The following is a 57,671-nucleotide window of genomic DNA, read 5'->3' as shown; positions in this document are numbered from 1 at the left end:
CCGACGAAGTCCGAGCACTGGCCGCGCGCACCCAGGCCAGCACCTCGCAGATCAACGAGATGCTCGCGCGCCTGACTACCGGGGTGAGTTCGTCGGTGGCGGCCATGGAAAACACCCAGGCCAGTTGCCAATCGGCGGCGGATGCCACCGCGCGGGTCAACACCGGCCTGGACGAGATGGCAGGCTCGGTCAGCCATATCAACAACCTCAGCACGCAGATCGCCACGGCCGCCGAGCAGCAAAGCGCGGTGACCGAGGAGATCAACCGCAGCATGGTGCAGATCCGACATATGGTCGAGGAACTGGTGCAGAGCGGCCATGCCACGCAAACCAATACGCAGACCCTGCTGGACGCCAATGGACGCGTGATTGCCTTGATGGGGCGTTTCAAGGTGAGCTGATAAATGGCCTGGATACTCCCGTGCAATGCGCGGGAGTCGGACTATTCTGACAGTTCACAGCCACACAGGAGGTGTGCCATGCGCGCTGCAGAGCAGTCAGTCCGCTTGGAGCGGATCAGTCAGGAACGCTTTATCGAGGCCCCCATCGATGCCGTCTACGACTATGTGACCCAGCCGGATCGCTGGCACGAATGGCACCCCACATCCCTGAGTGCCGACACCGGCACCACCGGTTCACTCCCCGTCGGCACGCGCTTTACCGAAATGATCGACCTCTTGGGCGTGCGCGTGCCCATGAGTTACCGCGTACAGGTCGCCCGCCGCCCCGGCGAGTTCAAGACCGTGTTTACCTCCCTCGCTGTCGATGGCTCCATTCACTACTTCCTGCAGCCGTTTCGCGGCGGCACGCTGTTCAAGCGCGTGCTGACCTATGAGACCGAATTGCAGCTGGCCACCTTGCATGAGCGCATGATCGAGTTGTCCGCGATTGCCCTGGACCAACTCAAGCATCGGCTGGAAAACCCGCCCTTCGTATAATTTTGAAACATTACCGCGAAGGTTGCTCGCCGGTGGGCGCTGGCTTGCCTGCGATGACGTCGTCATGATCGCCGCCATCCCAATCGCCACTTCCTGCTTGCGAGCCTTTTGATGAAAACCACCCTGCGCCTGGCCCTGCTGTCGGCCCTGTTCACCACCACGCTGGCCCAGGCCGCCGACCTGATCCCCATCGACGTACACCGCGACGCCAACTGCGGTTGCTGCAAGAAATGGATCAGCCACCTGGAAAGCAACGGCTTCAAGGTCAATGACCATGTCGAAGCCAATATGAGTGACGTCAAGCAACGCCTTGGCGTGGCGCCGCGCCTGGGCTCATGCCACACCGCCGTGATCGACGGCAAGTTCGTCGAGGGCCATGTGCCCGCCGAGCAGGTCCTGGCGCTGCGCAAGCGCAACGACCTGCTGGGAATCGCCGCACCGGGCATGCCCATGGGTTCGCCGGGCATGGAAGTCGAAGGTCGCAGCGAGGCGTATCAGGTCATCGGCCTGACCCGCGACGGCCAGGATGTGGTGGTGGCCGAGTACCCGGCACACTGACCGATGCTTGCCGGTTACCTGGGGCTGTTTCTCGCTGCGTTTGGCGCCGCGACCCTGCTGCCCCTGCAATCCGAAGCCGTGCTGATAGGCCTGCTGCTGAGCGGGCATTACAGCCTGTGGTGGCTGCTGGTGGTCGCGACGCTGGGCAATGTGCTGGGGTCGGTGCTGAACTGGGCGCTCGGGCGCGGGGTGGAGCGCTTCAAGCACCGGCGCTGGTTTCCGGTCAGCGACCCGCAACTGGCCAAAGCCCGGCACCATTACCAGCGTTGGGGGCACTGGACACTGCTGCTCAGTTGGGTACCGATCATCGGTGACCCGCTGACGCTGGTCGCCGGGGTGATGCGCGAGCCGTTGTGGCGTTTCCTGCTGCTGGTGACCCTGGCCAAGGGCGTGCGTTACGGGGTGCTGGCAGCCCTGACCTTGCAGTGGGTGTTAATCCCCACTTAATCGCCTCCCAACAGCATCCGAGACATCTCGTCTGGAGCCCTGCCCATGCCTCTGATCCGCACCTTTTGCCTTGCCGGCCTGCTCACCGCCAGTGTCACCCCGGTGTTCGCAGCCACTGAAGGTCCTGCCTACGGGCCAGAACTGCAAGGCTTTGCGTACCCCTATCCACTTGAGCACTTCAACTTCCAATCCCAGGGCAAGTCCCTGCAGATGGGCTACATGGACATCCCCGCCACCGGCAAGGCCAACGGGCGCAGCGTGGTGCTGATGCACGGCAAGAACTTCTGCGGCGCTACCTGGGAAGGCTCGATCAAGGCCTTGAGCGAGGCCGGTTACCGGGTGATCGCGCCCGACCAGATCGGCTTCTGCACTTCCAGCAAGCCTGATCACTATCAGTACAGCTTCCAGCAACTGGCGCAAAACACCCATCAACTCCTGGAAAAGCTCGGCATTCACCAGGCGACCATTATCGGCCACTCCACCGGTGGCATGCTCGCCACCCGCTACGCCCTGCTCTATCCGACCCAGACCGAGCAGCTTGGGCTGGTGAACCCCATTGGCCTGGAAGACTGGAAAGCCCTCGGCGTGCCCTACAGCAGCGTCGACCAGTGGTACCAGCGCGAGCTTAAACTCAGCGCCGAAGGCATTCGCAAGTACGAACTCAACACCTACTATGTAGGGCGCTGGAAGCCCGAATACGACCGCTGGGTGGATATGCTCGCCGGCCTCAACAAAGGCCCGGGCCATACCCAGGTGGCATGGAACTCGGCCTTGATTTACGACATGATCTTCACCCAGCCGGTGTACTACGAATTCAAGGACCTGCAGATGCCGACCCTGCTGTGGATCGGCACCGCGGACAACACCGCGATCGGCAAGGACCTGGCGCCGCCGGAGGTCAAGGCCAAGCTCGGCAACTACGCGGTACTCGGCAAGCAGGTGGCCAAGCTGATCCCGCATTCCACCCTGGTGGAATTCCCGGGCCTGGGCCATGCACCGCAAATGGAAGAACCGGCACAGTTCAATAAAGCATTGTTGCAGGGCTTGAACGCCCTTTAATCCAACCTTTTTCGAGGCACGCGTGAATGTCGGTACAGATCGCAGTCATTGATGATTGGCAGAAGGTCGCCAGTGGCGTGGTGGACTGGTCGGTGCTGGAGTCGGTAGGCCAGGTGCATTTCCTGCACGACTACCCGGCGGACACCGCCACCCTGATTGAGCGGTTGCAGGGGTTTGAGGTGATTTGCGTGATGCGCGAGCGCACCACTTTCGACAAGGCCCTGCTGCAGGGCTTGCCCCAGCTCAAACTGCTGGTGACCGGCGGCATGCGCAACGCGGCCATCGACATCCCGGCGGCCAAGGCGCTGGGCATCCACGTGTGTGGCACCGACAGCTACAAACAGGCCGCGCCGGAACTGACCTGGGCACTGATCATGGCCTCCACTCGCAACCTGGTGGCCGAAGCCAACTCGCTGAGAGCGGGCGGCTGGCAGGTGGGACTGGGCGGCGACCTGTATGGCAAGACCCTGGGAATTCTCGGACTCGGTAGCATCGGCCAGAAAGTCGCGCAGTTCGCCCAGGTGTTCGGCATGCGCGTGATTGCCTGGAGTGAAAACCTCACGCCGGAACGCGCAGCCGCCTCGGGCGTGACGTGGGTCAGCAAGCGCGAGTTGTTTCAACAGGCCGACATTCTCACTATCCACCTGGTGCTCAGCGACCGCAGCCGCGGCCTGGTGGATGCCGAGGCGCTGGGCTGGATGAGACCCAGCGCACGCCTGGTGAACACCGCGCGCGGTCCGATTGTGGATGAGCAGGCACTGGTGCGGGCCCTGCAAAACGGCCAACTGGCCGGCGCCGCGCTGGATGTGTTCAGCGAAGAACCGCTGCCCGCCGACCATCCGTTTCGCCAACTGGACAATGTCCTGGCCACACCGCACGTGGGGTATGTCAGCGAGCAGAACTACCGGCAGTTCTACCAGCAGATGATCGAGGACATCCAAGCCTGGGCCGATCACGCCCCGCTCCGACTGCTCAACTGAAAGGGGGAGCAGCAATTCTCCCCTAGCAAACACACTTGATGAGGGAACCCCTCCCCCTAAGCAAGCCGCTCCCCCCCAGCAAGCCGCTCCCCCTGTGGCGAGCAGGCTTGCCCTGCGTTGGGCTGCGCAGCAGCCCCAAAACCTGCCCCCCCGCCCAACCTGATGCACCCCACGCACCACATCGGAGCACTTCACCGTCACACCCCCTGCAACCCTACCTCCGCCTACCCCGCCCACCAACCCCGCCCCCGTTTTCCCAGCTTTGCATATCGTTACAAGTATTTTGTCCTACAAAAATCCCCCACAAACCCTACAGGCTCTAGGATCTGTCCTAGACTGATGACCGATGGGTCCGTTTCAAAACAAAAACCCCGCGAAAAAATCGAAACTTTCCAACTCTGCCATAGGTCAGGTTTAGGGTAAGGCGCGCACAAGCGGTTCACACCAGATGCCGTCTATCCATTCTTTTTGAGCTAACCGTGCAACTGGCATACGCCTTGCCAGTTTGTCATTGCGCTTGTGCGCCTGGCCGCAGGATGCGGTCAACGGAGCTAGTGGCAGCGGGCCACTAGCCGACCAACACGTGGAGAGAACTATGATCAGTGCCGCTGCAAGTATTCAAGGAGAGCGTGTTAGTCAGCCAGTTGGCGGGTCGACAGCTTTAGTCGACCTCAACACGGTGCGGCCGGTCCCGAGTCATAATCCAAATCGCAAGAAAGTCCTGTTCGTCACCTCCGAATTCGCCGACCTGGTCAAGACCGGCGGCCTGGGCGACGTGTCTGCCGCCCTGCCCCGTGCCATGGCGCACCTGCACGATGTGCGCGTGCTGATCCCCGGCTACCCGCAGGTAATGGAGAGTGACAACCCGATCCATATCATTGGTGAACTGGGCGGCCATGCCGCGCTGCCACCGTGCAAAATCGGGCGCATGGACCTCAAGGACGGCCTGGTTATCTATGTACTGATCTGCCCTGAGCTCTATGAGCGCGAAGGCACGCCCTACGGCGCCAATAACGGCCGTGACTGGCCCGACAACCATATTCGCTTCGCCCGCCTGGGCCTGGCCGCCGCCGACATGGCCGCCAACCTGGCACAGATCCACTGGTGCCCGGACCTGGTGCATGCCCATGACTGGCCCGCTGGCTTGGCCCCGGCCTATATGCACTGGCGTGGGTCACGCACCCCGACGCTGTTCACCATCCATAACCTGGCGTACCAGGGTGTGGTCAGCCTGGCCTCGACGCCGGAGCTGGGCATTCCACCCCACGCGCTGCAACAGGAAGGCATGGAGTTCTACGGCAAGATGTCGTTCCTCAAGGCCGGCATGGCCTACTCGAGCCATATCACCACCGTGAGCGCGACGTACGCCCAGGAAATCACCACCCCCGAATTCGGCTGCGGCCTCGACGGTTTCCTTGCCGCCAAGACCCAGCAAGGCCTTCTCAGTGGCATTCCCAACGGCATTGATGAAAGTTGGGAAACCTCCACCGACACGCACCTGACACACAACTTCAACATTGGCGACTGGGAAGGCAAGGCGATCAACGCCGGCCACGTGCGCGAATTGTTCGGCCTGCATGACTCCACCGGCCCGCTGTTCGCCGTGGTCTCGCGCCTGGTCTACCAGAAGGGCCTGGATCTGACCGAGGCCGTGTCGAGCTTTATCGTCGAAAACGGCGGCCAGATCGCGATCATCGGTCGCGGCGAGCCCGAAGAAGAGCAAGCCATGCGTGAATTGGCGCTGCGCTTCCCTGGGCAGGTCGGCGTGCGTATCGGCTTCAACGAAACCGACGCCCGCCGCATGTTCGCCGGCAGTGACTTCCTGCTGATGCCTTCACGCTACGAACCCTGCGGCCTGAGCCAGATGTACGCCCAGCGCTTCGGCTCGCTGCCGGTGGCACGCAACACCGGCGGGCTGGCGGACACCATCGAGAATGGCGTCACCGGGTTCCTGTTCAATGAATCCACGGTAGAAAGCTACGAAGAGGCGCTGAGCCGCGCGTTCCGCGTGTTCGCCAACAAGGGCCTGCTCAACGCCATGCGCAGCCGCGCCATGACCCAGCCCTTCAACTGGTGCCAGGCGGTAGAACCCTACGCCGAACTGTATGAACAACTGGTGGCCAAGGCCTTGGGGAAATCGACTAAATAATCAAGGGAGGTCTTCATAGATGCCGTTACGGACTTTGGAAACCTGGCCCCACGGCGCAATCATGCTGGACGCGCAACACACGCGTTTTGCCTTGTGGGCGCCAGACGCGTTTTATGTCAGCGTTGAATTGGAAGACGGCAAATCCATCGCCATGCTGCCGCAGGCAGAGGGATGGTTCGAGACAGAAGTGAAGTGCCCCGCCGGCACCCGCTACCGCTTCAACATCGATGGAGAAATGGATGTACCCGACCCCGCGTCCAGGGCCCAGGCTGCGGACGTGCATGGTTGGAGCGTAGTCGTCGACCCGCTCGCCTACCCATGGCGTCACAGCCACTGGCAAGGCCGCCCCTGGCACGAAGCGGTGATCTACGAGCTGCACGTGGGTGCGATGGGGGGCTACGCCGAGGTCGAAAAACACCTGCCACGCCTGGCCGAGCTGGGCGTCACCGCCATTGAGTTGATGCCATTGGCGCAATTTCCCGGCGAACGCAACTGGGGTTATGACGGCGTGCTGCCGTATGCGCCCCAGTCCTCCTACGGCACTCCCGAGCAGCTCAAGCACTTGGTCGATTGCGCCCACGAGCATGGCCTCGCGGTGATCCTGGATGTCGTCTACAACCACTTCGGTCCCGATGGCAATTACCTGGACCAGTACGCGGCCGGCTTCTTTCAGGAAGACGTGCACACGCCGTGGGGCGCCGGTATCGATTTCGACCGCCGTGAAGTGCGCAATTTCTTCCTCGACAACGCGCTGATGTGGTTGCTGGAATACCGCTTCGACGGCCTGCGCCTGGACGCCGTGCACGCCATCGACAACCCAGGCTTCCTGCAGGAGCTCGCGCAGCGGGTGCGCCAGCAGGTCGACACCGGCCGGCATGTGTGGCTGGTGCTGGAGAACGAACTCAACCAGGCCAGCCTGCTCAAGCAGGATTTCGACGCGCAATGGAATGATGACTTTCATAACGTGTTGCACGTACTGCTGACCGGCGAAACCGACGCGTACTACAGCGACTTTGCCAAGGAACCTACCGCCCAACTGGCGCGTTGCCTGGGCGAGGGTTTTGTCTATCAGGGCCACACCACCCGCCACGGCCATGAGCGCGGCGAACCCAGCGGCGATCTGCCGCCCACCGCCTTTGTAGCCTTCCTGCAGAACCACGACCAGATCGGCAACCGCGCGATGGGCGAGCGCCTGCACCAGTTGTGCGCGCCCCAGGCGCTAAAGGCGGCGACCGCCCTGCTGCTGCTGTCACCGATGATCCCGCTGATGTTCATGGGCGATGAAGTGAATGCCAGCGAGCCGTTCCTGTTTTTCACCGATCACCACGGCGAACTGGCCGAAGCGGTGCGTGAGGGCCGGCGCGGCGAATTTGCCGACTTTGCCGCCTTCCAGGACCCGGAGCGTCGTGACCGCATCCCGGACCCGAACGCCCTGGCCACTTTCAAGCAATCCTCCCCGGCGCTGGCCGATCACCCCCACGCCGAGCTCTACCGGCACCTGTTGAACCTGCGCCACACGCATATCGTGCCGCACCTGCCCGGCACCGTGGCCTTGGGTGCGCAGGTATTGGCCGACGGCGCCGTCAGTGCGCGCTGGCGCCTGGGCAACAGCAGCCTGTTGCAGATCGACCTGAACCTGAGCACCACCGCCGTGGACCACCCGGCGGCCGCCCACGTTCTGTTTCAAACGCCTGCCGAGCACGGCGCACAACTGCCGCCGTACAGCGCACGCGTGACCCTATCCCCTGTTGGAGAGCACCCTTGAGCGAAGCGAACCTGGAAATCCTCGCCAGCCGCGCGGGCCTGGCCGTCGATTGGATCGACGCAAACGGCCGCCCGCAACGAGTGAAACCCGACGCCCTGCGCGCCGTTCTCAAAGGCCTGGGCCACCCGGCCGACACCGATGCCGAGATCGACGCCAGCCTGCTTGAACTGGAGCAAGTGCAACACGACAAACACCTGCCCCCCTTGATGACCATCGACACCGGCGAAGGCCTCGACCTGGCACGTTACTTCGAGCCCGATACCCTGTGCCGGGTCAACCTCGAAGGCGGCGAAAGCCTGGAGCTGCGCCTCGACGGCAACGCTATTCTGCCTGGCGTGATCGCCCTGGGTTATCACCAGGTGCATATCAACGACCAGAGCTTCACCCTGGCCGTCGCGCCCACGCACTGCTACAGCGTGGCCGAAGCGGTGGACACCCAGCCCGCGCGCGCCTGGGGCCTGAGTGCCCAGTTGTACGCACTACGCCGCCTGGGGGATGGTGGTTTCGGCGACACCCTGGCCCTGGAGCACCTGGCGCGCTCCGCCGCAGAACGTGGTGCGGACGCCCTGGCGATCAGCCCGATGCACGCGATGTTCAGCGCCGACACCGGCCGCTACAGCCCGTACTCGCCTTCCAGTCGCCTGTTCCTCAACAGCTTGTATGCCTCTCCGTCCTGCATCCTCGGCGAACGCGAAGTGCGCAGCACCATCGAGGCCCTTGGCCTGGAAGATGAACTGCACACGCTGGAGCAACACACGCTGATCGACTGGCCCGCCGCCGCCAACGCCAAGCAACGCCTGCTGCGCGCGCTGTATGAAGATTTCCGCCACGGCCAGCACCCGCAACAGGCCGACTTCCTCAGCTTCCGCCAGGCCGGTGGCGAAGCACTGGAGAACCACTGCCGCTTCGAAGCTGTGCAGGCGCAGCGTGCCGCCGCCGGCGAGGACCTCGACTGGCGTCACTGGCCCCAGGAGTGGCGCAATCCGCAAAGCCCGGCACTGGTACAGTTCGCTGAAGCCAACCGCGAGGAAATCGGCTACTACGCCTTCGCCCAATGGCTGATCGCGCGCTGCCTGGAGCGTGCCCAGCAAGCCGCCCGAGGCAGCGGCATGGGCATCGGCCTGATCGCCGACCTGGCGGTAGGCGCTGATGGCGGCGGCAGCCAGGCCTGGAGCCGCCAGGATGAACTGCTGGCCGACCTGACCGTGGGCGCGCCGCCGGATATTCTCAACCGCTCGGGCCAAGGCTGGGGGATTTCCGCGTTCTCACCCGAAGGCCTCAAGCGCAACGGTTTTCGTGCATTCATCGAAATGCTGCGCGCCAACTTCGCCCACGCCGGCGGCTTGCGCATCGACCATGTGATGGGCCTGCAGCGCCTGTGGGTGATTCCCATGGACGCCTCGCCGCGCGAAGGCGCCTACCTGTATTACCCGGTGGATGACCTGTTGCGGCTGCTGGCCCTGGAGTCCCACCGCCACAAGGCTATCGTCCTCGGCGAAGACCTCGGCACCGTGCCCGACGGCCTGCGCGAAAAGCTCAGCGGCCGCTCGATCCTGGGCATGCGCGTGCTGTTGTTCGAACAAGGCCACGATGGCCAGTTCAACCCGATCCTCGACTGGCCGGACAACGCCCTGGCCACCACCAGCACCCATGACCTGCCGACCCTCAACGGCTGGTGGCACAGCCGTGATATCGACTGGAACATCCAGCTCGGCCTCATCGATGCGCCCACCGTGGAGCAATGGAGCGAACACCGCCTGCGCGAACGCCAGGCACTGCGCCAGGCCTTGAGCCAGGACCCGCAGAATTTCGTCGAAGAAATTCGCAATGAAACCGACCACATGATCGACGCCAGCGTGCGCTACCTCGGCCACACCCGTGCGCCGCTGGTGCTGCTGCCGCTTGAGGACGCGCTGGGCATTGAAGAACAAGCCAACCTGCCCGGCACCACCGATACCCATCCCAATTGGCGCCGCCGCCTGGCGGGCGAGGCTTCCAGCCTGCTCGACAATGCCGGCGCCGCCCGCCGCCTCGAACTGCTGGCCGTCGCGCGCAACCAAGCCTATGAGCGTGACCGATGAAAGCACTGCCCCTGCGCGCTACCCAGCGCCTGCAATTCCATAAAGGTTTCACCCTCGATGACGCGGTGCCGCTGGTGCCGTATTTCGCCCAACTGGGCATCAGCCACCTGTACGCCTCGCCGCTGCTCAGCGCGCGTGCCGGTTCCATGCACGGCTACGACGTGGTCGACCCGACCAGCGTCAACCCCGAGCTTGGCGGTGAAGCGGCGCTGCGCCGTCTGGTCGCGGCCTTGCGTGAGCACGGTATGGGGCTGATCCTCGATATCGTCTCCAATCACATGGCCGTGGGCGGCGCCGACAACCCCTGGTGGCTGGACCTGCTGGAATGGGGGCGCCTGAGTCCCTACAGCGAGTTCTTCGACATCCAATGGCACTCCCCCGACCCGCTGCTCAAGGGCCAGTTGTTGATGCCATTCCTCGGCAGCGACTACGGCGAAGCCTTGCAGACCGGCACCCTGACCCTGCATTTCGATGCAGCCCATGGGGCGTTCTACGTCGAGCATTACCAACACCGCTTTCCGATCTGCCCACGCGACTACGCGTTGATCCTCGGCAACGACCCATTGCTCAAGCCCCTGGCCGACCGCTTCAGCGCCCTCGCCTACCAGGATGACGCCTACGCCGAAGCCGCCTGGCTCAAGCAGGCGCTGGCCGAGCGCGCCACCGAAGTTTTGCCCGCCATCGAAAGCCGGCTGGCCGAGTTCGACGGGCGCCAGCCTGAAGGCTTCAAGCGCCTGCACCAGCTGCTCGAGCAACAGACCTATCGCCTGGCCAGCTGGCGCACCGCGGCGGACGACATCAACTGGCGGCGCTTCTTCGACGTCAACGAACTCGGTGGCCTGCGCGTGGAGCGCAGCGCCGTGTTCGAAGCCACCCACGGCAAGATCTTCGAGCTGATCAGTGAAGGCCTGGTGGACGGTTTGCGCATCGACCACATCGACGGCCTCGCCGATCCTCGCGGCTACTGCCGCAAGCTGCGCCGGCGCGTGGATTCGCTGTCGCCGGAGCGGCACCTGCCGATCTTTGTCGAAAAGATTCTCGGCGAAGGCGAAACCCTGCGTGAAGACTGGCGCGTGGACGGCACCACCGGCTACGAATTCATGAACCAGCTGTCGCTGCTGCAACACCACCCGGAGGGCTTTGCGCCGCTGGCCGCGTTGTGGACGCAGCACAGCGAACGGCCCTCGGCGTTTATCGAAGAGGCGCGGCTGGCACGTCAACAGATCCTCAATGGCTCCCTCGGCGGTGATTTCGAAAGCGTGGCGCGGGCGCTGCTACAAGTGGCGCGCGACGATGTGATGACCCGCGACCTGACCCTCGGTGCGATCCGCCGTGCCTTGCAGGAGCTGATCGTGCACTTCCCGGTGTACCGCACCTACATCAGCGCGCTGGGCCGCAGCGCGGCTGACGACAAAGTCTTCCAGCAGGCCATGGACGGTGCCCGCAGCACCCTCGGCGAAGGCGACTGGCCGGTGCTCGAACACCTGGAAAAATGGCTCGGCGGCCAGCCTTGGCGCCATCGCCCGGTGGGCCGCGAGCGCAAGATGCTCAAGCATGCCTGCGTGCGCTTCCAGCAACTGACGTCGCCGGCGGCCGCCAAGGCCGTGGAAGACACTGCGTTCTATCGCTCGGGCGTGCTGCTGTCGCGCAATGACGTGGGTTTCAGCACCGAGCAGTTCAGCGCGCCGCTGGCCGAGTTCCATGCGGTCAACCAGCAACGCCTGCAGACCTTCCCCGATAACCTGTTGGCCACGGCGACCCACGACCACAAGCGCGGCGAAGACACCCGTGCGCGCCTCGCGGTGCTCAGCGAGTGCGCAGCGTGGTATGTCGAGCAGGTCGAGCAGTGGCGCAGGCTGGCCGCGCCGCTGCGCACTGACGCCAGTGCGCCGTCGGCCGGCGATGAGTTGATTCTTTACCAAGTGCTGCTCGGCAGCTGGCCGTTGGACCAGGCCGATGACTTCGAGGACTACCATCAGCGCCTGTGGCAATGGCAACAGAAAGCCCTGCGCGAGGCCAAGCTGCAGAGCGCCTGGAGCGCGCCCAACGAAGCCTATGAACAGGGCGTCGAAGCCTTCCTGTCACGCCTGTTGCTGAGCGAGGAAGGCCGTCCGTTGCGCACGGCAATCGGCAACGCGGCCCAGGTGATCGCCCCCGCCGGTGCGGTGAATGGCCTGGCGCAATCCTTGCTTCGCATCACCGTGCCGGGTGTGCCGGACTTGTACCAGGGCGACGAGTTCTGGGACTTCAGCCTGGTGGACCCGGACAACCGTCGCCCGGTGGATTTCAACGCACGGCAACGCGCGCTGGATACCCCATGGGACCCCGGCGAACTGCTGTTCAACTGGCGAGACGGGCGCATCAAGCAGGCCGTGATTGCCCAGGCGCTGGCCTTGCGCAAGGCCGATCCCGGACTGTTCCGCGCAGGCAGCTATACGCCGCTGGAAGTGCTCGGCCAACACGCCGGGCGGGTGGTCGCGTTCCACCGCGAACACCAGGGCCGCCACCTGTTGGTGGTGGTGCCGCGCTGGCCGTTTGACCTGCTTGAAAACGGTGTGCATCCCCAGATCAATGCGCAGGTTTGGGGCGATACACGGGTGAAATTACCGTTCGCCGCGCCAACTCAAAACTGGAAGGGACTTTTTCATACAGGCGCAGTCACACCAGACAAGGAGCTGTTGATCAGCGCTGCCCTGGGGGATTTCCCGGTCAATGTCTTTATCAATCCTGATGATCAAGAAAGCTGAAAATTTTCTGTGAGGAGCATTGTGATGAGTACTGAAGACAAACGCATACGCGAGCTGGCGCATCAGATCTGGGAATCTGAAGGCAAACCCCATGGGGAGGACGCACGTCATTGGGAGATGGCGCGCAAACTTGCCGAAGCCGAAGCCCTGACGCCGAGCAAGCCCAAGGCCTCGGCCAAACCCAAGACCGCGCCCAAACCGCCGGCCAAGGCCAAGCCTGCGCCACCGGCCGCGAGCAAGCCGGCAGCCCCGGCGGCGAAGAAGCCAGCGGCGCCGAAAAAGCCCAAGCCTTGACCCCCGCACCGCTTGCCGGCCCTGCCGGTAAGCGGTGATTTTTCCACCCCGATTGTCAGCTGAATATTCGTCAGCACGGCCGCGTTCGGCCCGAAAAAAGACCCTTGCAGGAGCAACACCATGAGCAAACCCCATAAAACCCCTTCGACGCCGGGCAACGAGCCGTCGCGGATTCGTGAAGGTTTGCCCTTCCCCCTCGGCGCCACCTGGGATGGACTGGGCGTCAACTTTGCGCTGTTCTCGGCCAACGCCACCAAGGTGGAGCTGTGCCTGTTCGACGACGCTGGCGAAGTTGAGCTGGAACGCATCGAACTGCCCGAATACACCGACGAAATCTTTCACGGTTACTTGCCCGACGCCCACCCCGGGCTGATTTACGGCTACCGCGTGTACGGTGCTTATGACCCGGCCAACGGTCATCGCTTCAACCACCACAAATTGCTGATCGACCCCTATGCCAAACAGCTGGTGGGCGAACTCAAATGGTCCGAGGCACTGTTCGGCTACACCATCGGCCACCCGGACGACGACCTCAGCTTCGACGAACGCGACAGCGCGCCTTTCGTGCCCAAGTGCAAGGTCATCGACCCCGCGCACACCTGGGGCAATGACCAGCCGGTACGCGTGCCGTGGGACCGTACGATCATCTACGAAACCCACTTGCGCGGCATCAGCATGCGCCACCCTTCGGTCGGCGAATCGGTGCGGGGCACCTGCGCCGGCCTGATGGAAGATGACGTGCTCAAGCACATCCGCCAGTTGGGCATCTCGTCGGTCGAACTGCTGCCGGTACACGCCTTTGTCAACGACCAGCACCTGCTGGAAAAAGGCATGACCAACTATTGGGGCTACAACAGCATCGCGTTTTTCGCCCCCGACCCGCGCTACCTGGCCAGCGGCAAGATCGCCGAGTTCAAGGAGATGGTCGCGCACCTGCACGAGCAGAAGCTGGAAGTGATCCTCGATGTGGTCTACAACCACACCGCCGAAGGCAACGAGCGCGGCCCGACCCTGTCCATGCGCGGCATCGACAACGCCTCTTACTACCGGCTGATGCCCGATGACAAGCGCTTCTATATCAACGACTCCGGCACCGGCAACACCCTCGACCTGAGCCACCCGTGCGTGCTGCAGATGGTCACCGACTCCCTGCGCTACTGGGCCACCGAGATGCACGTCGACGGTTTCCGTTTCGACCTGGCGACCATCCTCGGCCGCTACCGCGACGGGTTTGACGAACGCCACAGCTTCCTCGTGGCATGCCGCCAGGACCCGGTACTGCGCCAGTTGAAAATGATCGCCGAACCCTGGGACTGCGGCCCCGGCGGTTATCAGGTGGGCAACTTCCCGCCGGGCTGGGTCGAATGGAACGACCGTTTCCGCGACACCGTACGTGCCTTCTGGAAAGGCGATGACGGCCAGTTGGCGGACTTCGCCGGGCGCATGACCGCTTCGGGCGAGATGTTCAACCACCGGGGTCGCCGCCCCTACAGCTCGGTGAACTTCATCACCGCGCATGACGGTTTCACCCTGCATGACCTGGTGTCGTACAACGACAAGCACAACGAAGCCAACGACGAGAACAACCAGGACGGCAGCAACAACAACCTGTCGTGGAACCACGGCGTCGAAGGCCCGACCGAAGATCCGGAAATCAACGCGCTGCGCCTGCGCCAGATGCGCAACTTCTTCGCCACGTTGCTGCTGGCCCAGGGCACGCCGATGATCGTCGCCGGTGATGAGTTCGCCCGCACCCAGCACGGCAACAACAACGCCTACTGCCAGGACAGCGAGATCGGCTGGGTCAACTGGGAGCTGGACGATGACGGCAAGGCGCTGCTCAAGTTTGTCAAACGCCTGATCAAGCTGCGCCTGGCCTATCCGATCCTGCGTCGTGGCCGCTTCCTAGTGGGCGACTATAACGAAGACATCGGCGTCAAGGATGTGACCTGGCTGTCGCCGGATGGCAACGAGATGACCACCGAACAGTGGGAAGACAGCCATGGCCGCTGCCTCGGCATGTTGATGGATGGTCGCGCGCAGGAAACCGGGATTCGACGTGCCGGTGCCGACGCCACCTTGTTGCTGGTGGTGAACGCGCATCACGACATGGTCAATTTCCGCCTGCCGTCGGTGCCTGAAGGTGAGTTCTGGACCTGCATGCTCGACACCAACCAGCCGGCGGTACGCGGCCAGGAGCGGTTTGATTTTGATCACGAGTACGCGGTGACCGGCCGCTCGCTGCTACTGTTCGAACTGCAGCGTGACGAAGAGGTGTGACATGGCACTGCATGGATTCCTTCAGAGCTTCCAGGGCTACGCGGACACGCAAGACCTGGGCAAGGCGCTGAAGGCACTTCAGGAAGAAGGCCTCGACCAACTGCCGCTGCCTGGCAGCGGCGAAACCCTGGCGCGATTCAGTCGCCTGGCGCAGGTGGCAGGCCACGACCTGCGCTTGTGCAAGTTGTTCGAAGGTCATACCGATGCATTGGCGATCATTGCCGAACTCGACAGTCCACTGCCGCCATTGGGCAGCACATGGGGCATGTGGGCGGCGGAACCGCCGACCGCCAGGGTCCAGGTGCGCCAGGACGGGCATCGCTTGCGCCTGGACGGGCGCAAAGCCTGGTGCTCAGGCGCGGCAGTGGTCAGCCATGGCTTGTTGACGGCCTGGGATGAACAGGGCCGTCAGCAGTTGGTGGCGGTGCAGATGGATCAACCGGGCATCACCGTCACCAACGAAGGCTGGAATGCCGTGGGCATGGCGGCCACCGGCAGTGTCGAGGTGCTGTTTGACGGGGCCCTCGGGATCGCCGTGGGTGGTCCCGGCGATTACCTCGCCCGTCCGGGTTTCTGGCAGGGCGGCGTGGGCATCGCTGCGTGCTGGTACGGCGCCGCGCAACGCCTGGCCGAGGCCCTGCGCGAACACTGCAGCAAACGTCCGGAACCGCATGCCCTCGCCCACCTCGGCGCCGTCGACAGCGCTTTGAACGGGGCCGCCTGCGTACTGCGCGCCAGCGCCGAACAGATCGACCGCGACCCCAAGGCTGACGCCCAGCAACTGGCCCAACAGACCCGCGCGTGTATCGAAGAGGCTGTCGAGCAGGTCATGCGCCATGTCGGCCGGGCCGTGGGTGCAGGGCCGTACTGCAAGGACCCGCACTTTGCCCAATTGATGACGGACCTGCCGGTGTACGTGCGCCAGAGCCATGCCGAGCGCGACCTGGCCGGCCTGGGCGAATTGGTTGCCGGCGAACCCACAGGGAGGTGGCAGTTATGAGACCCAACCCGATCGTCGGCCAGGGCACGCCGCTGCAACATTGGCAGGCCTCGAGCCTGATGGCGGAGCTGCCGCACATCAGTGTCGAAGAGCTGGTGCCCGAGGGCCATCGCGCCGTGATCATCGCTCCGCACCCGGATGATGAAGTGCTCGGCTGTGGCGGCCTGCTGCAAGGCCTGGCTGCGCTGGGCCGGCCCATGCAGCTGATTTCCGTCACCGATGGCAGCGCCAGTCACCCTGGATCCCGGCGCTGGCCGGTAGAACGCTTGAGCGTGGTGCGCCCGCAGGAATCGGCGCAGGCCCTGCACCGCCTGGGGTTGCCACTGCACAGCCTGAAATGGCTGCGCGCCGGCTTCAGCGACAGCCAGGTGGCAGCACGCGAGGACGAGCTGACTGCGTTTATCCAGCGCTACCTCAAGCCGACCGACGTGGTGTTCACCACCTGGCGCGAAGACGGCCATTGCGACCATGAAGCCGTCGGTCGCGCGAGCGCCCAGGCGGCCCAGGCCGTGGGCGCCACGCTGTATGAGCTGCCAGTCTGGACCTGGCACTGGGCGTCTCCCGAAGACAGCCAAGTGCCGTGGCACCGCGCCCACAAGATTCCGCTGACCTGCGAAGCCGTGGCCCGCAAGCGCCACGCCATCCATGCATTCGCCAGCCAGTTGGAAGGCGATCCGCAGATCGGCTTGCCGCCGGTACTGGCGCCGTACGTGGTCGAGCGGCTGTTGCAACCTTTTGAAGTGGTGTTTGTATGAGCGTGGCCACGCCGTATTTCGATCAACTGTTCGCTGATAACGATGACCCGTGGGCTTTCCGCCAACGCTGGTATGAGCGCCGCAAGCGCGCGCTGACCCTGGCGATGCTGACGCGCCCACGGTATGCCTCGATCTTCGAGCCCGGTTGCGCCAACGGTGAACTCAGCGCCGAACTGGCACCGCGCTGCGATCGCCTGTTGTGTTGCGACACCGCTTCGGCCGCCGTGGCCCTCGCCCGTGGTCGCCTGCTGGGTTTTGCCCATGCCCAGGTGCAACAGAGCCGCCTGCCCGAGCAATGGCCGCAGGGCCAGTTCGAACTCATCGTGCTCAGCGAGCTGTGCTACTACCTCGACGCCGATGACCTCGGCGCCCTGATCGACCGCGCCCTCACCAGCCTCGCCCCCAACGGGCAAGTCCTCGCCTGCCATTGGCGCCCGCCCATCGACGGCTGCCCGCAGACCGCCGAGCAGGTGCATGCGTTGCTGCACGAACGGCTGGCGATGCCGCTGGTTGCCCGGCATCACGAACACGACTTTCTCCTCGACCTGTGGAGCCGCGACGCGACCTCGGTCGCCACGCTGGAGGGCCTGCGATGATCGGTATCCTGATCCCGGTACACAATGAAGAAGCATTGCTCGGCGAGTGCCTGGACGCGGCGCTGATCGCGGCCAGCCATCCAGGCCTGGCGGGCGAAGCGGTGCAGGTGCTGGTGGTGCTCGACAGTTGCACCGATAGTAGCGCCGCGATTGCCGAAGCCTTCCAGGTGCAGCGTCTGGAAGTGCAGGCACGCAATGTCGGCCACGTACGCGGGGTGGGCGCGCGGCATCTGCTCAACCAGGGTGCGCGCTGGATCTCGTGCACCGATGCCGACAGCCGCGTGGCCCCCGATTGGCTGGTCGCACAGTTGGCCCTGGGTGCCGACGCCGTGTGCGGCACGGTCACGGTAGACGCCTGGAGCGAAGGATTCGACCCGGCCGCGCAGATCCGCTACAACCAGGCCTACCAGGCCCGCGACGGCCACCGGCATATCCACGGCGCCAACCTGGGCATCAGCGCTGGGGCCTATGTGCGGGCCGGCGGTTTCGAACCGCTGGCGTGTCATGAAGATGTGCAACTGGTGCGCAACCTGGAGCGCTGCGGCGCCTCGATCGCCTGGAGCCACTCGCCGCAGGTGATCACCAGTGCACGCCTGGAAGCGCGGGCCCAGGGCGGCTTTGGCGATTATTTGAAGAGCCTGATGCTGGCCTCTTGAAAAAAACGCCATTACTGAATGTAAAAGCGACCAAACCTTGGCTATGCTGAGGACGCCTTGCTGGCAATCCAGGATTGGATTGCCATGCAACCACCACGACGGAGCCTGTGGTGGGTAAAAAGAGCGTCGTCCCGTCAACGGAGCACGACCCAGCATCAATTGACAAGGATCTGTCACCCATGAAGCTTGCCTCATTAGGCGACGGCCGCCGTGGCCCCGCCCAAATCTGGAACAGCGCACCGCAGCTGGCGCAAATCCCGCCGATCGCCCCTCATTCACTGGTGCCTCCTGGCGCACGCGTGGTCATTATCGCCCCCCATCCCGGCGATGAAGTGCTGGCCTGTGGCGGCTTGCTGCAACTGCTCAGCACCCTGGAACACCCGCTGCAACTGATCTCCATCACCGATGGCAGCGCCAGCCACCCCGGCTCGCATGTGTGGCCGGCCAGCCGCCTGAGCGTGGTCAGGCCCCAGGAAAGCGCCGAAGCACTGCGCCGCCTGGGCATGCCGCTGCACAGCCTCAAGTGGATTCGCGGTGGCTTTTGCGATAACGCCCTCGCCGCCCGCGAACCGCAATTGAGCCAGTTCATCGCCCGCTACCTGCACCCCGGTGACGTGGTGTTTTCGACCTGGCGCAACGACGGCAATGACGACCATGACGCCGTCGGCCGTGCCAGCGCCAAGGCTTGCAGCCTGGTAGGCGCGCACCTGTATGAAGTGCCGATCTGGGCCTGGCACTGGCCCGCCCGCGAAGGAGCGGTGATCCCCTGGCAGCGCGCGCGCAAGGTACGCCTGGATACGTGGAGCGTGGCGCGCAAACTCCACGCCGCCCACGCGTATGCCAGCCAATTGGCCGGCGACCCACAGATCGGTCTGGCGCCGATCCTCGCCCAGGTGTTGTTGGAGCGAATGCGCGAACCCTACGAGATCGTGCTGCCGCCATCCTTCTGACTCGTCTATACCTGTTATTTCTAACAGTGGCGCCCTGTCCATACACGGCTATGCTGCGACAGGACTGTGCCGCTTGAAGCGCAGTCGAGAAAGCCATGCCAACCTGTTGCATTGGCCGGTGTTTTCGAACAGGTGACCGGTATTTCCTGATCTGTATCGTGCATTTCGTTGTCATGGTCTGGCCCGCGCCTGCCGTTGCAGGTGCCGGGGCAATTATCCCCTCAATCGAGGACGGATCATGCGCACACGGACCTTTGCCTGGCTGTATTTGGTCGCCCTGGCAGCGACGCCACTGAGCTCTTACGGGGCCTGCGTCATCAATAACACCGCCGGCGACGACACCTCTGCCTGTGACAGCGGCACCGCGCCGGGCTTTACCGACACTGGCGGCAACAACACCCTGAATCTCACTGCCACCGGCCGCATCACCGGGGCGGTGACCTATGGCGCCGGCAATGACCTGGTGGATGTGGAAGGCCCGAGCGCCGGGATCGACGGCAACTTGAACCAAGGCGACGGCAGCAATATCTTCCGCCTCAACCTGGGCAGCATCACCGGCTCGGTGACCCAAGGCTCGGGCAATGATGTGGCGCAGGTCACCGGCGGCCTGGCCGGCGCGATCATCCAGGGTGACGGCATCGACAGTTTCTCCATGAGCGGCGGCACCATTGCCTCATTGGCCCAGGGCGACGGGCGCGATCAGTTCTTCATGAGCGGTGGCACGATCACCGGCGCGTTCGAGGACGGCGACCAGGCACTGATGAGCGGCGGCACCATCGGCCGGGTGGACATGAAGCTCGATAACAACATTTTCGATATGCGCGGCGGCACGATCATCGGCAACCTGGTGACCGCCTTTGGCCAAGACACCATCCTGGTCTCGGGCACCAGCCTGATCGGCGGCAACATCAGCACCAGTGGCGGCGCGGATATCATCACGGTGACCGGCGGCACCATCAACGGGCAGATCCTGGCCAGTGCCGGCAATGACCTGTTCAGTTGGATCGGCGGCGGGCAAATCCGCGGGCCCATCCTGATGGGCAACGATAACGACACTGCCCTCCTGCAAAACCTGACTGAAACCCAACTGTCATCCACCGCGTTGATCGATGGTGGCACGGGCACCGACACGCTGACGTTCGACAATACCCAGGCCAGCACGCCCGGGCGCTATGCCAACTGGGAACAGGTGATACTGGACAACAATGCCCGCTTCACGCTGGGCGGCACTTTCGTGCTGGGCGATGCCGACACCGGCACCGGCACGATGTCGGTCAACGGCAGCAGCACGCTGCTGGTCAATACCGGGGTTATCAGTGCGTTCACCGCTGGCCAGCTGGTGACCGTGAACAACCGTGGCCTGATCGACATGACCAGCGGCAGCGCCATCGCCAGCGACACGCTGACCGTAAATGGCAACTACAACGGCAACGGCGGCGGGCTCGCGCTGCAAAGCGTGCTCGGCGCTGACGGTTCCCCCAGCGATAAACTGGTGGTCAGCCAGGGCAGCCTCGGCGGCACTACCGCGATCAGCGTCAGCAACCTGGGCGGGGCCGGCGGCGCTACGCTGCAGGACGGCATCCAGGTTGTCCAGGCCATCAACGGCGCCAGCGGCAGCGGCACCGCGTTCAGCCTCGCAGGGCCGGTGTCCGCCGGGGCGTTCGACTATCGCCTGTTCAAGGGCGGCGTATCGGCCGGCACGGCAGAAAACTACTACTTGCGCTCTACCGTCCCCGTGGCGCCGGCCGATCCCGTGCTCGTGCCCGTGCCGGGCCCCGGTGAGCCGCCCCTGCCATCCAACCCCGGGCTGACCCCGATCCCGATCTACCGCCAGGAAGTGCCGATCTACGCTGCGCTGTTTCCGGCGGCCGACCAAATCGTGCGGGGCATGCTGGGCACCTATCACCAGCGCATGGGGGACCAGGACCAGCCACAACCGGTCGGTACGTTCCCGGCGGGTTGGGGACGGGTGTACGGCAGCAGCAGTCGCCAGCATTCCGCCGGGACCGTCAGCCCAACGCTGGACAGTTCGGTCACGGCCTTCCAGGTCGGCAGCGACGTCTACGCCAGCAGCGGCGACAGCGGCCAGACCCAGCGCGCCGGTTTTTTTGTCGGCCACAGCACCCTCAGGGGCAACGTCAAAGGCTTCAATGGCGGCTGGGAAGACCGCGACGCCGGCAAGACCACCTTGCGCGGTGACAGCCTGGGGGTCTATTGGACGCTGATCGGCGCCAACCAGGCTTACCTCGATCTGGTCCTGATGGGCACCCGCTTCGACGGCAACAACGCGTCGGATCGCGGGGTGAAAATGGACACCCAGGGCCACAACGTAAGCGCATCCGCCGAAGTCGGTTGGCCGTTCGCGCTGGTCAACAACTGGGTGGTCGAGCCCCAGGCCCAGGTGATCGTCGGCAAGACCTGGCTGGACAAGCAAAACGACGGCATCGCGGATGTTTCGTACGATGCCGACACCCGCATTACCACGCGCCTGGGCGTGCGGCTGCGCGGCCAGTACACGGTCAGCGGCCTGCCACTGCAGCCCTATGTGCGCGCAAATGTCTGGCACTCACGCGCCGGGACTGACACCGTCACCTTCAATGACGTCACGGATATCGACACCGAGCAGAAGTCCACCACCCTCGACCTGAGTGCCGGCGCCACGCTGGAGGTGGCCAATGGCGTGAACCTGTATGGCGAAGTCGGCTATGACCGCAACCTCGACAGCAACCTGTTCAACGGGCGCCAAGGCACGTTGGGCGTGAAGGTGGCCTTCTAGGTATGTATCGCACTGTGTACGGGACCGGCGGCGATACACAGCGTTTGATTCGACGGGTTTCCTGAAACAACCCAGATACAGCGCAACGTTCAACTGAGCATCAGGCACACATCAAGCCGTAGGAGGCTCGCCATGCACGCTCAGTTGAACCGTCGCCCCACACGTCACCCGCTGTTCCTGGCCCTGGCCCTGTTGTCCTTCGGTGCCAGTGGCCTGGCGCAGGCCGAAATGCCCGAGCCGCCCGCGCGCGCGCCGGTTGCGAGCCCTCAGGCAGGCTTGGGTGCGCTCAAGCACATCAAGGCCGGGCAACTGGAGGTGGCCTACGCCGAAGTCGGCCCGGCCACTGGCCCGGCGGTGATCCTGCTGCACGGCTGGCCCTACGATATCGACAGCTACGCACAGGTTGCCCCGCTGCTCGCCGCCAAGGGCTATCGGGTGTTGATCCCTTATGCGCGAGGTTATGGCGGCACACGCTTCCTCTCGGACACGACCCTGCGCAACGGCGAACCGGCGGCCTTGGCCCGTGATGTGATCGACTTCATGGACGCCCTGCACATCCAGCAAGCCGTGCTCGGTGGCTATGACTGGGGCGCGCGCTCGGCGGATATCGTCTCGGCCTTGTGGCCAGAGCGGGTCAAGGCGCTGGTCTCGGTGAGCGGCTATCTGATCGGCAATCAAGCCGCCGGCCAGACCCCACTGCCGCCCAAGGCCGAGCTGCAGTGGTGGTACCAGTTCTACTTCGCCACCGAGCGCGGCGCCGCCGGCTACCAGAAAAACACTCACGATTTCGCCAAGCTGATCTGGCAACTGGCCTCGCCAAAATGGGCGTTTGACGACGCCACGTTCGCACGCAGCGCCAAAGGCCTGGACAACCCCGATCACGTCGCCATCACCGTGTTCAACTACCGCTGGCGCCTGGGCCTGGTGCAGGGCGAAACCCAATACGCCGGGCTGGAGCAGCAACTCGCCCAGGCCCCCGCCATTGGCGTGCCGACCGTCACCCTCGAAGGCGACGCCAACGGCGCCCCGCACCCGGCGCCCGAAGACTACGCCAAGCGCTTTACCGGCAAGTATGAGTTCCGCCTGGTCAAGGGTGGGATCGGCCACAATCTGCCGCAGGAAGCCCCGGAGGCATTTGCCAGGGCGGTGATCGATGCGGACCACCTGTGAGGCGCAACCTTTCGCTATCGCCTTTACGACATCGCGAAGGGTGATGACCTACCGCACCTGTAACGCGCGCCCGACGGCCAGACCGTGCCGACGCCCAAGGCCATAGACTTTCGGCCCGGCACGTTGCCTGGCAGTGCTTGCGGCGAAGTGGGCCTGCGCAACTACCTTGAGCAACAGCGTCGCCGAGCATCTGGTGATGAGCGTACTGGCGCTGGTGCTCAACTACCTGCCATCACCCCAGTGGGTGCTCAAGGGTGGCTGGAACATCGCCGAGTGCGTGGTCGTTCCTACGACGTGGAAGGCATGCATGTGGGCACCGTCACCGCCTGCCGGACGCCGTGGAAAAAGAGCTCAAGCTGACCGATCACGAAACCTTGGAAAGCCTGGCCAAGACCTGCGATATGGTGCCCCTGAACGGTCCGCTGCACCCGGAAACCGAGCACATGACCAACGCCGAGTCGCTCAAGCACTTCCAGCGCCGCGCTTACTTGATCAACACCGCACGCGGCAAGCTCATAGCGCCGCAGCCCCATTCACCTGTGCCTTGTTGCGCTGACGAAAACGCGACAGTTGATAGGCAATCCCCAGCCAGATAAACCACGCGGGCATCACGCACAGCGCCAGGCGCGTGTCCGGGCGCAGCGCCAACAGGCAAAGCACGAACCCCAGGAACCCCAGGGAAAACCATGCCATCGGTACACCTCCGGGCATCTTGTAAGTGGATTTGGCATGCAGGTCCGGGCGTTTTTTGCGGTAAGCGATATAGGACGCGAGGATAGTCGACCAGGTAAAAATCACCAGGATCGCCGACACCGTCGACACAATCGTGAAGGCCGTCATCACCTCCGGCACCACAAACAGCAGCACCAGGCCGAGCAGCATCAACACGGTGCTGAAGGCCAGGCTGATAAACGGCACGCTGTGCGTCGACAGTCGCCGAAAGATGCCCGGTGCATCGCCCAGGTCGGCCAGGCCGAAGAGCATGCGGCTGGCGGAAAACACCCCGCTGTTGGCCGACGACGCCGCCGAAGTCAGCACCACGAAATTCACGATGCCTGCGGCCGCGGGAAAACCAGCCACCAGGAACAGTTCCACAAACGGGCTTTTGCTCGGCGATACCTGCTGCCAGGACGTCACTGCAATGATGCACGCCAAAGCCAGCACGTAGAACAGGATGATGCGCAACGGAATCGAGTTGATCGCCTTCGGCAGGGTCTTCTCCGGCGCCCGGGTTTCGGCGGCTGCGGTGCCGATCAACTCGGTGCCGGCAAAGGAAAAGATCGCCATCTGGAAACCGGCGAAAAAGCCGAGCAGCCCATTCGGAAACGCTGCCTGTCGATCCAGCAAGTGGCCCAGGGAGGCTGTCACACCCGTAGGCGAGACAAACGCACTGGCAATCATCACCACGCTGACACTGATCAGCGTGACCACGGCGATGATCTTGATGATCGCGAACCAGAACTCCACTTCGCCAAACAGCTTGACCGTCAGCACGTTCAGCGCGAACAGCGTCAGCAGCATGCCCACGGCCGGCATCCAGGCGGGCACGTCCGGGAACCAGTACTGGAAAAATCCGCCGACCACCACCGCATCCCCGACCACCGCCACGCTCCAGCTCAGCCAGTACGACCAGCCCAGGAAGAACGCCGCACGCGGGCCCAGGTACGCGCCGGCAAAGTCGGCGAAGCTCTTGAAGTTGAGGTTCGACAACAGCAGCTCGCCCATGGCGCGCATCACGAAATACACGAACAGCCCGATGATCATGTAGATCAGGATGATCGAGGTGCCGGACAGCGCGATGATCTTGCCGGAGCCCATGAAGAGGCCGGTGCCGATCGCACCGCCCATCGCCATCAGCTGGATATGGCGGTTGTTCAGGGTGCGTTGCAACGCAGGCTTTTCGTCCAGCCCGGGCGTGGTTGTTTTCATCACAAAACCTCTTGTTATGTTTTTGAGTTTTGGCAGAAAAAAGTCGAGCAGCGAGGGTTGTTGGAATCAGGCGGTCGCGCTTTCGAACCCGTGCAGCACGTTGACGGCGTTGATGCCGATCTCATCGACCATGTAGCCACCCTCCATCACGAACAGCGTCGGCACGCCTACGCTGGCGATGATCTCGCCCATGCCGACGAAGTCCTGGCTGTCGAGCAGGAAGTGGCTGATCGGGTCGTCCTTGAACGTGTCGACGCCGAGGGAGATCACCAGAACCTCGGGAGCGAAGGCGCGCAGTTGGCGGCAGGCGTCGAGCAACGCGACCCGGTAGTCGGCCCACGTGGTGTTTTTCGGCAACGGGTAGTTCAGGTTGAAGCCCTCCCCCGCGCCGGCCCCGCGCTCACTGCTGGCGCCGGAAAAGTACGGGTAGGAGACGGCCGGGTCACCGTGCAGCGAGACGAACAGCACGTCCGGCCGCGAGTAGAAAATGTTCTGCGTGCCGTTGCCGTGGTGGAAGTCCACATCCAGCACCGCCACGCGCTGGGCGCCCTGGGTGATGGCCTGTTGCGCGGCAATCGCGGCGTTGTTGAGGTAGCAATAACCACCCATGTACTCGCGGGCGGCGTGGTGCCCCGGCGGACGGCACAAGGCGAAGGCGCTGTGATGGCCTTCATCGATCAGGGCCAGGCCGGTGAGTGCGATATCAGCGCTGGTTTTCACCGCGTTCCAGGTGGTACGGGTAATTGGCGAGCCGGCGTCCATGGCAAAGAAGCCGAGCTTGCCATCAATGAATTCCGGCACCTGTTGATTGGCCAGGTCACGCACCGGCCATACCAATGGCAGTGCGTCGTGGCTGCGGCCGATGGCGGTCCATTCGGCCCAGGCATGTTCAAGGAACGCCACATAGCGTTCGCTGTGCGCGTTGACGTAGCAGGCCCGATCAAAATGGCGCGGCACGATGATATCGCCCAGCCCGACATGCCGGACGCGGTCACGCACGGTGTCGGCGCGGCTGGGTTGTTCGAATGAGGGCTTGAGCACGCCGTCCTTGAGTTCGGTGCCATGGTGCAAACGGTGGTCATCACTAAAAACAGTCAGCATTTGTCGGTATCCGCCAGTAAAAGACAGGCTCTATTTTGTTCTGGCAGAGCCGGGCTTTCTTTGCTTTTACTCGCGCCACTGTTAGGTTTATCGGGAATTTTTACCTCTTCGGCTGCCCATCATGAAAAATAAAACCAAACAGGTCGCTCTCGACGACACTGACCTCGCCATCCTCGCCCTCTTGCAGGAGGACGCGAGTATTTCCAACGCGCAACTGAGTGAGCGCCTGTCGCTGAGCCTCACGCCCTGCTGGCGGCGCCGCAAACGCCTGGAAGAGGAAGGCGTGATCAAGGACTACCAGGCCAACCTCGACCGCAAGATGCTCGGGCTCGACATCCTGGCGTTTGTGCATGTGCGCTTCGCGATCCATACCGACCATGCGCCGGACGCCTTCGAGGCGGTGGTCAGAGACCTGCCCGAAGTGCTGTCGTGCCACAAGATCACCGGCGATGCCGATTACCTGTTGCAGGTGCTCGCCGCGGATCTCGACAGCTACAGCGAGTTCGTCGAAAGCGTTTTGCGCCGGCAATTGGGGATTGCGTCGATCCAATCGAGCCTGGCGCTGAGGGAGGTCAAGGCAACCAGCCGAGTGGCGATCGCGCGACGCGATTGACACCCCGGTACAGGGGTGATTGCTACAGCGCATAGCCAAATGCCATCCGCTGCAGATGTGAAAAATTCGTTAACTAATTCTCCCCAATGGCTTTTTTGCGACAGAACCTTCTGGCACACTGATGCGAATAATTATCATCATCTTTATTATTCGCCATGGAGGGCGCTCGGGGAGAGTCAGCTTCATGTCTGTGCAACAACACGGCGGTAACGGTTTTTCATTCAACCTGATGGCCCTGGCGGTCTGCCTGGCCAGCTCCCAAGCGGTCTTTGCGGCCGACACCGAAGCGCCAGCGGCCACGCTCGAGCTGGGTGCCACGCAAATCTCCGGTGACAGCCAGCTCGGCGAAACCACTGAAGGCACGCAGTCCTACACCACCGGCGCGATGAAAACCGCGACCAAGCTGCCATTGACGATGCGTGAAACGCCACAGGCCGTCACCGTCATCACCCGCCAGCGCATGGACGACCAGGCCATGACCAGCATCAACGACGTGGTCAACGCCACGCCGGGGTTGTTCCTGAACTACTCCAGCGGCCCTGGCCGGCAGTCCTACACCTCACGCGGTTTCGACATCGACAACCTGATGTACGACGGCATCCCGAGTGGCTACAACGGCGTTAACGTGGGTGCCCAGCCGAACCTGGCGATGTTCGATCGCGTCGAGGTCGTGCGCGGTGCCACCGGCCTGGTGACCGGCGCAGGCAACCCTTCGGCCGCCATCAACCTGATCCGCAAGCGCCCGCTGGATGAGCAGAAAGTCACCCTCACCGGTGCCGCCGGCAGTTGGGACGACTACCGTGGCGAACTCGACGCCTCCAGCCCACTGAATGACAGCGGCACCCTGCGTGGCCGGGTCGTCACCTCCTACCGCGACGCCAACAGCTTCATCGACAAGGTCGAGGAAGATCACGGCCTGTTCTATGCCGTCACCGAAGCCGACCTCAGCGAAGACACCACCCTGACCCTGGGTTTCTCCAACCAGAAGGACAAGACCAACTACTTCTGGGGTTCCTCGATGATCGGCCAGGACGGCCACCACCTGAACCTGCCGCGCTCCTACAACCCCGGCACCGACTGGGAAAACAAGGACCAGGAAATCAACACGGTCTTCGCCGAACTGCGCCAGCGCCTGGCCAATGACTGGAACCTGCAGGTCAACGCCAACTACGCCCAGCAGAACGCATTGTTCTCCGGTTCCTACCAGTCGCGCTGGGTCAACAACACACCGGCCCGGACGGTATACCAGGCCGCCTTCGATGAGGACCAGGCCGGCGTCGACGCCTTTGCCAGCGGGCCTTTCCAGGCCTTCGGGCGCACCCACGAACTGGTGGTGGGGGCCAGCAAGCGGGTCTACGACCTGACCACCCACAACTACAGCCCGTACGACACCAACTGGCCGCTCACAGCCGGCAAGCCGGACTTTGTGCACACCAACAACGACCACGAAGTCACCACCCAGGATGGCGTCTACGTGACCACCCGCCTGAGCCTGGCCGACCCGCTGAAGCTGATCCTCGGCGCGCGCCTGGACTGGTATGACTACAACAACCGTGATGGCGACGGCGACTACCATGTCACCCGCAACCTGACCCGCTACGCCGGCTTGATCTACGAGCTGGACGACCATCACTCGGTCTATGTCAGCTACAGCGACATCTTCACGCCGCAGAGCGAAAAAGACACCGCGGGCACGCCGGTCAAGCCAATCGTCGGCAAGAACTATGAAGTCGGCATCAAGGGCGAATACCTCGGCGGTGCGCTGAATGCGAGCCTCGCGCTGTTCAACGTCGACCAGGAAAACCGCGCCGTCCAGATCTTCCCGCAAACCTGCCCACAGGCCACGTGCTACGAAGCCTCGGGTGAGATTCGCAGCCAGGGTATCGACGTCGAGTTGCAAGGCGCCCTGACCGAGAACTGGCAGGTCGGCGGGGGCTACACCTACGCGCGAACCCACACCATCAAGGACGACGCCAACCCGCAGAAAGTGAACAAGCAGTTCGACACCGACACCCCGGAGCAGCTGTTCAAACTGACCACCCGCTACAACTTCCAGGGCCCGCTGGAAAAACTCCGGGTCGGCGGCAACATTTCCTGGCAGAGCCGCATGTACAACGACGTGCCGCTCAATGACGGTGGCAACTACCGCCTCAAACAGGGCGCCTACGCGGTCACCGACCTGATGGCCGGCTATAAGGTCAACGAGCACCTGGACCTGCAGCTCAACGCCAACAACATCTTCGACCGCCGCTACTATTCGTCCATCGCCAACTCGGTGAGCTACGGCGGCGACGCCTACGGCACCCCGCGCAACATGATGATGACGGCCAAGTACAGCTTCTGATCCAGGCTGGACGCCCACGGCGTGCCCCAATAGGCCTTGTGGGTCACGCTGCTCGCCGCGCTTAAAGTCCCCTACAGGGATGCCGATAAACTCTTGGCATCCCTGATCCTGCAAAAATCCTGATACCTGCTTTGCTCTACCTGCGGGCCCACGTGGCACGCCGCATGCTTTGTTCCTGGCCAGTCCACATGGAGTAAGAGTGAATGCCCGTCCGCACGCGTTTCCTGGAGCACTACCGCAAGGCCGACCGCATCATGCTGGCGTTGATCTGGCTGATGTTCCTGTTCTCGCTGGGCCTGGCGTTCTGGCACGACACCCTGCTGCAGGCGGTGATCGTGGGCGGCGGCACCAGCGTGGTGCTCACTGCGCTGTATCGCGCCGTTGGCGGCCGCCGCGCCATGCGTTGCGCGCTCGGGGCCGGACTGATGGTGATGGCCGCGCTGCACATCAACCAGGCGCAGGGCGTGATCGAATCCCACTTCGGCATCTTCGCGCTGTTAGCGGTGCTGACGTTTTACCGCGATTGGCTGCCGATCCTGATCGCGGCGCTGACCATCGCCGTGCACCACGTGGTCTTCCATGCGCTGCAGCATCAGGGTTTCCCGGTGTTCGTGATGGAGCATCACGGCGGCTGGGGCATGGTGTTCGTCCACGCCTTCTATGTGGTGATGGAAACCATCGCCCTGCTCTACCTGGCCGTGCACAGCCAGGCCGAAGCTGTTGAAAGCCAGGAAATGCTCGAGAAAATGCTCGCCGTCACCTCCCAATTCACCGTGGCAACCGCCCAGGGTGAAGGCAAGGTGCACGTGTCCCTCACCCAGCGTTTCGACCACTTCCTGCAGCAGATCACCCATCTGATCGACGGCGTCGCCCGCGACTCCCACGGCCTCGGCCAACTCGGCCAGGCCCTCGCCAGTACCAGCGGCACCCTGGAAACAGGCGCGCGGCACCAACTGGCCGAAATCAGCCAGATGACCGGCTCGATGCAACGCATGGAAGACGCCATGGGCCACATCGCGGTGCACGTCGAACACGCGGTGGAACACGCCGGCAAGGCCAGCCAACAGATCATTCGCGGCCAGGAAAGCGTCGGCCGCGCCCAGCAGGAAATCACCCAACTGGCCTCGCGCCTCAGCGGTGCCAACCAGACCGTGGAAGGCCTGGCGGTGCAAGCCGAGCAGATCGGCACGGTGCTGGAGGTGATCAACAGCATCGCCAACCAGACCAACCTCCTGGCCCTCAACGCCGCCATCGAGGCAGCCCGCGCGGGCGAGCAAGGCCGTGGTTTTGCCGTGGTCGCCGACGAAGTCCGCAGCCTGGCGCAACGCACCGCCGTCTCCACCCAGGAGATCAAAACCATCATCGAAAGCCTGCAGCAAGGCAGCCGCGAAGCCGTCGAGGCCATGCACGACAGTCGCCAGGGCGTGGAACGCTGCGTACAAGACAGCCAGGTCGCCGTGCAAATGCTGCAGGCGGTCGGCCTGGACATCGCGCAGATCGACCAGCTCAACGGCCACATCGTCAGCACCACCCGCGAGCAGACCTCGGCGAACCTGGAGATAGTCGGGCGATTGCAGGCCGTGCAGAGCATTGCGCAGAGCACCGCCAATGACGTGGAAACCCTGGCGCGCAGCAGCGAGCAGTTGCCACCGATTGCGGTGCGGCTGGACGCGCTGGGGCGCCGGTTTCATCAATAAGTGTCAAGGCGAGTGACAGCCATCAACCCAGGATGCCATCCCACAATAGCTTCAATGCAGTGATAACCAGCAAGCCATGACAGGCACGGTATAACTGGCGCTGATCCAGCTTCGCATGCAGCCGCCAGCCCAGCCACACGCCGCTCGGCACGGCGAGCAGGCAGATCAGCGCCAGGCTCAAGACATTACCGGTTGGCCGTGCGAGGATCAGCCAGGGGATTGCCTTGAGCAGATTGCCCACCGTAAAGAACAGGCTGGTGGTACCGGCGTACACCTGCTTGCTCAGACCCAGCGGCAACAGGTACATCGCAAGGGGCGGCCCACCGGAATGCGCGACCATGGTGGTAATCCCCGACGTGATCCCCGCCGCCACAGCCTTGGGCGACGAACGTGGCTTCACACCGACGTTGCCCCCGGCCTTGAACCACAGGCCCACAAAGATCAAGGTGACTGCCGCCATCACTATCGCTATCGCCCGGTGGTCCAGCACACGGAAAAGCCCATAGCCAATGCCGATGCCAACCACCAGCCCCGGCACCAGGACATTGAGGTCCGGCTTTGACCAGGTGGACGGTTTCCAATAGCGCAATCCGAACAGGTCCATGGCGATAAACAGCGGCGCGAGCAGACCGCCGGCGGTGATCGGGTCCATTACCAGTGACAACAGCGGAATCCCGACAATCGCGAACCCACCGCCGAACGCGCCTTTCATAAAGCAGATCAAAAAGACTCCGGCGAACGTCACCAGGATCGTCGCGGTGGTCAGCTCAAGTTCCATGGCGCGGCCTCCTGATCCAGCGGTGCGAGGTTTTCCAGCATGGTCCTGGACAGGGCCACCTCACCGCGCTCGCGCAGGTGGGCGATCGCCGACAGACGATCGGCATGGTCCTTGTTTTGATTGAGCTTGCGCTTGCATTCGAAGCGCAGCGGCTGGATCTCGATGCCGACAATCCTTGCCAACATTTGCTCCAGATAGTCCGCTGGCGCGTCGCCCATTCGCCAGGGTTTGGGTTGCGAAGCTTCGTGTTGGCGCGTCAGCAGCGCCAAGGTACGGCGCAGGCGTTTTTCATCTCGCATCACTCGCAGCACACCCTGCACATGTACCACTTCGTAATTCCACGTCGGCACCTGGCGATGAGTCGAGTGCTTGGATGCATAGCCGTTGGGCGACACATATGCATTCGCACCGCGAAAAATCACCAGCACCGGCACACCCTCCGTGCCGCGTTGCCATAGGGGATTGGCGCGGGCCACATGCCCGGTGAGTAATCCGTGGGTGCCGTCATGCGGGTCGAAGTCAAAAGGTACGTGGTCGGCGTCGATACCATTTGCGCCCGGCATCACGAGGATGCCCAGCGGATTGTCACGGATAATCCTGTGCAACTGTTCAGGGCGTTGTTCTGCGAAGTGATCGGGAATGTACATGGCGGGCGTTCATCTTTTTTAGAAGAGAACCCATAATGTCGAGCATGACCTGCAGCGTAAAAAGCACCAGTTTTGAGGTATTTCCATGGGCCAGTTATCGCCACGCGGAGCGGAACGCCGCATTTACGCCAGGCTGCGTGCACAGATTGAGGACGGCACACTGGCCGCGGGTACCCAACTGCCGTCCACCCGTGCGATGGCCGACACACTTGGCGTGTCGCGCACCACGGTGACCGCGGCCTATGAGCAACTCGCCGCCGAAGGGTTCGTGGTGACGGCGGTGGGCAAGGTGGCCAGGGTGGCGGCCGTTGCGGTCGGGCGCACCCAGCCAGGCAGATCGCCTGTCAATCACCCGCCGCCGGCCCTGTCCCTTTATGGCCAGCGCGTTGCGGCCCTCAAGCCCTACAGCATGGCCTCGCCCTCCGCGCGTATCGACTTCAGGTATGGCTCGGTAGCTTCACGGGACTTTCCCGCGCTTGGCTGGCACCGTGCTTATCGTGCCGAGTTGAACAAGCGCCAACCCAGCCGCCCCTACGGCCAAGCGGAAGGCGAAGAACACCTGCGCAGTGCGCTGCAAGGCTACTTGCGCCGTGCCAGGGGGCTGGCCTGCGATGCCGAGCAGATCCTCATTGTCCACGGTTCCCAACAGGGGCTCGACCTGTGTGCCCGGGTGCTGCTCAACCCCGACGATGCATTCGTCTTCGAAGACCCGGGCTACCGGATGGCCCGTTACTGCTTTGAAGCCACTGGGGCCACCCCGCTCCCCTTGCCCGTCGACACCGCCGGCCTGCAGACACAACACCTGCCCGACGACGCCCGCGTGCGCCTGGCCTATGTCACGCCGTCGCACCAATTTCCCATGGGTGCGGTGCTGCCGATCGCGCGTCGCCTCGAATTGCTCAACTGGGCAAGCCGCCATCGCGCGTGGGTCATTGAAGATGATTACGGCGGCGAATTCCGCTACGGCCAGCGCCCTATCGACGCCCTGCAATCGATGGACACCGAGGCGCGCGTCATCTACGTCGGTACCTTCTCCAAGGCCTTGTCGCCGCAATTGCGCCTGGGCTACCTGGTGCTGCCGCGCGAATTGGTCGGGGTGTTTCGAGAAGCCAAGCGCCTGACTGATCGCCATTCCGCCCGCTGGGAGCAAAACGTCCTCGCCTCGTTGATCGACAGCGGCGCCTACGAACGCCATGTGCGCCGCCTGCGCCGGGACAATGAAGGACGCCGCAAGGCCTTGCTGGACGCGGTGGAACGCTACCTGCCGGGACGCGCAAGACTCGAAGGCATGGCCGCCGGGCTGCACGGCGTTTTGCAACTGCCGGCCCTGCGCGCCCATGTTGAAGGCGCGTTGCAGGCGCTGGCGCTCGAACGCGGCGTGGGGGTCTACCCGCTGTCGCCATTGTTTAAGCAGCCGCACCTTTTGCAGTGCGAGCGACCCGCCGGGTTGATCATCGGGTACGCCGGGCTCACCCCACAGCAGATCGATGAAGGCATAGAGATACTTGCCCGCGTAATCGATAGGGTCCAGGCATCGGCGGATACGTTACACTCGCCGCCCTAAATATCTGCCAGGGAGGCGACCATGAGCGTTCGCGGTAAAGACCGACAAATCGACAATATCGAGTTCAACGTCGGCGACATTGCACGCAGCAAAGCCTTTTACGGTGGCGCATTCGGCTGGACATTCGTCGACTACGGCCCCACCTATACCGAGTTCACCGACGGCCGCCTCACCGGTGGCTTCACCACCGGCGAACCGGTTCGACCGGGTGGTCCCTTGATCATCCTGTATGCGGACAACCTCGCTGAGACACAACAGCGGCTGCACACCCTCGGCGCGGTCATCACCCGCCAGACCTTCGCCTTCCCCGGCGGCAGCAGGTTCCACTTCACCGACCCCGACGGCTATGAACTGGCCGTATGGACGGCACACGAGTAAGCCTGCCGCGCCCCCTCATCGATCATCGACTGTACTTTCTGACATGGATTCAGGTTTTGTAATGCGCAAAATTGCCCTGCCGTTTTTGACCCTCTTGTGCCTTCAAGGCTGCGCCGAAATGCCGGCCTACTCGAATGTGGATTCCAGTGAACCGCGCGATGAGGCTCGCTACACCGTCGTCGAAACCGACACCTACGCGGGAAGGCCCAACCGCAGCTTCCTGGACCTGCAGCCGGACCTGAACATCATCCGGGTCAACGATAAAAAGGTCGGCAATATTCCGTTCTCGACCTACTACTACAAAAATGACTCACCGCAACGCGCCGTGCTGGTGCCGGGCAGCTACACAATTCAACTGGAGTACCGGCTGCCGCGGTACTTCATGTTTGCGGACTTGGAATTCGAGGGAAAACCCGGGCAGAAGATCATCGCGCGCTCGCAGTACATTGGATTGAATCGGCTGAAGATCTGGCTGGAGGATTCGGCGACGGGGGAAGTGGTGAGCAAGGGCATGCACTAAGGCTCCAGGCCCCCGAAAGGCTCGAGCATTGCCAGGCTATTTCGGACGTTATCAGCGAGCGCGCATGCCTGCAGCGCCATGCGTCACACCGGGTGCTCACGGCGTGGCGCTGGTGATCGCCGTGCGCGCAACGCGCTCCCAGGCCCGCACGGCGGAGGTGGCTGCCGCTGGAAACTCAATCGTGCGTTAATCCGGGGCCAGGCGCAGCGACAACGCCTCAATGACCTGCGCCACCAGGCTGTCGGTGCTGTGGGTCCCGTCAACCTGCAGCACCGCAGCGCTTTGACTGGCCAGCCATCGCGCGTGCCAGGCTCGATTGCGGCCGCCAAAGTGCGGATCGTCGTACTGCGAGGCCCATTCGCGAAAGGCCACATGGATCGCGTGCATGTCGCCGCCGGGTGCGATCCGCTCGCCAAAGCGTTGCTGTTCACGCGCGGCCAGGCGTTGAAGGCGGACTGGCGTTGCAGTGTCCACGAAGACGATCAGCTCGACCTGGGTGATCAATTCGTCGCCCCAGTTCATACACGAGCCCGTCAGCACCCAGTCTTCGTCGCCGAGTCTTTGCTGCATCAATGACACGCGCTCAGGCGCGGCACGCTTGGTGGTGAACGGTGGGTCCGTGGGCATCCAGTAAAAATCATCGACATCGACATGGAGCACGCCCAGCCGCGCTGCGAGGTTCTGGCCCAGCGTGGTCACGCCCGCGCACGAGGCACCGGTGATGTAAACGCGCATTTTTCTTCCCTGGAGACACATCGATTTCGAGGCCCGCACGATAGCCTAAATCCACCCTGATTGAATAAAACGACATCCTTGCACCTTCGCGACAAACACGTTACAAAGCCCCATCAAGTTGTACGACGTCCTAACAATAAATCGCCATCCCCGATGACGGCGCCCACTGTTCGAGCCCCTATCATGACTGCGCCTGCCCCCATTCAAACCACGCCTGCCCTGTTCTCGCGGCACATCGCCGTGTTGATTCTGCTCTGTATGGGCTGCGCCTTTGCCGGCAACCACATTGCCGCTCGCGTGGCGTTTGATGATGGGGCCGGCGTGCTGCTGGCGATTCTGATGCGCTCGGGCGGTACCTTGTTGGTACTCGCCGTGCTGGTGCTATGGCAACGCCAAAGCCTGCGCCTGCCGCCCGGTGCATGGCGCTGGCAAGTGCTGCTGGGCCTGCTCATCGCTACTCAAAGCCTGTGCCTGTACTCGGCCGTAGCCCGCGTGCCGGTCGCGCTGGCGTTACTGGTGGCGAATGTCTTTCCGATTTTGCTCGCGCTGCTCACCTGGGCATTCGGCGGCCCGCGCCCCACTGCTCGCACCGCACTGCTGATGGGTTTGATCCTGGTGGGCCTGGTGTTCGTGCTGGACGTTCCCGGGCGCCTCTCAGCCAGCGCAGAGATCGGCCCGCAATGGCTGCTCGGTGTCACCCTGGCGTTCTGCGCCGCCTTTGTATTCGCCTGCGCCCTGTGGATCACCGACCACAAGTTGTCGCAGGTACGCGGTTCCGTGCGCAGTCTGCTGACGATCTTCATTGTGTTCAGTAGCGTCAACCTTGCCGGCGTGAGTGGTGCCCTCGCCGACGGCCTGAACCTGCCGGCAACCAGCACCGGCTGGCTGGCACTCGCCACACTGGTCGTGCTCTACGGCACAGGCTTCATCGTGTTGTTCATTTCGGTGCCGCGCCTGGATATGCCGCGAAACGCGCCGGTGATGAACATCGAGCCGCTGGCGACGCTGCTGATGGGCTGGATCGTGCTCGATCAAATGCTCAGCGCCGGGCAGATCGCCGGTGGCGTCATCGTGGTAACCGGGATTGTGCTGCTGACGTATCGCAAGTCTGCGCAGCCTGTCGCCAAGGCCGTGTAAGGCTTGATGCAGGCTTGAACGGCGTGAGTTTTCAGATCGACACAGGCCGTTTTTTTCGTCACGCCTGCGTGTCAACATCATCCAGCTTCGCCCATCGATAGTCCCCTCGCTGCACCTGGCCCAATTCCTGCCTTCTCCTCCCCTGACACGTCGCTGTTGACTACGCGGACGACTCTTTTGAGCCCCGCCGCGTAAGCCCCTCCCCCGATAATCAAGCATCCCCGATCCCATCCCGAGGCCTTCCCCCATGACGAGCCCCTCCACCGAACAGGTCAGCCCCCACACCCTGCGAAAGGTCATCATCGCCGCCGGCATCGGTAACTTCGTCGAGTGGTTCGACTTCGCCGTCTACGGCTTCCTCGCCACCACCATCGCGCAACAGTTCTTCCCCAGCGGCGACACCAGTGCTGCGCTGCTCAAGACCTTCGCGGTATTCGCCGTGGCGTTCGCTTTCCGGCCCCTGGGCGGGGTGTTCTTTGGCATGCTCGGCGACCGCATCGGGCGCAAACGCACGCTGGCCATGACGATCCTACTGATGGCCGGTGCCACCACCTTGATCGGCCTGCTCCCGACTTACGCCGCCATCGGCGTTGCAGCGCCGATTCTGCTGTCGCTGATCCGCTGCGCCCAGGGTTTCTCCGCTGGCGGCGAATACGCCGGGGCCTGCGCCTATCTGATGGAACACGCGCCCAGTGACAAGCGCGCCTGGTACGGCAGCTTCGTGCCGGTGTCGACGTTTTCCGCGTTCGCTGCCGCCGCCGTGGTGGCGTACGCCCTGGAGGCGTCGTTATCCGCCGAAGCGATGGGCAGTTGGGGCTGGCGCCTGCCGTTCCTGATCGCGGCGCCACTGGGGCTGGTCGGGCTTTACCTGCGCTGGAAGCTGGATGAGACGCCCGCCTTCCAGGCCGTCAAGCAGGAGCATGCGGTAGCCCACTCCCCGCTCAAGGAAACCTTGCGCAACCATGGTGCGGCGATCTGCTGCCTGGGCGCTTTTGTGTCACTCACGGCGCTGTCGTTTTATATGTTCACCACCTACTTCGCGACGTATCTGCAAGTGGCCGGCGGACTGAGCCGGGCGATGGCGTTGCTGGTGTCGCTGATTGCGCTGATTTTCGCCGCGGCGATTTGCCCGCTGGCCGGGCTGTACTCCGACCGGGTGGGGCGCCGGGTCACGGTGATGACCGCCTGTGCGCTGTTGATCGTGGTGGTGTATCCGTCGTTCCTGATGGCCAGTTCCGGCTCGTTCGCAGCCTCGGTGGTCGGGGTGATGTTGCTCGCGGTCGGCGCCGTGCTGTGCGGCGTGGTCACCGCCGCCTTGCTCTCGGAGACCTTCCCGACCCGCACGCGCTACACCGCTTCGGCGATCACCTACAACATGGCGTACACGATCTTCGGCGGTACCGCGCCGTTGATGGCAACCTGGCTGATCAGCACCACCGGCAGCAACCTGTCACCGGCGTTCTACCTGATTGCCGTGGCATTGCTCGCGCTGGCCGGCGGACTGGCACTGCCGGAGACCTCGCGGATTTCCCTGCATGATGTAGGCCCACAGGAAAAAGCCCCCGCGCCGCTGCTCTCGCGCTAAGCCAAACCCAACCCCACAGACAACCCCAATCCCCTGTAGGGGTTGTCGAGCCCCAGCGAGGCTGCGAAGAGGCCCTGTCAGCCGATAGAGATGTCGACTGTGAGTCCGCCTTCGCAGCCTCGCCTGGGCTCGACAACTCCCACAGGGGTCTTGCGTTTTATCAGCAGACTATCCCGCCCCATGAGAAAAATCCCAGGCGCCGCCCCATCATCAAGCCAACCCCAACCCCACAAACAACCCCAATCCCCTGTGGGAGTTGTCGAGCCCCAGCGAGGCTGCGAAGAGGCCCTGTCAGGCACTGAAGATATCAACTCTGAACCCACCCACCCCATCATGAGGAGGGCTAACGCTTCAGTGAAATCAATTCATTATCTCTAACTCTAACCCCCGGCCTAAACTACACCTCTAAGACAGATCATATAAAGACTACTGAGCCAAAACCAACAGGCCGGCGGAATAGCACTCATCAGTGCACTTCATGTCGTCGGGTTTTATCTCAGGCATCAGGGTGTCAGATCAAAATGAACAACGAGTTTACATTTACGCTTAAGCGCCTTCGCTTCGACGAGCACTATCACCCCTCGGAAAATACACGCATCACCACTAATTTCGCCAACTTGGCCCGGGGCCAGAGTCGTCAAGAGAACCTGCGCAATACACTAAGGATGATTGACAATCGCTTCAATGCGCTCGCGCACTGGGACAATCCCAAAGGCGATCGTTACACCGTTGAACTTGAAATCATCTCGGTTGAAATGGGCATTGATGTCGAACACAGTGGCCGTGCCATTCCGCTGATTGAAGTATTGAAAACCACCATCGTCGACCTGAACACCAACGAGCGCATCGACGGCATCGTAGGCAACAACTTCTCCTCCTACGTGCGCGACTATGATTTCAGCGTGGTACTGCTGGACCACAACAAGCATCAGCCCACCTTTGGCACGCCAGAGAATTTCGGAGACTTGCACGGCAAGCTCTTCAAGCATTTCGTGAATTCCAGCACCTACAAGGACAACTTCAATAAGCCGCCGGTGATATGCCTGAGCGTTTCAAACACCAAGACTTATCATCGAACTGAAAACCAGCACCCGGTACTTGGGGTTGAATACCAGCAAGATGAACACTCCTTGACCGATGACTATTTCAGGAAGATGGGTTTAAAAGTCCGTTATTTCATGCCATCAAACAGTGTTGCGCCGTTGGCGTTTTATTTTTCCGGCGACCTGCTGGGTGATTACACCAACCTTGAACTTATCAGCACTATCAGCACGATGGACACGTTCCAGAAGATTTACCGGCCCGAGATCTACAACGCGAACTCTGCAGCCGGAAAGTCCTATCAACCGAGCTTGAAGCACCAGGACTACTCCTTGACGCGCATTGTTTATGACCGTGAGGAACGTAGCCGCCTGGCGATTGAGCAGGGCCAGTTTGTTGAAGAGAACTTCATCAAGCCGTACCACGCCATTCTTGAACAATGGTCCGCCAACTGCGCGCTTTGACTCAGCCAATACAAGGTTATCCCGAATGAAAAAATTGTTACCCACCTCCACGGCTGGCAGTTTGCCGAAACCCTCCTGGCTCGCACAACCGGAGACACTGTGGTCACCCTGGAAGCTGCAGGATGAGGCCTTGATCGAGGGCAAGCAGGATGCGTTGCGTTTGGCGCTGCAAGAGCAACAACACGCCGGTATTGACATCGTCAGTGACGGTGAACAGACGCGCCAACATTTCGTCACGACGTTCATCGAGCACCTCAGCGGCGTAGATTTCGAGAAACGCGAGACGGTCAGGATTCGTGATCGTTATGACGCGAGCGTGCCGACGGTGGTGGGCGCGGTGAGCCGCCAAAAGCCGGTGTTTGTTGAAGATGCCAAGTTTCTGCGCCAGCAGACCCAGCAACCGATCAAGTGGGCGTTGCCAGGCCCGATGACCATGATCGATACGCTTTATGACAACCACTACAAGAGTCGCGAAAAACTCGCGTGGGAATTCGCCAAAATCCTCAATCAGGAAGCCAGGGAACTGGAAGCGGCTGGCGTCGACATTATTCAATTCGACGAGCCGGCTTTTAACGTTTTCTTTGACGAAGTCAACGATTGGGGCGTGGCAACCCTGGAAAGGGCAATCGAAGGCCTCAAGTGCGAAACCGCTGTGCATATTTGCTATGGCTACGGCATCAAGGCCAATACCGATTGGAAAAAGACCCTGGGCTCGGAATGGCGCCAATATGAAGAGGCCTTCCCCAAGCTGCAAAAATCCAGCATCGACATCATCTCGCTGGAATGTCACAACTCTCATGTGCCGATGGAGTTGATTGAACTCATCCGGGGTAAAAAGGTGATGGTCGGCGCCATCGACGTGGCAACCGACACCATTGAGACACCCGAGGAAGTCGCCAACACCCTGCGCAAAGCCCTGCAGTTTGTCGATGCCGACAAGCTCTATCCGTGCACCAACTGCGGCATGGCGCCCCTACCGCGTCGCGTAGCGAGAGGCAAACTGAACGCACTCAGTGCAGGCGCAGAAATCGTTCGACGAGAACTCTTGAACGCGTGAGTTCACGGCTCCAGCCATAGGCTGGCTGATCCAGGCCGTTGAAGGCTTCAGGGAGATTCTGAAAAAGACTCCCTGAAGCCTGCAGCCCGCCAAACGTCCAGTCGCCCCCAGGCTTTTCTCACTACGATCAAGCTGCCTCCCTTATCCAGGACCTACCATGTCACTCGCCAACATGGCTATCGAGCCATTGAGCTTTCGCGAAGCGCTCGGCCACTACGCATCCGGTATCACCGTGATTACCTCACACGTGGATGGCGAGCCCATTGGCTTCACTTGCCAGTCGTTCTACAGCGTGTCGGTGAGCCCACCGCTGGTGTCTTTCAGCGTGATGTCGAGTTCGGCCAGCTACCCCAGAATCCGCCAGGCGGGTCGGTTCGCCGTGAATATCCTGTCCGGTGAGCAAGTCACGATTTCCAACCAGTTCGCTCGCCGCGGCACCGACAAATGGCACGGCGTCGAATGGCAGGCATCGCCGCTGGGCAATCCGCTCCTTGGCGGCAGCCTGCACTGGCTTGATTGCGAAATTCACGCCGAATACGCCGCAGGTGACCACCTGATCGTCATCGGTGAAGTGAAAGCGTTGAACCTGCAAGAGACCGCTGCCACGCAGCCATTGCTGTATTTCAAAGGACAATATTGCAACCTCGCCACGCACACCAAGGTGTGAGCGTCTACGACGGCCGCCCTTGCGCTGGCTCAACCGCACCGACTGCCGTTATCCTCCTTCTCCCCAGACCCGAGAACCGGAGCCGCCATGGACCTCGCCACCCTCGCCCTTTTCCTCCCCGCCTGCTTCGCCCTGAACATGGCGCCTGGCCCGAACAATCTGCTGTCCGTGAGCAACTCCACCCGCTACGGCTACCGCACCTCGTGCCTCGCGGGGATCGGCCGCTTGCTGGCCTTCGCCGGCATGATCGCCCTCGCCTCCGCCGGCCTTGCGGTGGTGCTGCAAACCTCGGAGTTGCTGTTCTACGCGATCAAGATTGTGGGCGCGGCGTATCTGTTCTACCTGGCGTTTCAGCTGTGGCGGGCGAATCCCGAGGCAGAGGCGCAATCGACCGCAGCCAAGGTGGGATTGTGGGCGTTGGCGCGCCAGGAGTTTCTGGTCGCGGCCGGTAATCCGAAGGCAATTTTGATCTTCACCGCATTCCTCCCGCAGTTCGTGGTGCCGGGGCAGCCGATCACGCCGCAATTTGCGCTGCTGGGTGCGTTGTTCCTGATGCTCGAATGGATTGCTATCAGCGCCTACGCCTATATGGGCCTGCATATGCGCCGCTGGTTCGCCGAGCCACGCGGCAAGCGGATCTTCAATCGTTGCTGCGCAGGGCTGTTGTCGGCAGCGGCGACGGTGTTGTTGATGGCGCGTCGGGCGTAAGCTTGCTCGCCTCAGCGGATTTCCCAGTCAAGGAGACACTCAATGAAAACCATGGTGGTCGGCGCAAGCAAAGGGTTGGGCAAGGCCCTGATCGAGGGGCTTGGTGAGCCTGGGGACACGCTGATCGGCGTGTCCCGCTCCCATCCCGGACACCTGGAGCAACGGGCCGGCGTGCAGGTGCGCTGGGTCGAGGCCAACCTCGCGGAGCCGGCCAAGGCAGCGCAAGTCATCGCAGACGCAATAGCCGATGACGGCCTGGACACGCTGATCTACAACCTCGGCATCTGGGAGGCACTGGCGTTTGACCCGGCTTACGCGTTCCTGGCTGACGACGATGACCAGTTGGAAGCCATCGTCAATTGCAACATCACCTCGACGATCCTGCTGATCAAGCGGCTGTTGCCGGTGCTGCTGAAGAGCAAAAATCCACGCATCATCCTGACCGGCTCCACTTCCGGCCTGCCGCAAAGTGGCCGGCCTGAGGTTGCCTTCGGAGCTTCCAAGTTCGCCTTGCGCGGTATCGCCGATGCCCTGCGTGAAGGCTATCGCCAGCAACGCCTGGGCGTCACTTGCCTGAACCTCGGCTACCTCAACACCGAAGACCCCTTGAGCACACCGCGTGCGGTGGCCGAGCAACGCGGTGAAGGCCACTCGATCCCCGTGCACGATGTGGTGCAGGTGGTGCGCATGACGCTGAGTCTGTCTTCCGCCAGTTTCGTCAAGGACATCACCCTGCCGGCGATCCTGGACGAGCGCTTTTGACCGAGGAGCCTGCGCATGACCCGCAACGAACTCGCCGACCTTTACCGAGGCTACGTTGACTGCCTCAACCAGCAGGACTGGGATCGCCTGGGCGACTTCGTCCACCCGGACGTGACCTACAACGCCACACGGGTCGGCCTCGACGGTTACCGCGCGATGCTGGAGCGTGACTTCCGCGAAATCCCCGACCTGGTATTTCGCATCCAACTGCTGGTCGCCGACCCGCCCACGGTGGCCAGCCGGCTGAATTTCAACGTCACGCCCAGGGGCGAATTCTTCGGGCTGCCGATCAATGGCCGGCAGGTGAAATTCGATGAAAACGTGTTTTATGAAGTGCTCGACGGCCGGTTTGCGCACGTATGGTCGGTGATCGACAAGGCGGCTATCGAAGCGCAGCTCGGCGTCTAGACTCCATACACCCGTCACCTGTGGAGACCGACCATGAAAAGCAAGAACACCCTCTGCCTCTGGTACCACGGCGCCGCCGAGGAGGCTGCCCGCTTCTATGCCAGCACCTTCCCGGACAGCACGGTCGATGCCGTGCACCTGGCACCCGGCGACTACCCTTCCGGCAAGCAGGGTGATGTGCTGACCGTGGAATTCACGGTGATGGGCATTCCGTGCATCGGTCTGAATGGCGGCCCGATCTTCACGCACTCCGAGGCGTTTTCGTTTCAGGTGGCTACCGATGATCAGGCGGAAACCGACCGGTACTGGAATGCAATCATCGACAACGGCGGCCAGGCCAGCGTCTGTGGTTGGTGCAAGGACAAATGGGGGCTGTCGTGGCAGATCTCGCCGAGGGTATTGACCGCCGCCGTCTCCAATCCGGACCAGAAGATCGCCAAGCGTGCCTTCGACGCGATGATGACCATGACCAAAATCGACATTGCCGCCATTGAAGCCGCCATCAAGGGCTAAGCAACGGCGGGCCTTGGGGTTAGGTCCCTGAGGCCCCGATGCGATAACCTTAAAGATTGACACTCCCCTGCCGTCACCCTTACATCCCCGAATGGACTCAATGAGGCTCTTGTGCGCGTTTTAACTTCCCTATTGCTTGCCGGTGGCATCGCCACCTTGTCCGGTTGCGCCACCCAGGCCAACAGAGTCGACCAAATGTTCGCCGTTACCTTGGGCCAACCGCTGGTCGAGAACAGTATCGTGCGCGAAGGCGACCTGCTGAGTTTCGAAGTGCTGATGCCCGAATTCAAAACCGGCATGCGCCCTACCATGCAGTTCGAAGCCGCGTGCTCGTCGCCACAACTGTACCTGCTGTACATCGACGGCTCGCAGCGTGTCTATCCGCTGAAAGCCGGGCGCTACAGCAAAGCGCGCGAGCTGTCCGCCGACCTGTATGCAAAGTTGGCCGCCAACCCGACCTTCGTGCGTGCCTGTGCCGAGACGCCCAAGCCTGACTGGCGCCTGGTCAAGAGCGACGATCGCGATAACTGGGTGCTGATCGACGCCGCCAGCGTCAAGACCGTGCAGGGTGAAACCCGCTTCTGGGCGGCGTTCGATAACCCCACGGTACTCAACGACCTGCCCTACGACGCGCCGTACGCGCAAAAACGCGAGCACTTTGCGGTGTCCTGCGCAAACGGCACCTACAAGGAACTGGCCGGGTATGACCTGGACGCACGCAATCGCGTCAGCGACGGCCGCGTCGACAGCTTCCCGACGCCGCGCGCGATGGCCGGCAGCAATGACGACTACGAGTTGCTGTTCAAGCATGTCTGCGCCACCCCAGAGAAAATCGCCGCACTGCCGGTGTTCAAGCCGCGCCTGAAAGCGCCGGCCAACATCGCCTTGACCTCGGTGCAGCCACAAGTCCTCGCCGCGTTGGCGCCGTTCAAGCAGGACAAGCCGGCGCGGACCCTGAAGTACGTGCACTTCACCGGCACCTCGACCATGAAAGGCAAGACCAGCAATTCGACCAGCGAGCAGTTCATCAGCCAGGACGCGGCGAGCGGCCAGCAGGCGATCGCCCTGCGTGGCGATGGCTACGAGTCGCAGTCGGTGAGCTGGCGCAACCTGATCGAACTGGTGTCCAAGTCGACCTTCTCGAGCATGGCCGAAAGCTCGACACTGACCCAGCTGAGCCTCACCGGTAACTGGAAGGAACTGCCGGTCGGCGACACGGTGGTCTACCAGATCAACCGCTCGACCCTCAACAGCTTGCTCGGCAGCTACAACAAGCAACAGGTCACGCGTTGCGTGGTCGAGCGCGAATTGCCGGCGAGTGAACTCAATCCCAAGCTGCTGGGCAGCGCCAAGGCCTTGTCGTGCCGTACCGACGACGACAAGTACAACCGCGTCAACCACCTGTTCTACCTGACCGACTATGCGTATTTCCACGAGTCCAGCACGGACAAGAATGAGTTTTTCTACTCCGATTCGCGCATCGATCGATTCGAATAACAGCGCCGAATAAACATCGTTGACACACCCTGTAATATTCCATGAAGATGGAGGCCTTATTCAGGGTGTGTCAGTCAATGTCCGCAATGTCCGCCGTTAACCTTTCCGTCATTGGCTTGATTGCCAAGGCGCAAGGTTGCGTTGCGCACGCCCTCAAATCGAAGAAACAGTCGCTCATGTGACCGGGGCGCGCTGTCCCGTCAGATGAGCTGACAGGACATTGAGCGCGACGGACTCCCTCCCCTTTGCACAATTCCCCATGCCCTTCTGACGGTGACTCAAGCGGTCAATCATCAGGAGAAAATGCATGTCCTCGTTTCAAGGTATCTGGGTTCCCGTAGTCACGCCGTTCCATGACGGCGCCATCGATTTCATCGGCCTGCACCGACTGGTCAACCACCTGCTGGAACAGCACGTAGCCGGAATCATGGTGTGTACCACCACCGGCGAAGCGGCGTCGCTGAGCCGTGCGGAACAACTGGCCGTGCTCGATGCGGTGTTGCAATGGGTGCCGGCGCACCGCGTGGTAATGGGCCTGGCGGGCAATAACCAGGGTGAACTGCTGCAGTTCCAGGGCGAGGTCCTCAAGCGCCCGGTGGCTGGCCTGCTGGTGCCCGCGCCGAGCTACATCCGCCCGTCCCAGGCCGGCCTTGAAGCGTTCTTTCGCACAGTGGCCGACGCGTCCAGCGCGCCGATCATTCTCTACGACATTCCCTACCGCACCGGCGTGACCTTCGAGCAGGCGACCTTGCTCAACATCGTTGCGCACGAACGCATCGTGGCGATCAAGGATTGCGGCGGCAACCTGGACACCACCCTGGCGCTGCTGGCCAGTGGTGCGGTGGATGTGTTGTGCGGCGAGGATATCCAGATCTTCAATGCGCTGTGCCTGGGTGCCAGCGGTGCGATTGCGGCATCGGCGCATGTGCGTACCGCAGAGTTTGTGGCGCTGTGTCAGCAGGTGCACGATAACCAACTGACCGAGGCCCGGGCGACGTTTTTGGAATTGGTGCCGTTGATCAATACGATGTTCATGGAGCCCAACCCGGCACCGGTGAAGGCAGCGCTGGCCCTCGAAGGTTTGATCAGCGACGAGCTGCGCGCCCCGATGCAACGGGCCAGCGAGGCGGTGGTGACACGGTTGCGTGAGCTTCCAGGGGTTCGCGCATAAGCGCTGATAAACAGGCCTCTTGTTGCCAGGGCCCGCATTTTTCTGGTGAGCGGGCTTTTTTTTGTGGTGAACCGACTTTTTTGTGGTGAGCAGGCTTTTTTTTCTGGTGAACCGGCTTTGTTGTGGTGCGCAGGCTTTTTTGTGGTGAGCGGGCTTGCGCGTTGGGCTGCGCAGCAGCCCCAAAACCATCCACCGAGAATTGCCTGACACACCGCATCTGGCGGACTGGGGCTGCTTCGCAGCCCAACGCGGGGCAAGCCCGCTCGCCACAACAAGCGCGCTCACCACAACAAAGCCTGCTTGCCACCAAAAACTCACTTGCCACAATCCGCCCACTTGCCACAACAGCTCAGCCTGATTCAGAACCTCAACCCTGCCTCGCCATATGCAACCTGTGCAGCGTGATCTCGCGCACGGCCTGTTTACTCAGTTCAATATGGCGCTTGAGCAGGTGCTGCGCCTGATCGGTCTGGCGTTGCAGGATGGCCGCGAGGATTTGCCCGTGCTCCTCGTACGTCGCCGCAATGCGTGACGCCTGGGTAAAGTCGAGCCGGCGGATGATGCGGATTTTTTCCGTAATGGCGTAATGCATACGCGCCATTTCGCCATTGCCCGTGGCGTGCACCAGGTCACAATGAAAACGCTCATCCAGCGCCGAGACGGCCTGGGTGTCCTGCAGACGCTCCCCGGCTTCTACCTGCCAGGTCGCCTGCAAGGCCTGCAATACAGGGCTCGGTTCGTCCATCGCGCACAAGCGGCTGACCGCTGCCAGTTCCAGCACAATGCGCACGTCATACAGCTCTTCGAAATACGCGAAGTCGAACGGCTTGACCTGCCAGCCGCTGCGAAAATACACCTGCACGTACCCTTCCTTCTCCAGGCGATAAAGCGCCTGGCGCACCGGGGTACGGCTGGCCTGCATGCGCATGGCCACGTCACCTTCGCTGAAGCGATCGCCCGGCAGCAGGCGGAACTCGAAAATATCCGCCTTGAGCTGCGCATAGACCTGTTCAGCCAGGCTGTGCGGCCGTGGCTTGGCGGTTGTCATCGTCGCCAGTTGCATGCCTACCCCCGGCTCGCAATAAAGGCGCGCCAGCCGCCAAACTCGGTGATGTCGAGGGCGTCGGCCAGGGCCCAGGGCTCGCAGATAAAACCTTTGACGCTGCGCCCATCCGCCAGCAGCAGATTGCCGATTCCCAAGGGCGCCGGGATCTCGGCGACGAATTCACCGAAGCGCGCAATCGGCAGGTCCCACAGCTCGACAACAATCGCACGCCCGCTGTCTGCCCTGGCCAGCCCAGGCTTGGGCGGCACGGTGCCCGGCAGGGCATAGAGCCGATAGTTGTCGGCCGTCAGGGTTTGCTCTACCAACACCGCGTTGCGCGAGGTCAGCTGCACGTTCAGCGGCATGCCGGTCAGGTGCGCGCCCACTACCGCCACCCGCACGCTGCCAGGCGCCTGCAGCGCGGTGGCCGGCGCGGGCAAATAACGTTCGGTGGCACCCAAGGGCAGGTCCAGGCTGGCCTGCCAGCGTTTGCCCAGGTGGGCCAAGGCCGTGTCGTGCCAGGCCGGTGCCAGCAAGGTGATGCCGCTGGGCAACCCATCGCTGCGCAGGCCCGCCGGGAGCGCCAGGGCCGACAGGTCGGCGAGGTTAGTGAAGTTGGTGTAATAGCCGAACTGCGAGTTGTAGCGCACCGGCTCCTGGGCCATTTCCGCCTGGGTGCGAAGCGTTGGCGACGTGGGCACCAGCAACGCGTCGAAACTCGCCAGCGTGTCGTTGATGCGCCGGCTGAGCTCGGCCCGCAAGTACTCAGCCTTGTAGGCGTCGCACGCGCTGTACTGGCGGCCACTCTCGACAATGCCGCGCACCACGGGGTTGATCGCCTCCGGTTGCTGCTCCAGCATGCGTTCCAGGGCGACGGTACGCTCGGCGACCCACGGGCCGAAATACAACTGGTCCGCGAGGGCCTTGAACGCGCTGAAGTCCACCGGTGTGATCACCGCGCCCAGGGCCTTGAAGCCTTGCACCGCGTGCTCAAACACCGCCTGGTTGAGGGTATCGCCAAAAAACTCCAGGCTCGCCGGAATCGCCAGCTTGATCGCCGCCCCCACCGCGACCGGTGCGGTATGCGGGTTCACACGGGAATAGGCGTCGCTGGCATCGTAGCCCTCAGCAACGCGCAGCACGCTTTCGGCGCATTCGACGGTCAACGCAAACACCGAGATGCAATCCACGGTGCGGCACGCCGGCACCAGCCCGGTATTGGACAGGCGGCCCTTGGTCGGTTTCAACCCGACGATATTGTTGAACCCCGCCGGCACGCGCCCGGAGCCTGCGGTGTCGGTGCCCAGGGAAAACGCCACCAGCCCACGCGCCACCACCGACGCCGAGCCTGAGCTGGAGCCTCCGCTGACGTAATCCGCGTCAAAGCTATTGCCCACCGCGCCGTAGGGCGAGCGTGTGCCCACCAGGCCCGTGGCGAACTGATCGAGGTTGGTCTTGCCCATCAGGATCGCGCCGGCTTCGCGCAGCCGTTGGACTACAGATGCATCCTGCGCCGCCGTGTAGGCAAATTCGGGACAGGCCGCCGTGGTCTCCCAGCCGGCCGCATCGATATTGTCCTTGATCGCGAACGGCACGCCATACAGCGCCAGCTGGGTGACATCACCGTCTACCGCCGCCAGGCGCGCGCTCAACTGCGCCAGTTGTTCGGTCAGCTGCGCCGGGGTCGCACGGGCGATCCAGGCGTTGTCATCGCCGGGGTACTCAGCGGCGAGGGTCAGCAGAATATCCGGGGTGATGCTGCCGCTACGGTAGCCGTCAAGCCACTCGCCGAGGGTCCAGCCAAACGCGTTGTGCATGGGAAACTCCATCTTGTATCCAAGTTTGGATAAGTGGAAGCAAACCCCAGGCCAACCTCGAAACCCAATGAATGCGCGGGCATGCACTCAAACCCTGCCCGCTGATAGCGCACCCACCCATCGCCCATGCGCCAAAAAAAGACATTCAGCGGACCGCGCGGTTGCGACCCGCCCGATACCGGCCTATGTTCCAAGCCATGCCGTGCATTTTGCTGTCCATCCCATTCGCAATCAGGTGAAGACATGCCCACGCTTTCCCGCCCCGCCGTCCTCGAGCTGATCGGCAATACGCCGCTGGTTCGGGTCAGCCGTTTCGATACCGGCCCCTGCACACTCTTTCTCAAACTTGAATCACAGAACCCCGGTGGCTCCATCAAGGACCGCATCGGCCTGGCCATGATCGACGCCGCCGAACGCGACGGCCGCCTGCGCGAAGGTGGCACCATTATCGAAGCCACCGCCGGCAACACTGGCCTGGGCCTGGCGTTGGTCGGCCGGGCGAAGGGCTATCGGGTGGTGCTGGTGGTGCCCGACAAGATGTCCACGGAAAAGGTGCTGCACCTCAAGGCCATGGGCGCCGAAGTGCATATCACCCGCTCCGACGTGGGCAAGGGCCACCCCGAGTACTACCAGGACGTGGCCGCGCGCCTGGCCAAGGATATTCCCGGTTCATTCTTTGCCGACCAGTTCAACAACCCGGCCAACCCCCTGGCCCACGAAACCAGCACCGCGCCGGAAATCTGGGCGCAGACCCAGCATGATGTCGACGCAATCGTGGTGGGCGTCGGCTCGGCCGGCACCCTCACCGGCCTGACCCGCTTCTTCAAGCGCGTCCAACCGGAACTGGAAATGGTCCTGGCCGACCCGGTGGGCTCGGTGATGGCCGAATACAGCCGCAGCGGCCAGCTGGAAACTCCCGGTTCCTGGGCCGTGGAAGGCATCGGCGAAGACTTCATCCCCTCGATTGCCGACCTCTCCAGCGTGCGCCACGCCTTCTCCATCAGCGATGAAGAAAGCTTCGACCACGCGCGCCAACTGCTCAAGGCCGAGGGTATTCTCGGCGGTTCCTCCACCGGCACCCTGCTCGCCGCCGCCCTGCGCTATTGCCGCGAACAGATCGAACCCAAGCGCGTGGTGACCTTTGTGTGCGACACCGGCACGCGCTACCTGTCGAAGGTCTACAACGACCAGTGGATGAACGACGCCGGCTTGTTGCAATACAAACACTACGGCGACCTGCGCGACCTGATCGCGCGGCGCTTCGAAGATGGCCGCGTGATCAGCGTGAGCCCCGACGACACCCTGCTCACCGCCTTCCAGCGCATGCGCCTGGCGGATGTCTCGCAACTGCCGGTACTGGTCGACGGCCAGACGCTGGTCGGCGTTATCGACGAGTCCGACATCCTGCTCGGCCTGCATCACGACGCGGCAGATTTTTCCATGGTCGTCGCCAGCGCCATGACCGATCACCTGCAGACCCTGGCCCCCAGCGCCAGCCTCGCCGAACTGCAGGCGGAACTGGATCGCGGCCTGGTCGCCATAATCGCCGACGCCTCGGGCTTCCACGGCCTGATCACGCGCGTCGACCTGCTTAACCACCTGCGGAGATCCCTTGTATGAGTCAGCCCGATAAAAGTGCATTTGCCACCCGCGTGATCCACGCCGGGCAATCACCCGACCCGACCACGGGCGCGCTGATGCCGCCGATCTACGCCAACTCCACCTACCTGCAAGACAGCCCCGGTGTACACAAGGGCTTCGACTATGGCCGCTCCCACAACCCCACGCGCTTTGCCCTGGAACGCTGCGTCGCCGACCTCGAAGGCGGCAGCCAGGCGTTTGCCTTTGCGTCCGGGCTGGCGGCGATTTCCACCGTGCTGGAACTGCTCGACGCCGGCGCTCATATCGTCTCCGGCAATGACTTGTACGGCGGTACCTTCCGTTTATTCGACAAAGTGCGCCAACGCAGCGCCGGGCACCGCTTCAGCTTTGTCGACCTGAGTGACCTGTCGGCTTTCGAAGCCTCGTTGCAGGACGACACGCGCATGGTCTGGGTCGAAACCCCGAGCAACCCGCTGCTGAGCCTCACCGACCTCAGCGCCATCGCACGTATCTGCCGCGACCGCGACATCATCTGCGTGGCCGACAACACCTTCGCCAGCCCCTGGATCCAGCGCCCGCTGGAGCTGGGCTTTGATGTGGTGGTGCACTCCACCACCAAATACCTCAATGGCCACTCCGACGTGATCGGCGGCATTGCCATCGTCGGCGACAACCCCGCGCTCGCCGAACGCCTGGGCTTCCTGCAGAACTCGGTCGGCGCCATCGCCGGCCCCTTCGACGCCTTCCTGACCCTGCGCGGCGTGAAAACCCTGGCGCTGCGCATGGAACGCCATTGCAGCAACGCCCTCGACCTCGCCACCTGGCTGGAACAGCAACCGCAAGTGGCGCGGGTGTACTATCCGGGGCTCACGTCCCACCCCCAGCATGAACTGGCGCGCAAACAGATGCGGGGGTTTGGCGGGATGATCTCGGTGGACCTCAACAGCGACCTGGCGGGCGCCACGCGCTTCCTGGAGAACGTCAAGATCTTCGCCCTGGCCGAAAGCCTCGGCGGCGTTGAGAGCCTGATCGAGCACCCGGCGATCATGACCCACGCCAGCATCCCCGCCGCCACGCGCGCGCAGTTGGGGATCGGCGATGGGTTGGTACGGTTGTCAATGGGGGTCGAGGATGTGGAGGATTTGCGCGCCGACCTGGCCCAGGCGTTGGCGCAGATCTAACCGAAGAAACGGGCCTTTGTGGGAGCTTGGCCGGCGATGCAATCGCCGACCAAGCTCCCACATAAGTCCATCAGCTTGACGTTACATTGGCCCGTGCGCTGTGCAGTTTCTTGTAGCTGTCGATCAGGCGCAGATGCCGGTCCAGCCCTTCCAGCTTCATGCTGGTGGGCGTCAGCCCGTAGAAGCGCACGCTGCCCTCGACCGAGCCGATCACCGCGTCCATTCGCTCATTGCCAAACATGCGGCGGAAGTTGGCTTCGTAATCCGCCAGCTCCAGGTCTTCGTCCAGTTCCATCTCCAGCACCGCGTTCACTGCCTGGTAGAACAGCCCGCGTTCGACGGTGTTGTCGTTGTACTGCAGGAACATCTCCACGCACTCCTTGGCCTCTTCGTACTGCTTGAGGGCGAGGTAGATCAGCAGCTTCAGCTCCAGAATGGTCAGTTGGCCCCACGCGGTGTTGTCGTCGAACTCGATGCCGATCAAGGTGGTGATGTCGGTGTAGTCGTCCAGCTCGCTTTCCACCAGGCGCTCGGCCAGTGCCTGCAGCGCCTCGTCGTCGAGGCTGTGCAAGTTGAGGATATCGGCGCGGAAAAACAGCGCCTTGTTGGTGTTGTCCCAGATCAGGTCATCCACCGGGTAGATTTCCGAGTAGTCCGGCACCAGGATGCGGCAGGCCGTGGCGCCGAGGTGTTCGTACACCGCCATGTAGGACTCTTTGCCCATACCTTCCAGAATGCCGAACAGCGTCGCGGCTTCTTCGGCGTTGGAGTTTTCCCCCTGGCCGGAGAAGTCCCACTCGACGAATTCGTAGTCCGACTGGGCACTGAAGAAGCGCCACGAGACCACGCCGCTGGAATCGATGAAGTGTTCGACGAAGTTGTTCGGCTCGGTCACTGCGTGGCCTTCGAAAGTCGGCTGGGGCAGATCGTTCAAGCCTTCGAAACTGCGGCCCTGGAGCAGCTCGGTGAGGCTGCGCTCCAGCGCGACTTCCAGGCTCGGGTGTGCGCCGAACGAGGCGAATACGCCGCCGGTGCGCGGGTTCATCAGGGTCACGCACATCACCGGAAATTCACCGCCCAGGGACGCGTCCTTGACCAGTACGGGGAAGCCCTGGGCTTCCAGGCCCTGGATACCGGCGAGGATGCTCGGGTATTTGGCCAGCACCTCGGCCGGCACATCCGGCAGGGCGAATTCGCCTTCGATGATTTCGCGTTTCACCGCGCGCTCGAAGATCTCCGACAGGCACTGCACCTGGGCTTCGGCCAGGGTGTTGCCGGCGCTCATGCCGTTGCTGAGGTAGAGGTTTTCGATCAGGTTGGAGGGGAAGTACACCACTTCGCCGTCCGACTGGCGCACGAAGGGCAGCGAAACGATGCCGCGTTCTTCATTGCCGGAGTTGGTGTCGTACAGGTGCGAGCCGCGCAACTCGCCGTCGCGGTTGTAGATCTTGAGGCAGTAGGCATCGAGGATTTCGCTCGGCAGCTCATCCTTGCGACCCGGCTGGAACCAGCGTTCGTCCGGGTAATGCACGAATGGCGCGTTGGCCAGCTCTTCGCCCCAGAACTGGTCGTTGTAGAAGAAGTTGCAGTTGAGCCGCTCGATGAATTCGCCCAGCGCCGAGGCCAGTGCGCCCTCTTTGGTCGCGCCCTTGCCATTGGTGAAGCACATCGGCGAATGCGCATCGCGGATATGCAGCGACCAAACGTTGGGCACGATATTGCGCCACGACGCGATCTCGATCTTCATCCCCAGGCCGGCGAGGATCGCCGACATGTTGGCGATGGTCTGCTCCAGCGGCAGGTCCTTGCCGGCGATATAGGTGCCGGCTTCGGTGCCCACGCCAGGCATCAACAACGCCTGGGCGTCGGCGTCGAGGTTGTCGACTTCTTCGATCACAAACTCGGGACCGGCCTGCACGACTTTCTTCACGGTGCAACGGTCGATGGAACGCAGGATGCCCTGGCGATCTTTGTCGGAAATATCGGCGGGTAATTCAACCTGGATCTTGAAGATCTGGTTATAGCGGTTTTCCGGGTCGACGATGTTGTTCTGCGACAGGCGAATATTGTCGGTGGGGATATTGCGCGTCTGGCAATACAACTTCACGAAGTACGCCGCGCACAACGCCGATGACGCCAGGAAGTAATCGAAAGGCCCCGGCGCCGAGCCATCGCCCTTGTAGCGAATAGGCTGGTCGGCAATGACCGTGAAATCATCGAACTTGGCTTCAAGTCGGAGATTGTCGAGAAAGTTGACCTTGATTTCCATGCGGGCACACCAGAATAACGGGCTATATAAAAATGGCCGCCATTATGAAGTGTTTCACCGGGAAGTTTCAGGCTTTTGACCAGTGGCTGGCGAATTGTCGAATGTGCATTAACCTTTTGGCAGTTGGCGCCGATGGACTGAGTGCAACCAGGGAGTAGTCGGAATGCGCAACAACCAGCCTGTTACACAACGCGAGATTTCACTCGCGTCTTCGCAAAAACTCATCTCCGCCACCGATGTCCGGGGTGTGATCACTTACTGCAACGATGCCTTTGTCGCCATCAGCGGATTCAACCGCGCCGACCTGATCGGCGCGCCGCAAAACATCGTGCGTCACCCCGATGTCCCCCCCGCCGTGTTCGCGCACATGTGGAGCGCGCTCAAGCAAGGCCTGCCCTGGATGGGCATCGTCAAGAACCGTGCGAAAAATGGCGACCATTATTGGGTCAACGCCTATGTCACCCCCATCTTCGAAGGTGCCAATGTGGTCGGTTTCGAGTCGGTGCGGGTCAAACCCAGCGCCGATGAAATCCGTCGCGCCGAGGCGCTGTACCGGCGTATCAGCCAAGGCAAGCCAGGCGTGCCGCGCCAGGATGCGTGGCTGCCGGCGGCCTTGAGCTGCGTGCCCTATGTGGCGACCGCCGTTGCCGGCAGCGTTGCCGGGTTGTTCCTCAGTGCACCGCTGGCTATCGCGGTGGCCGTGGCGGTCGCAGTGCCCGTGGGTGTGCTGTGCTCGCGCGTTCGCCAGGGCAGCACTTTGCGCCTGCTGGCGGGTGTCGAGCCGTCGACCTCGGATGCCTTGATCGCGCAGATGTACAGTGACGCACGCGGGCCTCAAGCCCGTTTGGAAACCGCGTTTCTCAGCCAGACTGCACGCCTGAAGACGTGCCTGACCCGCCTGCAGGACAGCGCCGAACAACTCAGCGCCCTCGCCGGCCAATCCGATCGATTGGCCACGGCCAGCTCCAACGGCCTGGACCGTCAACGCGTCGAAACCGAGCAGGTCTCGGCCGCCGTCAACCAGATGGCCGCGACCACCCAGGAAGTCGCCAGCCACGTGCAACGCACCGCCGATGCCACCCAGCAAGCCAACGTGCTGACCGGGCGTGGCCGCGAAGTGGCACGCGATACCCGCGAAGCCATCGAGCGCCTGTCTGCCGTGGTCGGCGAGACGGGCGTCACCGTGGCGCAGTTGGCCAAGGACAGTGACGAAATCGGCAGCGTGGTGGATGTGATCAAGGGCATCGCCGACCAAACCAACCTGCTCGCGCTCAACGCCGCGATCGAGGCCGCGCGCGCCGGCGACATGGGCCGTGGTTTCGCGGTGGTGGCCGACGAAGTACGCCAGTTGGCCCAGCGCACCACGCAATCAACCACCCAGATCCACGCGTTGATCACTCAGTTGCAGGCATCTTCCAACAATGCCGTGCAAAGCATGCAACACGGCCAGCGCCAGGCCGAGGAAGGCGTGGCCTGGGTGCTGGAAGCGGACCAGGCACTGGTGGGCATCAGCGAAGCGGTGTCGCATATCACCGACATGACCACCCAGATCGCCGCCGCGACCGAGGAACAAAGCGCGGTCGCCGAGGAGATCAGCCGCAACATCACCACCATCGCCGAACTGGCCGACCAGACCTCGATCCAAGCCCATCAATCCACGGACCTGAGCAAGGAACTGACCCATACCGCGTCCACCCAATACGCCTTGGTTGAACGCTTCAACCGCTGAGTGCGATGGGGTGGGCGGGCTTCCTGTGGCATAGGACATTCCTGTGACATAGGAAGCCCTGGGCAAAGGACCCTCCTATGGCAAAGGTTCTTCCTATGGCAAGGCGCCCTCTGTGGTAAACGACCTTCCTGTGGCAGAGGCGCCCCCTGTGGCAAAGGACCTTCCTGTGGCAAAGGCGCCCTCTGTGGTAAAGGACCCTCCTGTAGCAAAGGCGCCCCCTGTGGCGAGCGGGCTTGTCGAATCGTCGCACCGCCCGCGTTGGGCTGCGCAGCAGCCCCAATACCCTCGCCTGACATTGCACATTCTGCTTGATTACGGCCCCTGCGCAGCCCAACTCGAGCAGTGCGACGATTCGACAAGCCCCCCACCCCAGCAACTCTATCCCCCATAAGCTACCCACGCCTTTGCGACCTGGACCTGCTTGAGGTAACGTCCACCCACGCGCCCTCATGAAGCCCCTCGCCATGTCCATTGCCGATAACCTCATCGCCTTTACCTTCGCCGCCACCCTGCTGACGCTCACGCCCGGGCTCGACACCGCACTGGTGCTGCGGACCGCCACGGTAGAAGGCAAACGCCAGGCGCTGCAGGCCACCCTGGGGATCAACGCCGGTTGCCTGCTGTGGGGCGCGGCGGTGGCCTTCGGCCTGGGCGCGTTGATTGCGGTGTCCGAGGTGGCATTCAACCTGCTCAAGTACTGTGGCGCTGCCTATCTGGCCTGGCTGGGCTTGAACATGCTGCTGCGTCCACGTCGCTCACTGGCGCCGGCTTCGCCCGAAGCGAAGCCCGTCGGCAACTGGTTTATCAAGGGCATGCTGGGGAATGTGCTGAACCCCAAGGTGGGAATTTTCTACGTGTCCTTCCTGCCGCAATTCATTCCGCAAGGGCATTCGCTGATCGCCTGGACATTCGGCCTGGTGAGCATCCACGTGGTGCTCGGGCTGCTGTGGTCGCTGGTGCTGATCGGCGCCACGCAGCAACTGTCCGGCTTTCTGCGCCGCGAGCAAGTCATCCAGTGGATGGACCGCACCACCGGCGTGATCTTCGTGTTGTTTGCCGCGCGGCTGGCGTTCAGCAGGCGCTGAGCAATTGGCTATCCGAACCACGCGCAACGCCAACATGACTGAATTCCTCAGGGTGAGACAGAGCCCCCCCCCCCTTGTGGGAGCCGTCGAGCCCTGGCGAGGCCGCGAAAGCGGTGTGTCAGGCACTAAATTCATTGGCAATGCCGCCGCCTTCGCGGCCTCGCTGGGGCTCGACGGCTCCCACATTTGGTTTTTGGGGCGGCGGATTATGGGGTGTGACTCAAGGCTGCTTGCGGTAGACCCGTATCGAGGCCAACACCGCCGATCCCCTGTGGGAGCCGTCGAGCCCCGGCGAGGCCGCGAAAGCGGTGGGTCAGGCACTAAATTCATTGGCAATGCCGCCGCCTTCGCGGCCTCGCTTGGGCTCGACGGCTCCCACATTTGATCTTTGGGGCGGCGGATTATGGGGTGTGACTCAAGGCTGCT

At 62.7% G+C, this 57,671-nt stretch carries 49 protein-coding genes and 1 pseudogene (1 of these 50 running past the window's edge); 42 read left to right on the top strand and 8 right to left on the bottom strand.

Annotated elements, in window-relative coordinates:
* The 20 genes from BBG20_RS24825 to BBG20_RS33570 all read left to right on the top strand — a co-directional run.
* Positions 1–401, top strand: partial view of a methyl-accepting chemotaxis protein gene (locus tag BBG20_RS24825; protein WP_065908140.1) — the final stretch only. Its footprint begins 1,594 nt before the window's first position; 401 of the gene's 1,995 nt are visible here — the last part of the coding sequence; its start codon lies off the left edge, out of view; its stop codon occupies positions 399–401.
* Positions 402–479: 78 nt separating this feature from the next.
* Positions 480–938: an SRPBCC family protein gene (locus BBG20_RS24820; protein WP_065908138.1), complete on the top strand. Its 459-nt coding sequence runs from the start codon at positions 480–482 to the stop codon at positions 936–938.
* Between the two features lie 111 nt (positions 939–1,049).
* Positions 1,050–1,496, top strand: a complete 447-nt coding sequence (locus BBG20_RS24815; RefSeq protein WP_065908136.1) for a DUF411 domain-containing protein — start codon at positions 1,050–1,052, stop codon at positions 1,494–1,496.
* A gap of 3 nt (positions 1,497–1,499) precedes the next feature.
* Positions 1,500–1,943: a YqaA family protein gene (locus tag BBG20_RS24810; RefSeq protein WP_065908134.1), complete on the top strand. Its 444-nt coding sequence runs from the start codon at positions 1,500–1,502 to the stop codon at positions 1,941–1,943.
* Positions 1,944–1,988: 45 nt separating this feature from the next.
* A complete protein-coding gene (locus BBG20_RS24805) occupies positions 1,989–3,002 on the top strand; it encodes an alpha/beta fold hydrolase (protein WP_065908132.1) in 1,014 nt (337 codons plus the stop codon).
* A 26-nt stretch (positions 3,003–3,028) separates the two neighbouring features.
* Entirely contained in the window at positions 3,029–3,982 is a 954-nt protein-coding gene (locus BBG20_RS24800; RefSeq protein ID WP_065908130.1) for a D-2-hydroxyacid dehydrogenase family protein, read from the top strand.
* Positions 3,983–4,577: 595 nt separating this feature from the next.
* On the top strand, positions 4,578–6,131 hold the full coding sequence (glgA, locus tag BBG20_RS24795) for a glycogen synthase GlgA (protein WP_065908128.1): 1,554 nt from the start codon (positions 4,578–4,580) through the stop codon (positions 6,129–6,131).
* Between the two features lie 19 nt (positions 6,132–6,150).
* Positions 6,151–7,896, top strand: a complete 1,746-nt coding sequence (treZ, locus tag BBG20_RS24790; protein ID WP_065908126.1) for a malto-oligosyltrehalose trehalohydrolase — start codon at positions 6,151–6,153, stop codon at positions 7,894–7,896.
* Complete coding sequence (gene malQ / locus BBG20_RS24785) at positions 7,893–9,977, top strand: 4-alpha-glucanotransferase (protein ID WP_065908124.1); 2,085 nt, start codon at positions 7,893–7,895, stop codon at positions 9,975–9,977. The genes treZ and malQ overlap by 4 nt, the downstream gene beginning before the upstream one ends.
* Entirely contained in the window at positions 9,974–12,724 is a 2,751-nt protein-coding gene (locus BBG20_RS24780; RefSeq protein ID WP_065908122.1) for a malto-oligosyltrehalose synthase, read from the top strand. The genes malQ and BBG20_RS24780 overlap by 4 nt, the downstream gene beginning before the upstream one ends.
* Before the next feature lie 24 nt (positions 12,725–12,748).
* Positions 12,749–13,018, top strand: a complete 270-nt coding sequence (locus tag BBG20_RS24775; protein WP_065908120.1) for a DUF2934 domain-containing protein — start codon at positions 12,749–12,751, stop codon at positions 13,016–13,018.
* Positions 13,019–13,138: 120 nt separating this feature from the next.
* Positions 13,139–15,298, top strand: a complete 2,160-nt coding sequence (gene glgX / locus BBG20_RS24770) for a glycogen debranching protein GlgX (protein WP_065908119.1) — start codon at positions 13,139–13,141, stop codon at positions 15,296–15,298.
* 1 nt (position 15,299) lies between these two features.
* Positions 15,300–16,298, top strand: a complete 999-nt coding sequence (locus tag BBG20_RS24765) for an acyl-CoA dehydrogenase family protein (protein WP_065908117.1) — start codon at positions 15,300–15,302, stop codon at positions 16,296–16,298.
* A complete protein-coding gene (locus tag BBG20_RS24760) occupies positions 16,295–17,053 on the top strand; it encodes a PIG-L deacetylase family protein (RefSeq protein WP_065908115.1) in 759 nt (252 codons plus the stop codon). The genes BBG20_RS24765 and BBG20_RS24760 overlap by 4 nt, the downstream gene beginning before the upstream one ends.
* The gene (locus BBG20_RS24755) at positions 17,050–17,649 is read left to right on the top strand and encodes an SAM-dependent methyltransferase (RefSeq protein ID WP_065908114.1); all 600 of its coding nucleotides are present in this window, start codon (positions 17,050–17,052) and stop codon (positions 17,647–17,649) included. Before BBG20_RS24760 ends, BBG20_RS24755 begins: the two co-directional genes overlap by 4 nt.
* Complete coding sequence (locus tag BBG20_RS24750) at positions 17,646–18,305, top strand: glycosyltransferase (RefSeq protein WP_065908113.1); 660 nt, start codon at positions 17,646–17,648, stop codon at positions 18,303–18,305. Before BBG20_RS24755 ends, BBG20_RS24750 begins: the two co-directional genes overlap by 4 nt.
* 179 nt (positions 18,306–18,484) lie before the next feature.
* Positions 18,485–19,255: a PIG-L deacetylase family protein gene (locus BBG20_RS24745; RefSeq protein WP_065908112.1), complete on the top strand. Its 771-nt coding sequence runs from the start codon at positions 18,485–18,487 to the stop codon at positions 19,253–19,255.
* A gap of 238 nt (positions 19,256–19,493) precedes the next feature.
* Positions 19,494–22,031: an autotransporter family protein gene (locus tag BBG20_RS24740; protein WP_065908111.1), complete on the top strand. Its 2,538-nt coding sequence runs from the start codon at positions 19,494–19,496 to the stop codon at positions 22,029–22,031.
* Between the two features lie 132 nt (positions 22,032–22,163).
* Entirely contained in the window at positions 22,164–23,201 is a 1,038-nt protein-coding gene (locus BBG20_RS24735; protein ID WP_065908110.1) for an alpha/beta fold hydrolase, read from the top strand.
* Positions 23,202–23,455: 254 nt separating this feature from the next.
* A complete protein-coding gene (locus tag BBG20_RS33570) occupies positions 23,456–23,797 on the top strand; it encodes an NAD(P)-dependent oxidoreductase (RefSeq protein ID WP_226945041.1) in 342 nt (113 codons plus the stop codon).
* Here BBG20_RS33570 and BBG20_RS24725 read toward each other — a convergent pair.
* Positions 23,715–25,130: an amino acid permease gene (locus BBG20_RS24725; RefSeq protein ID WP_065908107.1), complete on the bottom strand. Its 1,416-nt coding sequence runs from the start codon at positions 25,128–25,130 to the stop codon at positions 23,715–23,717. The genes BBG20_RS33570 and BBG20_RS24725 overlap by 83 nt on opposite strands.
* A 66-nt stretch (positions 25,131–25,196) precedes the next feature.
* Positions 25,197–26,231 (bottom strand): histone deacetylase family protein, encoded by a 1,035-nt coding sequence (locus tag BBG20_RS24720; RefSeq protein WP_065908106.1) that lies wholly within the window; start codon positions 26,229–26,231, stop codon positions 25,197–25,199.
* Between the two features lie 121 nt (positions 26,232–26,352).
* Between BBG20_RS24720 and BBG20_RS24715 the strand changes: the two genes are divergently transcribed.
* From BBG20_RS24715 to BBG20_RS33400, 3 genes are all read left to right on the top strand, one after another.
* Positions 26,353–26,844: an Lrp/AsnC family transcriptional regulator gene (locus tag BBG20_RS24715; protein ID WP_065908104.1), complete on the top strand. Its 492-nt coding sequence runs from the start codon at positions 26,353–26,355 to the stop codon at positions 26,842–26,844.
* A gap of 184 nt (positions 26,845–27,028) precedes the next feature.
* On the top strand, positions 27,029–29,188 hold the full coding sequence (locus BBG20_RS24710) for a TonB-dependent siderophore receptor (protein WP_065908103.1): 2,160 nt from the start codon (positions 27,029–27,031) through the stop codon (positions 29,186–29,188).
* A gap of 203 nt (positions 29,189–29,391) precedes the next feature.
* Positions 29,392–30,885, top strand: coding sequence for a methyl-accepting chemotaxis protein (locus BBG20_RS33400; RefSeq protein WP_065908101.1), 1,494 nt, complete (start codon positions 29,392–29,394; stop codon positions 30,883–30,885).
* Between the two features lie 22 nt (positions 30,886–30,907).
* Here the strand turns inward: BBG20_RS33400 and BBG20_RS24700 are convergent, their stop codons facing one another.
* Both BBG20_RS24700 and BBG20_RS24695 read right to left on the bottom strand, forming a co-directional pair.
* Positions 30,908–31,663, bottom strand: coding sequence for a sulfite exporter TauE/SafE family protein (locus tag BBG20_RS24700; RefSeq protein ID WP_065908099.1), 756 nt, complete (start codon positions 31,661–31,663; stop codon positions 30,908–30,910).
* Positions 31,648–32,310 (bottom strand): FMN-binding negative transcriptional regulator, encoded by a 663-nt coding sequence (locus BBG20_RS24695; RefSeq protein WP_065908368.1) that lies wholly within the window; start codon positions 32,308–32,310, stop codon positions 31,648–31,650. The genes BBG20_RS24700 and BBG20_RS24695 overlap by 16 nt, the downstream gene beginning before the upstream one ends.
* Before the next feature lie 85 nt (positions 32,311–32,395).
* On the opposite strand from BBG20_RS24695, the gene pdxR reads away from it, so the two are divergent.
* From pdxR to BBG20_RS24680, 3 genes are all read left to right on the top strand, one after another.
* Positions 32,396–33,874, top strand: coding sequence for a MocR-like pyridoxine biosynthesis transcription factor PdxR (pdxR, locus tag BBG20_RS24690; RefSeq protein WP_065908098.1), 1,479 nt, complete (start codon positions 32,396–32,398; stop codon positions 33,872–33,874).
* 21 nt (positions 33,875–33,895) lie between these two features.
* Positions 33,896–34,252, top strand: coding sequence for a VOC family protein (locus BBG20_RS24685; protein WP_065908096.1), 357 nt, complete (start codon positions 33,896–33,898; stop codon positions 34,250–34,252).
* A 61-nt stretch (positions 34,253–34,313) separates the two neighbouring features.
* Positions 34,314–34,772 (top strand): hypothetical protein, encoded by a 459-nt coding sequence (locus tag BBG20_RS24680; RefSeq protein WP_065908094.1) that lies wholly within the window; start codon positions 34,314–34,316, stop codon positions 34,770–34,772.
* Between the two features lie 186 nt (positions 34,773–34,958).
* On the opposite strand, the gene BBG20_RS24675 is transcribed toward BBG20_RS24680, so the two are convergent.
* Complete coding sequence (locus BBG20_RS24675; RefSeq protein WP_065908089.1) at positions 34,959–35,507, bottom strand: P-loop NTPase family protein; 549 nt, start codon at positions 35,505–35,507, stop codon at positions 34,959–34,961.
* 183 nt (positions 35,508–35,690) lie between these two features.
* Here BBG20_RS24675 and BBG20_RS24670 point away from each other — a divergent pair, with 183 nt between their 5' ends.
* From BBG20_RS24670 to dapA, 11 genes are all read left to right on the top strand, one after another.
* Positions 35,691–36,644, top strand: a complete 954-nt coding sequence (locus tag BBG20_RS24670) for an EamA family transporter (RefSeq protein ID WP_065908088.1) — start codon at positions 35,691–35,693, stop codon at positions 36,642–36,644.
* A gap of 247 nt (positions 36,645–36,891) precedes the next feature.
* A complete protein-coding gene (locus tag BBG20_RS24665) occupies positions 36,892–38,229 on the top strand; it encodes an MFS transporter (protein WP_065908086.1) in 1,338 nt (445 codons plus the stop codon).
* Positions 38,230–38,750: 521 nt separating this feature from the next.
* Positions 38,751–39,734 (top strand): DUF1852 domain-containing protein, encoded by a 984-nt coding sequence (locus tag BBG20_RS24660; RefSeq protein ID WP_065908084.1) that lies wholly within the window; start codon positions 38,751–38,753, stop codon positions 39,732–39,734.
* 25 nt (positions 39,735–39,759) lie between these two features.
* Complete coding sequence (locus BBG20_RS24655) at positions 39,760–40,791, top strand: methionine synthase (RefSeq protein WP_065908082.1); 1,032 nt, start codon at positions 39,760–39,762, stop codon at positions 40,789–40,791.
* A gap of 157 nt (positions 40,792–40,948) precedes the next feature.
* On the top strand, positions 40,949–41,458 hold the full coding sequence (locus BBG20_RS24650) for a flavin reductase family protein (RefSeq protein WP_065908080.1): 510 nt from the start codon (positions 40,949–40,951) through the stop codon (positions 41,456–41,458).
* A gap of 87 nt (positions 41,459–41,545) precedes the next feature.
* Positions 41,546–42,166 carry a LysE family translocator gene (locus tag BBG20_RS24645; protein WP_065908079.1) on the top strand — a complete coding sequence of 207 codons (621 nt, stop codon included), beginning with the start codon at positions 41,546–41,548 and terminating at the stop codon, positions 42,164–42,166.
* Between the two features lie 42 nt (positions 42,167–42,208).
* A complete protein-coding gene (locus tag BBG20_RS24640) occupies positions 42,209–42,928 on the top strand; it encodes an SDR family NAD(P)-dependent oxidoreductase (protein ID WP_065908077.1) in 720 nt (239 codons plus the stop codon).
* A 15-nt stretch (positions 42,929–42,943) separates the two neighbouring features.
* On the top strand, positions 42,944–43,336 hold the full coding sequence (locus tag BBG20_RS24635) for an ester cyclase (protein ID WP_065908075.1): 393 nt from the start codon (positions 42,944–42,946) through the stop codon (positions 43,334–43,336).
* A 33-nt stretch (positions 43,337–43,369) separates the two neighbouring features.
* Positions 43,370–43,849, top strand: a complete 480-nt coding sequence (locus BBG20_RS24630) for a VOC family protein (RefSeq protein WP_065908073.1) — start codon at positions 43,370–43,372, stop codon at positions 43,847–43,849.
* A gap of 111 nt (positions 43,850–43,960) precedes the next feature.
* Positions 43,961–45,346 (top strand): hypothetical protein, encoded by a 1,386-nt coding sequence (locus BBG20_RS24625; RefSeq protein WP_065908072.1) that lies wholly within the window; start codon positions 43,961–43,963, stop codon positions 45,344–45,346.
* A 307-nt stretch (positions 45,347–45,653) separates the two neighbouring features.
* Positions 45,654–46,517, top strand: a complete 864-nt coding sequence (dapA, locus tag BBG20_RS24620; RefSeq protein WP_065908071.1) for a 4-hydroxy-tetrahydrodipicolinate synthase — start codon at positions 45,654–45,656, stop codon at positions 46,515–46,517.
* 367 nt (positions 46,518–46,884) lie between these two features.
* Here dapA and BBG20_RS24615 read toward each other — a convergent pair whose 3' ends face one another.
* Positions 46,885–47,580, bottom strand: coding sequence for a GntR family transcriptional regulator (locus BBG20_RS24615; protein WP_065908070.1), 696 nt, complete (start codon positions 47,578–47,580; stop codon positions 46,885–46,887).
* Positions 47,581–47,582: 2 nt separating this feature from the next.
* Complete coding sequence (gene atzF, locus BBG20_RS24610; RefSeq protein ID WP_065908069.1) at positions 47,583–49,379, bottom strand: allophanate hydrolase; 1,797 nt, start codon at positions 49,377–49,379, stop codon at positions 47,583–47,585.
* A gap of 243 nt (positions 49,380–49,622) precedes the next feature.
* Between atzF and BBG20_RS24605 the strand changes: the two genes are divergently transcribed.
* Positions 49,623–50,999 carry a pyridoxal-phosphate dependent enzyme gene (locus tag BBG20_RS24605; RefSeq protein WP_065908066.1) on the top strand — a complete coding sequence of 459 codons (1,377 nt, stop codon included), beginning with the start codon at positions 49,623–49,625 and terminating at the stop codon, positions 50,997–50,999.
* Entirely contained in the window at positions 50,996–52,162 is a 1,167-nt protein-coding gene (locus tag BBG20_RS24600) for a cystathionine gamma-synthase (protein ID WP_065908064.1), read from the top strand. The genes BBG20_RS24605 and BBG20_RS24600 overlap by 4 nt, the downstream gene beginning before the upstream one ends.
* Positions 52,163–52,232: 70 nt before the next feature.
* On the opposite strand, the gene BBG20_RS24595 is transcribed toward BBG20_RS24600, so the two are convergent.
* The gene (locus BBG20_RS24595) at positions 52,233–54,431 is read right to left on the bottom strand and encodes an OsmC domain/YcaO domain-containing protein (protein WP_065908062.1); all 2,199 of its coding nucleotides are present in this window, start codon (positions 54,429–54,431) and stop codon (positions 52,233–52,235) included.
* Positions 54,432–54,594: 163 nt separating this feature from the next.
* On the opposite strand from BBG20_RS24595, the pseudogene BBG20_RS33645 reads away from it, so the two are divergent.
* From BBG20_RS33645 to BBG20_RS24585, 3 genes and pseudogenes are all read left to right on the top strand, one after another.
* A pseudogene (locus BBG20_RS33645) lies at positions 54,595–54,861 on the top strand (PAS domain-containing protein); the annotation flags it as partial.
* A gap of 264 nt (positions 54,862–55,125) precedes the next feature.
* The gene (locus BBG20_RS24590) at positions 55,126–56,160 is read left to right on the top strand and encodes a methyl-accepting chemotaxis protein (protein WP_450091346.1); all 1,035 of its coding nucleotides are present in this window, start codon (positions 55,126–55,128) and stop codon (positions 56,158–56,160) included.
* Between the two features lie 464 nt (positions 56,161–56,624).
* Positions 56,625–57,245, top strand: coding sequence for a LysE family translocator (locus BBG20_RS24585; protein ID WP_065908058.1), 621 nt, complete (start codon positions 56,625–56,627; stop codon positions 57,243–57,245).
* Positions 57,246–57,671 lie beyond the last annotated feature (426 nt).

This window comes from Pseudomonas aylmerensis (assembly GCF_001702265.1).
Taxonomy (GTDB): domain Bacteria; phylum Pseudomonadota; class Gammaproteobacteria; order Pseudomonadales; family Pseudomonadaceae; genus Aquipseudomonas; species Aquipseudomonas aylmerensis.
This window is presented reverse-complemented; position numbering and strand designations above follow the sequence as displayed.

Bases quoted from the DNA above. Each gene is read 5' to 3' on its own strand.
- BBG20_RS24820 (WP_065908138.1), top strand. From the start codon at position 480: ATGCGCGCTGCAGAGCAGTCAGTCCGCTTGGAGCGGATCAGTCAGGAA.
- BBG20_RS24815 (WP_065908136.1), top strand. From the start codon at position 1,050: ATGAAAACCACCCTGCGCCTGGCCCTGCTGTCGGCCCTGTTCACCACC.
- BBG20_RS24810 (WP_065908134.1), top strand. From the start codon at position 1,500: ATGCTTGCCGGTTACCTGGGGCTGTTTCTCGCTGCGTTTGGCGCCGCG.
- BBG20_RS24805 (WP_065908132.1), top strand. From the start codon at position 1,989: ATGCCTCTGATCCGCACCTTTTGCCTTGCCGGCCTGCTCACCGCCAGT.
- BBG20_RS24800 (WP_065908130.1), top strand. From the start codon at position 3,029: ATGTCGGTACAGATCGCAGTCATTGATGATTGGCAGAAGGTCGCCAGT.
- glgA (WP_065908128.1), top strand. From the start codon at position 4,578: ATGATCAGTGCCGCTGCAAGTATTCAAGGAGAGCGTGTTAGTCAGCCA.
- treZ (WP_065908126.1), top strand. From the start codon at position 6,151: ATGCCGTTACGGACTTTGGAAACCTGGCCCCACGGCGCAATCATGCTG.
- BBG20_RS24780 (WP_065908122.1), top strand. From the start codon at position 9,974: ATGAAAGCACTGCCCCTGCGCGCTACCCAGCGCCTGCAATTCCATAAA.
- BBG20_RS24775 (WP_065908120.1), top strand. From the start codon at position 12,749: ATGAGTACTGAAGACAAACGCATACGCGAGCTGGCGCATCAGATCTGG.
- glgX (WP_065908119.1), top strand. From the start codon at position 13,139: ATGAGCAAACCCCATAAAACCCCTTCGACGCCGGGCAACGAGCCGTCG.
- BBG20_RS24765 (WP_065908117.1), top strand. From the start codon at position 15,300: ATGGCACTGCATGGATTCCTTCAGAGCTTCCAGGGCTACGCGGACACG.
- BBG20_RS24760 (WP_065908115.1), top strand. From the start codon at position 16,295: ATGAGACCCAACCCGATCGTCGGCCAGGGCACGCCGCTGCAACATTGG.
- BBG20_RS24755 (WP_065908114.1), top strand. From the start codon at position 17,050: ATGAGCGTGGCCACGCCGTATTTCGATCAACTGTTCGCTGATAACGAT.
- BBG20_RS24750 (WP_065908113.1), top strand. From the start codon at position 17,646: ATGATCGGTATCCTGATCCCGGTACACAATGAAGAAGCATTGCTCGGC.
- BBG20_RS24745 (WP_065908112.1), top strand. From the start codon at position 18,485: ATGAAGCTTGCCTCATTAGGCGACGGCCGCCGTGGCCCCGCCCAAATC.
- BBG20_RS24740 (WP_065908111.1), top strand. From the start codon at position 19,494: ATGCGCACACGGACCTTTGCCTGGCTGTATTTGGTCGCCCTGGCAGCG.
- BBG20_RS24735 (WP_065908110.1), top strand. From the start codon at position 22,164: ATGCACGCTCAGTTGAACCGTCGCCCCACACGTCACCCGCTGTTCCTG.
- BBG20_RS24725 (WP_065908107.1), bottom strand. From the start codon at position 25,130: ATGAAAACAACCACGCCCGGGCTGGACGAAAAGCCTGCGTTGCAACGC.
- BBG20_RS24720 (WP_065908106.1), bottom strand. From the start codon at position 26,231: ATGCTGACTGTTTTTAGTGATGACCACCGTTTGCACCATGGCACCGAA.
- BBG20_RS24715 (WP_065908104.1), top strand. From the start codon at position 26,353: ATGAAAAATAAAACCAAACAGGTCGCTCTCGACGACACTGACCTCGCC.
- BBG20_RS24710 (WP_065908103.1), top strand. From the start codon at position 27,029: ATGTCTGTGCAACAACACGGCGGTAACGGTTTTTCATTCAACCTGATG.
- BBG20_RS33400 (WP_065908101.1), top strand. From the start codon at position 29,392: ATGCCCGTCCGCACGCGTTTCCTGGAGCACTACCGCAAGGCCGACCGC.
- BBG20_RS24700 (WP_065908099.1), bottom strand. From the start codon at position 31,663: ATGGAACTTGAGCTGACCACCGCGACGATCCTGGTGACGTTCGCCGGA.
- BBG20_RS24695 (WP_065908368.1), bottom strand. From the start codon at position 32,310: ATGTACATTCCCGATCACTTCGCAGAACAACGCCCTGAACAGTTGCAC.
- pdxR (WP_065908098.1), top strand. From the start codon at position 32,396: ATGGGCCAGTTATCGCCACGCGGAGCGGAACGCCGCATTTACGCCAGG.
- BBG20_RS24685 (WP_065908096.1), top strand. From the start codon at position 33,896: ATGAGCGTTCGCGGTAAAGACCGACAAATCGACAATATCGAGTTCAAC.
- BBG20_RS24680 (WP_065908094.1), top strand. From the start codon at position 34,314: ATGCGCAAAATTGCCCTGCCGTTTTTGACCCTCTTGTGCCTTCAAGGC.
- BBG20_RS24675 (WP_065908089.1), bottom strand. From the start codon at position 35,507: ATGCGCGTTTACATCACCGGTGCCTCGTGCGCGGGCGTGACCACGCTG.
- BBG20_RS24670 (WP_065908088.1), top strand. From the start codon at position 35,691: ATGACTGCGCCTGCCCCCATTCAAACCACGCCTGCCCTGTTCTCGCGG.
- BBG20_RS24665 (WP_065908086.1), top strand. From the start codon at position 36,892: ATGACGAGCCCCTCCACCGAACAGGTCAGCCCCCACACCCTGCGAAAG.
- BBG20_RS24660 (WP_065908084.1), top strand. From the start codon at position 38,751: ATGAACAACGAGTTTACATTTACGCTTAAGCGCCTTCGCTTCGACGAG.
- BBG20_RS24655 (WP_065908082.1), top strand. From the start codon at position 39,760: ATGAAAAAATTGTTACCCACCTCCACGGCTGGCAGTTTGCCGAAACCC.
- BBG20_RS24650 (WP_065908080.1), top strand. From the start codon at position 40,949: ATGTCACTCGCCAACATGGCTATCGAGCCATTGAGCTTTCGCGAAGCG.
- BBG20_RS24645 (WP_065908079.1), top strand. From the start codon at position 41,546: ATGGACCTCGCCACCCTCGCCCTTTTCCTCCCCGCCTGCTTCGCCCTG.
- BBG20_RS24640 (WP_065908077.1), top strand. From the start codon at position 42,209: ATGAAAACCATGGTGGTCGGCGCAAGCAAAGGGTTGGGCAAGGCCCTG.
- BBG20_RS24635 (WP_065908075.1), top strand. From the start codon at position 42,944: ATGACCCGCAACGAACTCGCCGACCTTTACCGAGGCTACGTTGACTGC.
- BBG20_RS24630 (WP_065908073.1), top strand. From the start codon at position 43,370: ATGAAAAGCAAGAACACCCTCTGCCTCTGGTACCACGGCGCCGCCGAG.
- dapA (WP_065908071.1), top strand. From the start codon at position 45,654: ATGTCCTCGTTTCAAGGTATCTGGGTTCCCGTAGTCACGCCGTTCCAT.
- BBG20_RS24615 (WP_065908070.1), bottom strand. From the start codon at position 47,580: ATGCAACTGGCGACGATGACAACCGCCAAGCCACGGCCGCACAGCCTG.
- atzF (WP_065908069.1), bottom strand. From the start codon at position 49,379: ATGCACAACGCGTTTGGCTGGACCCTCGGCGAGTGGCTTGACGGCTAC.
- BBG20_RS24605 (WP_065908066.1), top strand. From the start codon at position 49,623: ATGCCCACGCTTTCCCGCCCCGCCGTCCTCGAGCTGATCGGCAATACG.
- BBG20_RS24600 (WP_065908064.1), top strand. From the start codon at position 50,996: ATGAGTCAGCCCGATAAAAGTGCATTTGCCACCCGCGTGATCCACGCC.
- BBG20_RS24595 (WP_065908062.1), bottom strand. From the start codon at position 54,431: ATGGAAATCAAGGTCAACTTTCTCGACAATCTCCGACTTGAAGCCAAG.
- BBG20_RS24585 (WP_065908058.1), top strand. From the start codon at position 56,625: ATGTCCATTGCCGATAACCTCATCGCCTTTACCTTCGCCGCCACCCTG.